The organism is Protaetiibacter intestinalis, assembly GCF_003627075.1.
GTDB classification, from domain to species: Bacteria; Actinomycetota; Actinomycetes; order Actinomycetales; family Microbacteriaceae; genus Homoserinibacter; species Homoserinibacter intestinalis.
The window spans coordinates 1,696,612-1,752,165 of the sequence record NZ_CP032630.1 but is presented as its reverse complement, the minus strand read 5'-3'; the positions used below and the strand labels follow the sequence as shown (position 1 = coordinate 1,752,165).

The window sequence follows — 55,554 nt, the reverse complement described above, 5'->3', positions numbered from 1 at the left end:
GCGCACGAGGCGGTCGAGACCGACCGCACCCGCCCCCTCGAGGTTGGGCTGGCGCGCCTCGAGACGCACGACGTGCGGGTGCGCCACGCGCAGCTCGGCGACGTCCTCCACGAGCACGATGCGCTCGTGGGCGGGGGCGGCGCCCAGCAGCGCGCCGAGCAGCGTCGTCTTGCCGACGCCGCCGGCGCCCGTCACCAGCAGGTTGGCGCGCCGCGCGACGAGGGCGGCGACCGCCGTCCGCGGCACGCGCGCGAACATCCCGGCGCCCTCCAACAGGTCGAGGTCGAGGGCGGCGGCGGACGGAATCCGGATCGAGAGCACCGCGGCCCCCGGCGAGATCGGGGGCAGCACGCCGTGCACGCGGATGCCGTCGCCGATCCGCACGTCGCCGCACGGTGCCGCCTCGTCGAGGTGCCGCCCTCCCGCGGCGACGAGCCGTACCGCGAGCTCGCGCGCCTCCCCCGCGGGCACGCGCAGGCCGGGCTCGGGCCGCGCTCCCGTGCCGCGGTCCACCCACACCGTGCCGTCGGGGTTCACGAAGACGTCGGTGACGCCCGGCTCGGCGACGAGCGGCGCGAGCGGCCCGAAGACGGAGCGGTGCGGCACGGGCATGGCGGCAGTCTGCCGAGCGCGGCGAACCCGACACGGCCCGGCGACCGCCATCGGTGGAGGGATGCGGCTCGGCTTCGGCGGGGAGGAGCGGTCGCCCGAGAGGGCGCCGATTAAACGGAGGGGCGGCGCCCGTTGGGGGGAACAGGCGCCGCCACAGCAACGCGTGATTGGGGGGAATCGTGAGCGCTGCAAGATCCGAGAGGTTACGCTCGGTGAGCGCCAGTGTACTCCAAAATGGGGGTACCGCAATGGATGACTTTCACTCAGGGAAGCCGCTCGTCCGCCCGGCCGCCACCGCTCGCCGATCACCGAACGACACCGTCCGAGCCGGGCGTGCGCAGTACGGCTAGGATCGGCATCGTTCCCCGGAAACCTCCGCGCGACTTCCAGGCACGGTCGCGAATCGACCCAAGGATGATGACGTCCATGACCTCGATCGACAGCCTGCTCACCGAGACCCGCCGCTTCGCGCCGGACCCCGAGTTCACCGCCGGCAGCGTCGCCGGCCGCGAGCTCTACGACCGCGCCGCCGACGACCGCCTCGCCTACTGGGCCGACCGGGCCCGTGAGCTGCACTGGCACACCCCCTTCGAGCAGGTGCTCGACTGGTCGAACCCGCCGTTCGCGCGCTGGTTCGCCGACGGCACGCTCAACGTCGCCTACAACTGCCTCGACCGGCACGTGCTGGCCGGCTACGGCGACCGCGTCGCCATCCACTGGGAGGGCGAGCCGGGCGACAGCCGCACCCTCACCTACGGCGAGCTGACCGCGCAGGTGAAGCGCGCCGCGAACGCGCTCGCCGCGCTCGGCGTGGGCCAGGGCGACCGCGTCGCCATCTACCTGCCGGTGGTGCCGGAGGCCGTGGTCGCGATGCTCGCCGTCGCCCGCCTCGGCGCGATCCACTCGGTCGTCTTCGGCGGTTTCAGCGCCGAGAGCCTGCGCGCCCGCATCGAGGACGCCGAGGCGAAGGTCGTCATCACGGCCGACGGCGGCTACCGCAAGGGCAAGGTGTTCCCGCTGAAGGCGACCGTGGATGCGGCGCTCGAGGGCGAGACGACCATCGAGCACGTGCTCGTCGTCAAGCGCGGCGGCAACGAGGTCGCCTGGACCGAGGGCCGCGACCTCTGGTGGGACGACGCGATGGCGGATGCCGACCTCGACCACGAGGCGAAGGGCTTCGACGCCGAGAACCCGCTGTTCATCCTCTACACCTCGGGCACCACGGGGAAGCCGAAGGGCATCCTGCACACGAGCGGCGGCTACCTCACGCAGGCCGCCGCCACCCACCACGACGTGTTCGACCTGCACCCGGAGAGCGACGTGTTCTGGTGCACGGCCGACATCGGCTGGGTCACCGGGCACAGCTACGTCGTCTACGGCCCGCTCGCGAACGGCGCCACCCAGCTCATGTACGAGGGCACCCCCGACACCCCGCACCCGGGGCGCTGGTGGGAGCTCATCGAGAAGTACGGCGTGACGATCCTCTACACGGCGCCCACCGCGATCCGCTCGTTCATGAAGCTGGGGCGGCAGATCCCGCAGAAGTTCGACCTCTCGAGCCTCAGGCTGCTCGGCTCGGTCGGCGAGCCGATCAACCCGGAGGCGTGGGTCTGGTACCGCGACGTCATCGGCGGCGGCTCGACTCCGGTCGTGGACACCTGGTGGCAGACCGAGACCGGCGCCATGATGATCTCCGCCCTGCCGGGGGTCACCACGCTCAAGCCGGGCAGCGCGCAGGTGCCGATCCCGGGCGTGAAGATCGACATCCTCTCCGACGACGGCGCGCGCGTCGACCCGCCGAACGGCGGCCTGCTGACGGTGCGCGACCCGTGGCCGTCGATGCTGCGCGGCATCTGGGGCGACCCGGAGCGCTTCGTCGAGACCTACTGGGAGAAGTTCCGCGACGACGGCTGGCGTTACTTCGCGGGCGACGGAGCGCACGTCGACGAGGACGGCGACATCTGGCTGCTCGGCCGCATCGACGACGTCATGAACGTCTCGGGCCACCGCCTTTCGACGACCGAGATCGAGTCGGCGCTCGTCGGCAACCCGGTGGTCGCGGAGGCGGCCGTCGTGGGAGCCTCGGATGAGACCACCGGTCAGGCCGTCGTCGCGTTCGTCATCGTGAAGCAGTCGCACCGCGAGGAGCACACGGACGACGAGTTCGTGCAGTTGCTGCGCGCCCACGTCGCCCAGGCGATCGGCGCGATCGCGCGGCCCCGCGACATCTACATCGTGACCGAGCTGCCGAAGACCCGCTCCGGCAAGATCATGCGCCGCCTGCTGCGCGACGTCGCGGAGGGCCGCGCGATCGGCGACACCACGACGCTCGCCGACACTTCGGTCATGCAGATCATCAGCGACAAGCTGCGCTCGGGAGCCCCCGCCGAGGACTGACGCGCGTCCCGCACGAGCGAAGCGGGTGTGCGGATCCGGTTGCGAGACGCTGGCATCGGGCCTGGCGGGAGCGCGCCGACGCGCAGCGGCGGCACGCGGGGGAATGCGTCTCGCGACCGGATCCGCTCACCCGCGAAGCGGGTAGAGGCGCTACGCGAACTCGAGGACGAGCTCCACCTCGACAGGCGCGTCGAGCGGCAGCACCGCGACGCCGACGGCCGAGCGGGCGTGGACGCCGGCGTCCCCGAACACCTCGCCGAGCAGTTCGGAGGCGCCGTTGACGACGCCCGGCTGGCCGGTGAATCCGGGGTCGGAGGCGACGAATCCCACCACCTTGACGACACGCGTCACGCGGTCGAGGGAGCCGATGACGCTGTCGGCGGCGGCGAGCGCGTTGAGGGCGCAGACGCGCGCGAGCTCCTTCGCCTCGTCGGCGCCGACCTCCGCGCCGACCTTGCCGACGGTCGGCAGCACGCCGCCGATCATGGGCAGCTGGCCGGCGGTGAAGACGAGGTTGCCGGATACCGCTGCGGGCACATAGGCGGCCACGGGGGGCACGACGGGCGGCAGGGCGAGCCCCAGTTCGGCGAGTCGGTCGGCGACGCTCACGGGTTCTCTCCTTCGATGGGGCGCTTCAGATAGGCGACGAGGCCGCCTTCGGGTCCGGTGACGATCTGCACCAGTTCCCAGCCCTGAGAGCCCCAGTTGTTCAGGATGGCGGTGGTGTTGTGGATCAGCAGCGGTGTGGTGAGGTATTCCCAGGTCGGCACTTTTCGGGCTTCCGTTCAGCTATCGGGCAGGAGGCATCCCGTACCCTGAACCCTATGCCCGCTCAAGGATCCACGGCTAGGAGTCTGCTCGGGGCCGGTCTCGGCCTCGTCGGATTCAGCGCCATCGCCGGACTCCTGGTGACCGTCATGGTGGCCCCCGCCATCGCCGTCACCGGGATGACCGCGAACAACTCGATCAGCGTCTTCCAGGACCTCCCCGACTACATCTCCATCGAGGAGCAGCGTCAGCGCAACGAGATCGTCGCGATCTCCGCCGACGGTGTCACCGAGATCAAGATCGCGGACATCTTCGACCAGAACCGCGAGGAGGTCTCGCTCGACCAGATGGACGAGGACCTCAAGTGGGCCGCCATCGACGGCGAGGACCGCCGCTTCTACGAGCACGGCGGCGTCGACGTGCCCTCCGTCATCCGTGCGGCGATCGGCCAGGCAACCGGCACGAGCGAGTCGGGCGCCTCGACCCTGTCGATGCAGCTCGTGCGCAACATCCTCATCCTGAAGGCCGTCAACACGCCGATCACCGAGGACTACACGGAAGACGACTACGACGCCGACATCAAGGCGGCCACCTACCCCGACCTGAACCGCAAGCTCAAGGAGATGAAGCTCGCGATCAGCCTCGAGAAGAAGTACACCAAGGACGAGATCCTGCAGGCGTACCTCAACATCGTGCTGATGGGCGGCACCACCTACGGCGTGCAGGCGGGCGCGCAGCGCTACTTCGGCGTGGATGCGAGCGACCTGACCCCGGCGCAGGCGGCGAGCCTCGTCGCGATCGTGCAGAACCCGAGCAAGAACGGCCTCTACTCGGCCGACAACTTCGCCGCCAATCAGGCGCGTCGCGACGTCATCCTCGGCTGGATGCACACGCAGGGCCACCTGAGCGACGACGACTACGAGGCGGCGCTCGCGACCCCGGTCGACGAGACGACGGTCGGCAACAACGCGCCCCGCAACGGCTGCACCTCGGCTCCGGTCGAGTACCGCATCCCGTGCGACTACGCGGTGAAGTCGATCAAGAACGGCGAGGTGTCGTCGCTCGGTGTCACGAAGGACGAGCAGCTCGCGACGTGGCAGCAGGGCGGCCTCAAGGTCGTGCTCACGATCACCCCCGAGATCCAGGGGTACGAGCACCAGATCGTCGGCCAGTACGCACCGGCGACCGAGACCCGCATGCAGCTGGGCTCCTCGGTGACGAGCGTCGAGGTGGGCACGGGCCGCATCCTCGCGATGGCGCAGAACAAGATCTTCGACGAGACGGGCAACGGCGACCCGCAGACGACGACCGCCGTGAACTTCGCGGGCGACGTCAAGCACGGCGCTGCCACCGGCGCCCAGCCGGGTTCGACCTACAAGCCGTTCGTGCTGCTCGCCTTCCTCGCCTCCGGCCACGGCGCCATGGAGACCTTCAACGCGAGCATCCGCGAGATGCCGTCGTCGGCGTTCCGCGACACCTGCAACGCCCCGAACGGCTACGCATGGGACGACCCGAAGCCCTACACCTACAAGAACGACTCGGGTGAGACCGGCCTCTACACGGCCGTGCGCGGTACCGCGCAGTCGGTGAACTCGGTGTTCGTGCAGATGGCGGCCGAGCTCGACCAGTGCGAGATCCGCGACATGGCGCGCTCCTTCGGCATGCACGACGCGGCCGGCGCGCTCGACGGCTCCGACATGGAGACGAACCCCGCCTGCTCGATCGGCGGATGCGAGAACAACTTCGTGTCGAGCACGATGGCGGCGGCCTACGCGGGCATCGCCAACCAGGGCACCTACTGCGCCCCGATCATCGTCGACAACGTGTTCGCCTCCGACGGCATGGAGCTCGGCGGCCAGCAGAAGGTGTGCAACCCGACGCTGGCGTCGCCCGCGGTGGCCAACACCGCCGCCTACGCGATGGCCCAGGTGATGAGCGGCGGTACCGGTAGCCAGGCGAACCCGCGCGACGGCGTGCCCTACATCGGCAAGACCGGTACCGCGAACAAGGCGCAGAACACCTGGATGGTGGGCAGCACCACGCGCGTCGCGACCGCCGTGTGGGTGGGCAACATCGTCGGCGACCAGAGCCTGCGTGCCATCAGCATCAACGGCACCTACGGCGGCAACATCCGTCACGCGATCTTCAAGCCGATCGCGAAGACGATCGACGCCTACTACCCGGGCGGCGCGTTCCCGGCGGCCGACCCCGCGCTCATGACCGGCACGCCGGTGATCGTGCCCGACAACCTGGTCGGCAGCACGCCCGAGCAGGCGAAGGCCGCGATCGAGCTCGCGAAGCTGTCGTACGTGGACGCCGGCCAGATGGACTCCGACCTGCCGGTGGGCACGGTCGTGAAGACCGACCCGGCCTCCGGCTCCTCGGTGCCGAAGGGCACCGCGGTGAACGTCTTCACGAGCAACGGGCAGGCCGCGATGGTGCCGGATGTGGTGACGCCGAACCAGAGCTTCAACAGCGCCCGCGATCAGCTCGAGGACGCCGGCTTCGAGAACGTCGACCAGGTCTGCGTCGCGCCGACCTCGACCGATCCCCCCTCGAGCATCGGCAAGGTCGTCGCCCAGAACCCGTCGGCGGGCTCGGTGCTCAACAAGTCCACCCACATCACGTTGACCGTGCGCGAGGTCGGCTGCCCGACCGGCGGAGGGCCGGGTACGTGACCCGACGCGCGGTCGCCGGCACGCTCGGCGCGGTGGCGACCGCGGGTCTCGCGACCCTCGCGTGGGGCGTGTTCGTCGAACGCAACCGCTTCACGGTGCGGCACGAGACCCTCGCGGTGCTCGAGCCGGACGCTCGGCCGATCACGATCCTGCACCTGAGCGACCTGCACATGGCGCCGTGGCAGCGCGCGAAGCAGGATTTCGTCCGCTCGCTCGCGGTGTACGAGCCCGACCTCATCATCGACACGGGTGACAACCTCGGGCACCTCGACGGACTCGCGGGCGTGCGACGTGCGCTCGAGCCGTTCGGCGACGCCGCGGGCGTCTTCGTGCACGGTTCGAACGACTTCTACGGACCGGTGCTGAAGAACCCGTTCGGGTACTTCTCCGACCGCGGGCATCGCCGACCGAAACTCGAGCCGGATCTCGACACCGCCGCCCTCGACGCCTACCTCGGCGGCGAGCTCGGCTGGTTCGACCTCAACAACGGGGTGCGGGCGATCGAGCTGAAGGGCACGCGCCTCGAGTTCATGGGAACGGGCGACGCGCACCGCGGCTGGGACCGGCTCGGCGAGCTGCCGGGCGCGATCGAGGAGCTGCGCGAGAACGTGGAGTGGTCCGACCCCGAGCCGCGTCAGGTGCTCACGATCGGCGTCACCCACGCCCCGTACCGCCGCGTGCTCGACGCCTTCGTGAGCCAGGGCGCCGACCTGATCTTCGCCGGGCACACCCACGGGGGCCAGGTGCGCATCCCGGGGCGCCCCGCGCTCGTGACCAACTGCGACATCCCGCACGCCCAGGCGCAGGGGCTGAGCGTCTGGCGCACGGGCGTGCACAGCGCGTTCCTCGAGGTCTCGGCGGGACTCGGCACCTCGATCTACGCGCCGGTGCGCTTCGCGTGCCCGCCGGAGGCGATCGTGCTGACCCTCACCCCGGTGCAGCTCTAGCGAGGCTCAGGCGTTGGCGCGGCGCGCGTCGGCGACCGTCGGCGCCCCCGCGGGCGAGGTCGGCAACCCGCCCATCGCGACCCCGTGCAGGGCGTAGCGCAGCGCGATCCGGTCGTCCCAGGGGTACTCGGTGCCGCCGATCGACATGCTCTGCTTGTGACCCTTGCCGCACGCCACGACGATGTCGCCCGGCCGCGCGGCCTGCACCGCGGTGAGGATGGCGGTGCCGCGGTCGAGGATGCGCAGCAGGTTCTCGCCGAGCCGCCCGCCCGCGCTCTCGGCGGAGCGCTGCATCCGGTCGAGGATGTCGTCGACGTTCTCCCGGCGCGGGTCGCTCGCCGTCATGATGACGAGGTCGGCATAGGTGGAGGCGATCGCCGGCATGGTGTCGCGTTTCTCGGTGTCGCGTTCGCCCGCGCAGCCGAACACGGCGATGAGCCTGCCGCCCTCGGGCAGCATCCGCCGCAGCGAGGGGAACAGCTGCTGGTAGGCATCGGGGGTGTGGGCGAAGTCGACGAAGGCGCGGAACGGCTGCCCCTCGTCGACCACCTGCATGCGCCCGTCGACCGCCTCGGTGCGGTCGAGGCCCGCCTGGATGGTCTCGGGGCTCCAGCCCCGGGCGCGCGCCGTGGCGATCGCGGCGAGGGTGTTGTAGACGTTGAAGTCGCCCGTGAGCACCGTGCGGTAGCGGAACCCGTCGACGGTCATCCGGATGCCGGAGGCGTCGATCTCGAGACCCTCCGGGCGGACGTCACCCTCCCGGATGCCGTACGTCACGACGGTCGCGCCGCGCGCGGCATCCGCGAACCAGGCGCCGTACGGGTCGTCGGCGTTGATCACCGCGATGCCGCCCATCGCACCGACCCGCTCGAAGAGGATGCCCTTCGCGTCGCGGTAGGCCTCGATCGTGCCGTGGTAGTCGAGGTGCTCGTGGGTGAGGTTCGTGAAGACGCCCACGTCGATGCCGATGCCGTTGAGGCGCCCCTGCTCGAGGCCCTGGCTCGACATCTCGACGACCGTCTCGGGGAAGCCCGCCTCGACCATGCGGCCGAGCATCTCCTGCACCTGCGGGGCGCCGGGTGTGGTGATGTGCTCCCCGACGGGGATGAAGCCCGTGCCGTACTCGACGCCGACCGTCGAGATGAGGCCGACCGGGCCGCCCGTCGCGACGTCGATGATGCCGCGCAGCAGCATGACGGTCGTCGTCTTGCCGTTGGTGCCGGTGACGCCGGTGATCTCGATCTTCTTCGTCGGCAGACCCCACCAGGAGGCGGCGAGGTAGCCGAGCGCCTGCTGCGCGTCGGTGACGCGCGCGTAGGGCACGCCCGCGTCGATGCGCAGGGCGTCGCCGACGATCGCGACCGCGCCGCGGGCCACGGCATCCGGGGCGAGCGTGACCCCGTCGACCACCTTGCCGCGCCGGGCCACGAACACCGAGCCGGCGACCACCTGGTCGGCACGCTCGACGGGCGGGGAGGTGAGCTCGGCGTCGCCGTCGACGCTCAACAGCATCCCCTCCGGCAGCGCCTCGAGCAGGCCGGAGAAGCGGGTGGGCATGGCCTCGAGTCTACGGCGCGACCGGTGTGCCGGAGCCGACGCCGGATCGGGTATCCTTGACAGGTTGCCGACGGCAGCACCGGGGTATGGCGCAGCTTGGTAGCGCGCGTCGTTCGGGACGACGAGGCCGCAGGTTCAAATCCTGTTACCCCGACCAGCACCAGAAGAGCCGCCTTCGGGCGGCTCTTCTGCGTCTCAGGTGAAGTCGGCGTCGGGCTCGGCGCCGTAGCTGAACTCGAGCTTGGGACGCCAGCCGCGGTTGAGCACGCCGCCCGACTCCTCCAGGTAGCAGGCACCGCAGAGCGACTCGTAGGTGACCTCGACGCCGTCGATGGCCACCTGGTCGCCGTCGAAGATGAACCGGTCGCCCACCTTGCGGGCGTTGAAGACCGCCTTGCGCCCGCAGCGGCAGATCGTCTTCAGCTCCTCGAGCGAGTGCGCGATCTCGAGCAGGCGGCGGCTGCCCGGGAAGGCGACCGTCTGGAAGTCGGTGCGGATGCCGTAGGCGAGCACCGGGATGTCCTGCTGGATGGCGATGCGCAGCAGGTCGTCGACCTGCCCCTCCGAGAGGAACTGCACCTCGTCGAGCAGCAGGCACGACACATCCCGCCCCTGCTCGGCGACGACTCGCGCGCGCTCGCGCTGGAAGCGGTCGAGCAGGTCCTCACCCGGCGCGACCGTGAAGTCCACCCGCCGCACGACGCCGAGCCGCGACACGATCGAGTCGTCGCCCTTCGAGTCGATCGCGGGCTTCGCGAGCAGCACCCGGTGCCCGCGCTCCTCGTAGTTGTAGGCCGCCTGCAGCAGTGCCGTGCTCTTGCCGGAGTTCATCGCCCCGTAGCGGAAGTACAGCTTCGCCACTATTCCAGGTATCCGTCCTCGGCTGCCCGCCGGATCAGTTCCGCCTTCTTGCCCGCGGGCCGCCCGACCTTCGCGTACTTCTCGCGCACCCGCCGCAGGTAGGTCTTGGCGGTCTCGTACTGCACGTTCATGCGCTCGGCGACAGCGACGGTGCTGTACCCGGAGACGTACAGCTTGAACGCCTCCTCCTCACCGGGGCTCAGCTTCGGCTTCACGTGCTGCAGCGGTGCGGTGGATGCCGCGCGGGCCGCGTCGTCGTCGTCGTGGGCCTCGATGCCCATGACCCGTCGGGCCGCCGCCATGACGGACGCCATCGGCAGCGACTTGGAGAGGAACTCCGCCGCGCCCGCCGCGAACGCGCGCTCGCGCGCCTCGCGGGTGTCGAGACTCGACAGCACGATCACCTTGGCGCCCGCCGCGCGGCAGGTGCGTACGCGGGCCTCGATCGAGATGGGCTCCTTGAGCTGCAGGTCGATGAACACGAGGTCGGTGGGGAACGCGGGGCTCTGCACGAGGTCGAGCCAGTTGGCGGCCCCGAGCACGACGTCGAAGTCGGGGGCGTTGCGCTCGATCCAGGTGCTGAGGGCGTCGAGCAGCACCTCGTGGTCGTCGAGGATCGCGAGCCGCACCGGGGTGTCCCCCGTCTCCCCGCGCAGGGGCGACGCACCGAGGGTCGGGTTCATGCGGATGAGCCTACCGCCGCGGGGGCCTCAGAAGAGCGTCGGCTGCAGGGCGGCCGCCGCGTCGGGTGCGAGCTCGGCGGCCAGCAGCGTCACCCCGCGCGGGCCGCTGCGCGGGGTACCGGTGGCGGCGTCGAGCCGGGGACGGTCGAGCCCGTGCTTCCGCAGCAGGGGGCGGATGCGCGCCGCGAGTCGCCGGCGGTACTCCTTCGTGGCGTAGGAGCCGGAGCCGTAGAGCTCGCGGTAGCGCGGGGCGAGCTCGGGATGCTCGCGGACGAGCCATGCGGCGAACCACTCGCGGGCCCCCGGACGCAGGTGCAGGGCGCTGTAGGCGACGCCCGTCGCGCCCGCCGCCGCGATCCGCTCGAGCGCCCGATCGAGCTGTTCGCGGGAGTCGCTCAGGTAGGGCAGCACGGGCATCAGGAAGACCGAGCACGGCAGCCCCGCATCCCGCACCGCCCGCACGGTCGCGAGCCGGGCGGCGGTGCTCGGCGCACCCGGCTCGAGCGAGCGCTGCAACGCCTCGTCGTCGAACACGGTGATCGACACGGCCGTCTCGACGGGCACGCGCTCGGCGGCCTCCTGCAGGAGCGGGATGTCGCGGCGCAGCAGCGTGCCCTTGGTGAGGATGCTGAAGGGCGTGCCCGAGGCGGCGAGCGCCGCGATGATGCCGGGCATCAGCCGGTAGCGCCCCTCCGCGCGCTGGTACGGGTCGGTGTTGGTGCCGAGCGCCACGTGCGGCCGCTGCCAGCTCGCGCGCGCGAGCTCCTTCTGCAGCACCTCGACGACGTTCACCTTGACGATGAGCTGCGTATCGAAGTCGCGTCCGGCATCCAGATCGAGGTACGTGTGCGTGTTGCGGGCGAAGCAGAAGAGGCATTGGTGACTGCAGCCGCGGTAGGGGTTGATCGTCCAGCCGAAGGGCAGGGACGTCGCGGCGCCCGGCACGTGGTTGAGGGCGGACTTCGCGAGCACCTCGTGGAAGGTGAGACCGGCGAACTCGGGGGTCTGCACGGAGCGCACGAGGTTGTTCAGCCGGGCGAGCCCGGGCAGGGCGTCGTCGCTCTCGACGCCGAGTTCCTGGCCACTCCACCGCATGCCGACAGTCGAACATATGTTCGAGGGAGAGTCAAGCGGGCAGCGCGAGCTCCGCGCCCCGCCACCGGCGACGCAACCACCGGTCGTGGCTCGCCACCACGACGGCGCCGGGGTAGCCGCCGAGCGCCTCCTCGAGCTCGGTCGCGAGGCTGAGGGAGAGATGGTTGGTGGGCTCGTCGAGCAGGAACACGTGCGGGGGCCGCGCCACGATGAGCGCGAGCGCGGTGCGACGCTGCTGGCCGATCGAGAGTCGCCCGACCGGGCGGTCGAGGTCGCGCGCGGCGAGCAGCCCCAGGCCCGCGAGAGGCACCTCGGCCGCTCGCCGCTCCCCCACGGTCCGCTCGTACAGCTCGCGCGGGGTGCGCTCGGGGCGCTCCCAGCGCACGTCCTGGTCGAGCACCGCGACCCGCAGCCCCTTGCGGCGCGCGACGCGGCCCGCATCCGGCACGAGACGACCCGCGAGCAGGCTCAGCAGCGTCGACTTGCCCGCACCGTTCGGTCCCGTCACGAGCAGGCGCGCATCCGGCGCCAGCTCGAGCCCGTCGAGCGCGAGCCGCCCGTCGACGCGCGCCCCCTCGACCGTCACGAGCGGCACATCGCCCTCGAGCAGGTGGGAACCGCCGGGGATGCCGGCGAAGCTCAGCAGCGGCGGCGGCTCGGCGATCCGCGCCCCGCGCAGCCCGTCGAGGCGCACCGCGGCGTTCCGGATGCGGCGCGCCACCTGCTGCTGGTGGTGGTCGGCGCGGTAGTCGTAGCCCATCTTCTCGTTGTCGCGCCGGGCGCGGCCGGGCGCGAGTTCGCGCGCGGTCACCGCCACGGCGTGCTCGAGCCGCGTCTGCTCGCGCCCCTCCTCCGCGAAACGCGCCTCCCAGCGGGCCCGCTCGGCGGCCTTCGCCGCGAGGTAGTCGCTGTAGCCGCCGCCGTAGCGGGTGACGCCGTCGGATGCCGCGGGGTCGATGTCGACGAGATCGGTGGCCACCTCGTCGAGGAAGGCGCGGTCGTGGCTCGCGAACAGCACCGGGCCCCGCCAGGCGCGCAGCCGCTCGGCGAGGAATGCGACGGCCGCGTCGTCGAGGTGGTTGGTGGGCTCGTCGAGCAGCAGCGCGTCCGGGCGGGCGAGCAGCAGGGCCGCGAGCGCGACGCGGCTGCGCTGCCCGCCCGAGACCTCGCCGACCGGGCGATCGAGGGCCAGGTGCCCGACGCCGAGTCCGTCGAGGAGCTCGTCGCGGCGGGCGTCGAGGCCCCACAGCTCCGCGGCGTCGGCGGCCTCGAGGAGCGCCGCATACCGGTCGGCGGCTTCGGGGTCGCCGTCGGCGAGCGCCGCGCCCGCGGCCTCGAGTTCGCGTTCGATCCGGCGGAGCCCGCCGAGCTCGGCCTCCAGGATCGCGGAGAGCGGGGCACCGGCATCCACCCGCACCTCCTGCCGCAGCAGGGCGGTGGCGACGGGGCGCTCGACGCGTCCGGTATCCGGCTCCAGCTCGCCGGCGAGCACGGCGAGCAGCGTCGACTTGCCGACGCCGTTCTCGCCGAGCAGGCCGACGCGTCTGCCGGGCGGGACGGCGAGGTCGAGGTCGGCGAAGACACGGCGGTCGCCGAAGGTCACGCCGACGCCGTCGGCGCGCAGCACGGGGGAAGGGATGAAGGGGTGTCGCAAGGAGGCAGTCCGTCCGCTCGACCCTCGGAGGCGAGGGGAGACGAGCCCCGCCGGGCGTACGCCACGGACGCGGGGATGGTCGGAGCTACAGCTTCACGGTCACCGACGCTACGTCGCCTCCCCGAGATCTGTCAAACGCTGCAGCGTCTGGCCCGCCGCTGCGGCGATCACCGCCGCCGGACGCGACGCGCTGCAGCGTTTGACACCGGGACCGGGTCAGACGGCGAGGCCGAGGGTGGCGGCGGTGTCCTTCAGCTCCTTCGCGGCGGCCTTCGGCTTGTCGGAGAGCTTCGTGCCGTACGAGGGGATCATCTTCTTCAGGCGCGGCTCCCAGCCGGGGAGCCGGTCGGGGAAGCACGTCGCGAGCACGTCGAGCATGATCGGCACCGCGGTGGATGCACCGGGCGAGGCGCCCAGCAGCCCCGCGATGGTGCCCTCGCCGCCGGCCACGACCTCCGTGCCGAACTGGATGACGGCCTTGCCGTCGGCGCCGCGCTTCATGATCTGCACGCGCTGCCCCGCCGTGATGCGGTACCAGTCGTCCTGCTTCGCGGTCGGCGCGAACTGCTGCAGCACCGCGTGCTGCTTCTTGCGGCTCGCGAGCAGCTCGGTGAGCAGGTACCAGACGAGGTCGAGGTTCTTGAGGCCCGCGGCGACCATCGTGCCGAGGTTGTGCCAGCGGATGGAGGCGAACAGGTCGGTCCAGGATCCGGACTTCAGGAACTTGGGCGAGAAGCCCGCGTAGGGCCCGAACAGCAGGCTCGCCTGGCCGTCGACGACACGCGTGTCGAGGTGCGGCACCGACATGGGCGGGGCGCCCACGGAGGCTTTGCCGTACACCTTGCCCTGGTGCTTCGCGACGACGGCGGGGTCGTCGGTGCGCAGGAACTGGCCGCTGATCGGGAAGCCGCCGTAGCCGCGGATCTCGCGGATGCCGGAGCGCTGCAGCAGGCCGAGCGCGGCTCCCCCGGCGCCCACGAACACGAAGCGCGCCGTGAGCTCGAAGGGGGTGTTGCCGACCACGTGGCGACCCGAGACGCGCCAGGTGCCGTCCTTCAGGCGCTTGAGGCCCGTGACCTTGCGCTCGGTGCGCAGCTCGGCGCCGCGCGCGACGAGACCCTCGACGAGCTCGTCGGTGAGCGCACCGAAGTCCACATCCGAGCCGCCCACGATGCGGGTCGCGGCGATCGGCTGGTCCTTCTTGCGGCCCGGGATGAGCAGCGGCGCCCACGAGCGGATGACGGCCGCATCCTCGCTGTACTCGAGACCGGGGAACAGCGGGTGGTCCTTGAGCGCCTCGTAGCGGCGGCGCAGGTAGTCGACGTTGTCCGCGCCCCACACGAAGCTGAGGTGCGGAACGGGGTTGATGAACTTCTGCGGCTCGGGCAGCAGGCCCTGCTCGACGAGGTACGACCAGTACTGCCGCGAGAGCTGGAACTGCTCGTTGACCTTGACCGCCTGCGTGGTGTCGATCACGCCGCCCTTCTCGGGCGTGTAGTTGAGCTCGCACAGGGCGGAGTGCCCGGTGCCCGCGTTGTTCCACGGGTTGGAGCTCTCCTGGGCGATGCGCGGCAGGGCTTCGAGGATGGTGATCGACCACTCCGGCTCGAGCTGCTGCAGCAGCGATCCGAGGGTGGCGCTCATCACCCCGCCGCCGATGAGGACGACGTCGACGGGTTCAGACACGCCTGCCATCCTACGTCGGCGCCGCGGGCGCCCCAGTGCCCTTGGTCCCGTGGCTACGGCAGCTGGGCCACGCCGCCGCCGATGAGTCCGACGCCCGCGGCGGCGAGCCCCAGCGTCAGCGAGGTGGCGCCGATCCAGAGCAGCGCGAACGCGCGCCCGGGCCGGGCGGGCTCGCGCCCGAGCACCGAGAGGAAGAAGCCCGCGGGCATGAGCAGTGCGGCGGTCGGGATGCCGAAGCGCGCCACGAGGTCGACGCCGAGGGGCAGGGCGACCGTGTCGAGCAGGGGGATGACGACGAGGCTCAGCATGAGCAGCACGGCGGCGTGCGCGTGGCCCGCGCGGAAGAAGTTCTTCTGCAGGGTGTTGGCGGGGATGGCGCCCCGGCCGACGCGGGTGAGGAACCAGCCGCCGGATTCGACGGTGATGAGGCTGAGCAGGAGGGCTCCCAGCAGGATGGTGGTCCAGGGGTGCGTCGTCATGGCGTCCATGTTAGATACTGTTACTATCTAATGCAAGAGGTGCCTTCATGCTGATGTCCGAACTGTCCTCCCGCACCGGGGTCCCGGTCGCGACGCTCAAGTTCTACCTGCGCGAGGGCCTGCTCGCCCCCGGCGAGACGCTCTCGCGCACGCGCGCCGACTACGGCGAGGAGCACGTGCACCGGGTGGGCGTCATCCGCGCGCTCACCGACACGGTCGGGCTGAGCGTGCAGCAGACCAAGGGCGTGCTCGCGGTCGTCGACGACCCGGGCGACTCCCTCTTCGACGCGTTCGGCCGGGCGCTCGGCAACCTGCCGCCGACCGTGCCCGAGGCCGACGACTACCCGCGTGCCCGCGCCGTGATCGAGACGCTCGGCTGGGTGTACGACCCGCGCTACGTGGCCGTGCGCCAGCTCGAGAGCGCGCTGGCCGCCGCCGAGTCGCTCGGGGTCCCGCTCGACGCGGACCGGTTGGCGGCGTACGCGCCGCACATCCGCGCGATCGCCGAGTACGACATGGCGCAGATCCCCACGCGACCGGATGCCGCCCTCGAGTACGCGGTGCTCGGCACCGCGGGACACGAGCCGGTCGTCGCGGCACTGCGGCGCCTCGCCCACCAGGACCTCGCGGCCCGCGCCCGCTGACGCGCCGGGTCTCGCAACTCAGGAGATACCGCGCTCGCGCGACGATTGCGGCTGCATCCGCCCGTTCTTCCTGAGTTGCGAAGGTGGCCGGTACCGCAACTCAGGAGGTTCGGCGGGAAAGCGGATGCGGGGGGTCGCTCGCGCGGGTCGTTCCTGAGTTGCGGGAACGGATGGCGCGATCCGCCGGCCGCGAAGCGGTCAGACGCGGGCGGCGAGACGCGCGGCGGCCAGCTCCGCGAGCTGGACGGCGTTCAGCGCCGCGCCCTTGCGGAGGTTGTCGTTGGAGATGAACAGTGCGAGGCCCTTGCCCTCCGGCACCGACTGGTCGCGACGGATGCGGCCCACGAAGCTCGGGTCGGCGCCGGCCGCCTCGAGCGGGTTCGGCACCTCCGCCAGCTGCACGCCGGGGGCATCCGCGAGCAGCTCGGTCGCACGGGCGGGGCTGATCGGCTCGCGGAAGGTCGCGTTGATGGAGAGCGAGTGGCCCGTGAAGACCGGCACGCGCACGCAGGTGCCCGAGACGAGCAGCTCCGGCAGTTCGAGGATCTTGCGCGACTCGTTGCGCAGCTTCTTCTCCTCGTCGGTCTCGCCCTCGCCGTCCTCGACGATGGAGCCCGCCTTCGGCACGACGTTGAAGGCGATGTTGCGGGGGAACTTGACCGGCTCCGGCAGCTCGACGGCCGAGCCGTCGTGCACGAGCCCGATCGCGTCCTGGGCGACCGCGGCGGTGGCCTGCTCGAGCAGCTCCTCGCCGCCCGCGAGCCCGGCACCCGAGACGGCCTGGTAGGTGGAGACGACGAGACGCTCGAGGCCGGCCTCGGCATCCAGCACCTTGAGCACCGGCATCGCGGCCATGGTGGTGCAGTTGGGGTTCGCGACGATGCCCTTGACGGCCTCGTCCAGCGCGTGCGGGTTCACCTCGGAGACGACGAGCGGCACCTCGGGGTCCATGCGCCAGGCGCTCGAGTTGTCGATGACGAGCACCCCGGCCGCCGCGAAGCGCGGCGCCTGCACCTTCGACATGGTGGCGCCGGCCGAGAAGATGGCGACGTCGAGACCCGACGGGTCGGCGGTGGCGGCATCCTCGACGACGATCTGCTCGCCGCGGAACTCGAGGGTCGTGCCGGCGCTGCGCTCGGAGGCGAAGAAGCGGATCTCGGAGATCGGGAAGTCGCGCTCGACGAGGAGGCGGCGCACGACCGCGCCCACCTGGCCGGTGGCGCCGACGACGCCCAGACGGATGCCATTGCTCATAACCGGCAATCGTACCGGCGCGCCCCGCACGTTACCGGCACGCGCCGTCGCCCGGGAGATCTGCCCCACATCCGGGGGACGGATGGGGCCCGGTGACGCTACTGTGATCACGTCAGAGACGAAGGAGTGACTCGTGGGCTTCATCCAGGCTTTCACCGGTGCCATCGGCGGCATGTTCGCCGACCAGTGGATCGACTTCTACACCGTTCCGAACGTGCAGCCGACGGCGGCGCTGTTCCCGGCGGTCAAGCAGGAGACGAACGCCGGCCGGGGCTCCAACACCAAGGGCTCCGAGAACATCATCACGAACGGCTCGAAGATCGTCGTGCCGGAGGGCTACGGCCTCATCACCCTGCAGGACGGCGAGATCACCGGCTTCGTCGCGGAGGCGGGCGGCTACACCTGGCAGTCGGACGACGTGAACAGCCAGTCGTTCCTCGCCGGCAACGGCTTCCTCAGCCCCGTCATCAAGCAGAGCTGGGAGCGCTTCAAGCGGGGCGGCATCCCCGGGTCGCAGCAGGCCGCCTACTACGTGAGCCTCAAGGAGCTGCCGAACAACCGCTTCGGCACCCAGAGCGAGATCTACTGGGATGACGCCTGGCTCGGCACGCAGGTGGGCGCGCTCACGCGCGGCACCTACACGCTGCGCATCGTCGACCCGATCCTGTTCATCAAGAACTTCGTGCCGGCCCCGTACTACACGAGCGGGCAGGTCTTCGACTTCACCGACATGAACAACGACGCGGCGACGCAGCTGTTCAACGAGGTCGTCTCGGCGCTCGCCCCGGCCTTCTCGAAGTACACCAACGACCCCTCGAAGGGCCGCATCACCCAGATCCAGTCCGACTCGCTCGGCTTCGCGAAGAGCCTCGCGGCGGCCGTCGAGGAGGGCTACGACTGGAAGGCGAACCGCGGTCTCGAGATCGTGTCGACCGCGATCATCTCGATCGAGTACGACGCCGACACGACCGAGCTGCTGTCGAAGGTCAAGCGTGCGGACGCCCTCTCGGGCGCCCGCGGCAACTCGAACCTGCAGGCCTCGGTCGCGCAGGGCTTCGAGAGCGCCGGCGAGACCGGAGGCGGTGCGGGCCTCGTGGGGCTCGGCATGGCCGCCGGCACGGTGGGGCTCGGCGGGCTGCAGCAGCCGGTCGCCCCGGCGCCTGCGGCGGCACCCGCGGCGGCTCCGGCCGCTGCGGCGCCCGCCGCGGAGGACCCGGTGGCGAAGCTCACGCAGGCCAAGCAGATGCTGGACGCCGGCCTCATCACGCAGGACGACTACGACGCCCTGAAGAACAAGGTCCTCGGTTCCTGACCCGGAGGGAGCCCCCGGCTCGATGAGCATCCCCGACGTTCCGCAGCAGCCCGGCGTGCCCCCGGTGCCGCCCGCGGCATCCGCGCCGGTACCGCCGCCCGCCGCACCCGCGGCGCCGGTGCCTCCCGTCGCGCCCGCCGAGCCCGCCCCCGTGCAGACCGGCAACGAGCGGCGCGACGGGCTCGACCGGTGCCCGAAGTGCGGCTCGACCGACATCGGGCCGATCGTCGGCACCAACAAGCTGCGCTGCGCCTTCTGCCGCTTCGAGTGGGAGCCGGGCAACTTCAACGCCGCGGTGGGCTTCGACTCCCCCGTCGGCGAGCTGCACGGCACGGTCGTCACGACGGGCGCCGGCGACATCGCCGCCGACGTCTCGAACATCGTCACGCTCAAGTGCCAGGGCTGCGGGGCCGAGGTCGTCATCAACACCGAGCGGCAGCTGCAGGCCCGCTGCCACTGGTGCCGGCAGGTGCTGTCGATGAACACCCAGATCCCGAACGGCGCGGTGCCGGATGCGCTGCTGCCGTTCACGGTCACGCACGAGCAGGCGGTCGAGCACATCCGCCACTTCGCGGGCAGGCGTCGCACCTTCGCCCTCAAGAAGTTCAAGCAGGAGTTCACCCCCGAGAACGTCGTGGGCGTCTACATGCCATACCTGCTCATCGACGGCAACCTGCACGCCGACATCGCGGGCCACGGCGAGATCAAAACGCGCCAGTACACGCGCGGCACCGATCAGAACCGCAAGACCTATTACGACGCCGACGTGTACCAGATCACCCGCAGCTTCGACTACACGGTCGACGACCTCACGATCGAGTCGTCGTCGGCGCGCGCCAACCAGGACGTGCGCACCAACACCAACAACGTCATCAACACGATCCTGCCGTTCGACACGAAGGCGGCGGTCGGCTACGACGCCCGCTACATGGGCGAGTTCACCTCCGAGAAGCGCGACCTCAACGTGGATGCCGTGATGCCGGTCGCACGCAGCCAGATGCTGAGCATCGCGCGGCAGAAGGCCACCGACTCGGCCCCCCGCTACGACCGCGGCATCCGCTGGGAGAGCGAGGCGCTCGACGTGAAGGGCACCCGCTGGGTGTCGGTGCTGCTGCCGGTGTGGCTGTACTCGTACTACGAGAAGAAGTCGAACGGCTCGGAGTTCCTGCACTACATCGCCGTCAACGGCCGCACGGGCGAGACGATGGGCTCGATCCCGGTCAGCGTGCCGAAGCTGCTGCTCGTGTCGCTCACGATCGGCACCGTGCTCGAGGGCGTCGCCCTCTGGATCGTCGCCACCTTCTGAACGGAGCCGCCATGCTGGACGTCACGACCCTGGTCCTCGCCTCCGACGACGGAGGCGGGGTCGGCTGGCTGCTCGCGCTCGGCCCCGTGGGGGCGGCGTCGTTCTACTGGGGGGTGTGGCGGGCCTACCGCAACACCGACAAGAGCCACTCCTACGAGCGCGAGACCGAGGTCGTGGTGAGCAACATGACCGGCGACGACGTCAAGGTCGGCACCAACAACGGCACCCAGGAGCGCCACATCCGCGGGCGGAACTCCGACAATCCGCGTCAGCGGCTGTAGACGGCCGGTCTCAGCGACCGGTTCCGGCGTAGACGACCGCCTCCGCGTCGCCGTCGAGGCCGAACGCGGCGTGCACGACGCGCATCGCCTCGGGCAGCGTGTCGGCCCGGGTGACGACCGAGATGCGGATCTCGGAGGTCGAGATCATCTCGATGTTGATGCCCGCATCCGACAGGGCCCGGAACAGCTGCGCCGAGACGCCCGAGCTCGTGCGCATGCCGGCGCCGACGACGGCGAGCTTGCCGATCTGGTCGTCGTACTGCAGCGAGGCGAAGCCCTGCTCGGACTGCTCGGCGCGCAGCGCCGTCAGCACCTTCTCGCCCTCCGCCTTCGGCAGGGTGAAGGAGATGTCGGTGAGGCCCGTCGAGGCGGCCGACACGTTCTGCACGATCATGTCGATGTTGGCGCCGGTCTTGGCGACGATCGTGAAGATCTCGGCGGCCTTGCCCGGCACGTCCGGAACACCGACGACGGTGATCTTCGCCTCGCTCAGGTCGCCCGCGACCCCCGTGATGATGGGCTCTTCCACGGTCTCTCCCTCCACCGGGTTCACGACCCAGGTGCCTTCGTTGTTGTTGAACGACGACCGCACGTGCAGCGTCACCCCGTGCCGGCGGGCGTACTCCACCGCGCGGATGTACAGCACCTTGGCGCCCGCCGCCGCGAGCTCGAGCATCTCCTCGCTCGTCACCCGCTCGAGCTTGTGCGCCTTCGGCACGACGCGCGGGTCGGCCGTGAAGACGCCGTCGACGTCGGTGTAGATCTCGCACACCTCGGCGCCGAGGGCCGCCGCCAGCGCGACGGCGGTCGTGTCGGAGCCGCCGCGGCCGAGCGTCGTGATGTCCTTGCTGTCGCGGTTGAAGCCCTGGAAGCCGGCGACGATCGCGATGGCGCCCGCGTCGAGCGCCTCGCGCACGCGGCCCGGGGTGACGTCCACGATGCGCGCCGCGCCGTGCTGGGCGTCCGTGATCATGCCCGCCTGGCTGCCCGTGTAGGAGCGCGCCTCGTAGCCCATGTCGCGGATCGCCATCGCGAGCAGCGCCATCGAGATGCGCTCGCCCGTGGTGAGCAGCATGTCCATCTCGCGCGGGTCGGGGATGGGCGAGACCTGGTGGGCGAGGTCGATGAGCTCGTCGGTCGTGTCGCCCATCGCGGACACGGCCACGACGACCTCGTTGCCCGCACGGCGGGTCTCGACGATGCGCTTGGCGACCCGCTTGATGCTCTCGGCGTCGGCGACGCTCGAACCGCCGTACTTCTGGACGATGAGGGACACGAAAGGAACTCCAGGGGGTGGGGATGCGAAGGTCATCCTACCGAGCCGCGCATGCCCGCTCGGCACGCGTCACTCGACGAGGCGGCGGCCCTCGAAGGCGCGACCCAGGGTGACCTCGTCGGCGTACTCGAGGTCACCGCCGACCGGCAGGCCGGAGGCGAGGCGTGTCACGCGCAGGCCCGGCTGCACGAGCAGGCGGGTGAGGTAGGTCGCGGTCGCCTCGCCCTCGAGGTTCGGATCGGTCGCGATGATGACCTCGGTGACCTCGGTGCTCGCGAGTCGCTGCAGCAGCTGGGTGATGCGCAGGTCGTCGGGACCGATGCCGTCGATGGGGCTGATGGCGCCGCCGAGCACGTGGTAGAGCCCGCGGAACTCGCGGGTGCGCTCGATCGCCACGACGTCCTTCGCCTCCTCGACGACGCAGATGACGGCCGAGTTGCGGCGCGGGTCGCGACAGATCGCGCAGGTCTCCTGCTCGGAGACGTTGCCGCACACCTGGCAGAACCTGACCTTCTCGCGCACCACGGTGAGGATCTCGGCGAGCCGCGTGGTGTCGAAGCTCTCGGTCTGCAGGATGTGGAACGCGATGCGCTGCGCCGACTTCGGACCGATGCCGGGGAGGCGGCCGAGCTCGTCGATGAGGTCCTGGACGATGCCCTCGTACACGGGCTACGCCCCGCTTCCGGGAGCGGGCGGGCCGGACTCCTCGACGAGCCGCAACGGGCGGTCGCGCGGGGCGAGCGGCACCTCCTCGATGAAGCTCGCCTTGAGCACCTCGCGCACGACGGCCTCGCCGTAGCGGGCGCGCTGCGGGGCGGATGCCGTGGGCGTCTTCGCCGGGGCGGCGGGCTCGGGTGCCGGCGCAGGCGCGTTCCGCGCCTCGGGCTCCGGCTCGGGCTCCGGCTCGGGCTCGTCGTCGGGCGGCGGCGCGTCGGCGTCGTCGGGCGGGGGCGCGTCGTCGACCGCGGGCGATGCGCCGCCCGGGATGGGGGCGACGTTCCAGCCGGTCGTCGCGGGGGCTGGGTCCGGCGCCGCGTCCGGCTTCGCCGGGCGGTACTCGGCCACCTGCCGTGCGGGCTGGGCGGCCGCCCCGTCGGCGCGGGCGATGAACTTCACCCGCACGCCGAGCACCTTGAGGATCGCCTGGCGCAGGTGCTCGCTGACGCTCTCGCCCGCCGACTGGGTCTGGCGGAAGCTCTGCACGTCGTTGTCGCTCGGGAAGGTGAGGGTGAGCACCTCGTTGTCGTAGGCGCGCGGGGTGGAGGTGTAGACGACCATCCACGAGGAGCGCTTGATGCCCTGCACGCCGTCGAGGATCTCGGGCCAGGCGTCGCGGAGCTGGGCGAGGGTGACCTCGCCGGCGGGCGCGGCGGCGGGAGGGGTGGCGGGCGGCGTGGCGGGAGGGGGTGAGGTCGTGACGGTGGTCTCGAGACGTGTCGCTTCGCGGCGCTCCTTAACCACCTGTGCCGGCGGGACGGCCTCAGGCGCGGCGGCGGGCGCCCCGGCGCCCTCGATGCCGATGCGGCGTTCGAGGCGCTCGACGCGGGCGAGCGCGCCGCGCTCGGTGTCGTCGGCGGAGGGCACGAGCAGCCGCGCGGCCATGAGCTCGAGGTGCAGGCGCGGCGAGGTGGCGCCCGTCATCTCGGTGAGGGCGGCGTTCACGATGTCGGCGGCGCGCGACAGCTCGACGGCGCCGAACCCGGCCGCCTGGTGCTGCATCCGCTCGAGCTCGTCGGCGGGCACGCCGCGCAGCACGGCCGCGGCGCCCTCGCGGGTGGCCGCGACGACGATGAGGTCGCGCAGCCGCTCGAGCAGGTCTTCGACGAAGCGGCGCGGATCCTGGCCGGTCTGGATGACGCGGTCGATGCCGCCGAAGACGCCCGGCGCATCCCGCGCGGCGAGCGCGTCGACGATCTCGTCGAGCAGCGCCCCGTGCGTGTAGCCGAGCAGCGCCACCGCCCGCTCGTAGCGCACCGTGGTGCCCTCGGAGCCCGCGATGAGCTGGTCGAGCAGCGAGAGGGTGTCGCGCACCGAGCCGCCGCCCGCGCGCACCACGAGCGGCAGCACGCCGCCCTCCATCTCGATGCCCTCCGAGGCGCTCAGCTGCTGCACGTAGTCGAGCATCTGGGCGGGCGGCACGAGCCGGAACGGATAGTGGTGGGTGCGCGAGCGGATGGTGCCGATGACCTTCTCGGGCTCGGTCGTGGCGAAGATGAACTTGACGTGCTCGGGCGGCTCCTCGACGAGCTTGAGCAGCGCGTTGAAGCCCTGCGGCGTCACCATGTGCGCCTCGTCGAGGATGAAGATCTTGTAGCGGTCGCGGGCCGGGGCGAAGGCGGCGCGGTCGCGCAGGTCGCGGGCGTCGTCGACGCCGTTGTGGCTCGCGGCGTCGATCTCGATGACGTCGAGCGAGCCGCCGCCGTCACGCGAGAGCTCGACGCAGCTCGCGCACGTGCCGCACGGGGTGTCGGTGGGGCCCTCGGCGCAGTTGAGGCAGCGGGCCAGGATGCGCGCGCTCGTGGTCTTGCCGCAGCCGCGCGGCCCCGAGAAGAGGTACGCGTGACCCACACGGTCGGTGCGCAGCGCCGTGCGCAGCGGGTCGGTCACCTGGGTCTGCCCGATCAGTTCGGCGAACGTCTCCGGGCGGTAGCGACGGTAGAGGGCGGTGACCACGGGTCAAGAGTAGTCGGCGCGACCGACCCTCACCGGGCCGCTTCGCCGTCCTCGCCGAGCACGCGGTCGGCGATGCCGAAGGCGTGGTTGGCGCTCGGCACCGAGCAGTAGATCGCGGTCTGCAGCAGGATCTCGCGGATCTCGGCGGGGCTGAGCCCGTTGCGGAGCGCCGCCCGCAGGTGCATCTCCAGCTCCGCCCAGTGCCCGCCCGCGACGAGCGCCGTGAGCGTCACGGCGGAGCGCATCCGCCGGTCGATGCCGGGCCGCGTCCAGATCTCGCCCCACGCGTAGCGCGTGATGAGGTCCTGGAACTCGGCGGTCGTCGCCGAGGTCGCGCCGATCGCCCGGTCGACGTGCGCGTCGCCGAGCACCTCGCGGCGCACCGCGAAGCCCGCGGCCGCGCGCTCCGGGTCGGATGCGCCGAGCCGCCCCGCGAGCAGCTCGCGGAGGATCGCGGCCACCGCCTCCGGGTCCTCGGCGGGCGGCAGGTGGGCGACGCCCTCGAGCACCCGCAGCCGCGCGCGCCGCGCACCGGCGGCGATCGCCGCGAGCGAGGAGACCGGGGTCGGGCGGTCGTCGGAGCCCGCGACCGCGACGAGCGGCGTCGCGATCTCGCCGAGCCGCGTGCGCACGTCAAACGCCGCGAGCGCGCGACAGACGGCCGCGTAGCCGTGCCGGTCGGCGGTCTGCAGCGAGGCGAGCAGCCGCGTCACGACCTGCGGCTCGCGCTCGACGAAGCCGGGCGCGAACCAGCGCTCGGTCGAGCCGATCACCTGGGTCGGGGTGCCCGCCTGCTCGACAAGCGCGGCGCGCTCCTCCCAGCCCTCGGGCGTGCCGATCCGAGCGCCCGTGCTGATGAGCGCCGCGCCCGCGAAGCGATCCGGCGCGTCGAGCAGCAGCTGCAGCCCGACCGCGCCGCCCGCGGAGTCGCCCGCGTACCAGACGGGGGCGCCGGGGTCGCCGCGCTCGGCCTGGGCATCGTCGATCAGGCCGAGCACGGCATCCGCGATCTCCTCGACCGTGGTCGAGGGGCCCGCGGGGGCCGGGGATGCGCCGTGGCCGGGCAGGTCCCAGCCGAGCAGGTCGGCCTCCGCGGCGAGCAGTGGCACGACATCCGCCCACAGCGCCGCGGCCGAGGTGCCGAGCGAGGGCCCGAGCACGAGCAGCGGTCGGGAGGCGTCGCGCACGGCGAAGCCGGTGCCGCGCAGCTCGAGGGTCATGCGTCTGCTCCGTAGCTCTCGAGTGCGCGGTCGACGAGGGCGACGGCCGCCCCCGGGTCGTCCCCGACCTCGGGGTGCGCGGCGAGCAGCCGGGCGGCCGCGTCGGGGTGCACCTCGAGCCCCTCGAGCAGTTCGGCGGCGAGGGCGGACGCGGATGCCGCGTGCCGGGCGAGCTCGCGCAGCGCCGGCCACTCGGCGTGCCAGGCGCCGTCGGGCCGCTCGTCGACGGCGAGGCCCGCCGCGGTGTGCAGCTGGGCGAGCGCGTGCGGCGCGACGAGGGCGCTGCGGCGGATGAGCACGGAGGCGACGGGGTTGCGCTTGAACGGCATGGCGGAGGAGGCGCCGCGGCCCGCGCCCGCGGGCTCGCCCAGCTCCTCGACGCCCGGGCGGGCGGCCGCGAGCACGTCGGAGGTGATGGTGCCGAGCGCCGCGCACACCTCCGCGAAGGCACCGCCGATGCGCAGCACCGGGGCGCGGGTGGTGTGCCAGGGCGCGACCGTCTCGGCGAGGCCGAGGCCGGCCGCCCAGGGGCGCAGCACGTCGAGGCGGTCCCCCGGCACCGACTCCAGGGTGCCCGCCGCGCCACCCCACGCGACGGGGAACGCGACGCCGGCGAGGCGGTCCTCCGCCTCCGCCACGCCCTGCAGCCAGCCGGCGAACCGGGCGCCGAACGTCGTGGGGGCGGCGGCCTGCGCGAGGGTGCGGGCGAGCGCGGGCGTCTCGCGGTGGGTGCGGGCGAGGCGCGTGAGCGCGACGCGGGCACGGTGCAGCCCGTCCCGCGTGTCGTGGGCGGCATCCCGCGTCACCAGCACGAGCGCGGTGTCGACGACGTCCTGGCTCGTGAGCCCCGTGTGCACCGCGGCCGCGTGCGGGTCGCCCGCCTCGGCCCGCAGCCGAGCGACGAGCGCGATCACCGGGTTGCCGGTCGCGGCGGATGCGGCGGCGAGCTCCGCGGCGAAGCCGGCCGGCTCGGCCGCGAGCGCGTCCGCGACCTCCGCCACCCGGGCTGCGGAGGCGGCATCCGCCCGGCCGGTCGACACGAGGGTGCGGCTCCACGCCACCTCGACGGCGAGCATCGCGCGCACGAGCGCCACGTCGTCGGCGAGCCCCTCGGGCACACCCGGCAGCAGCAGGCCGACGTCAGGCATCGAACTCCAGGAACACGGTCTCGCCCTCGCCCTGCAGGCGGATGTCGAAGCGCAGCGAGCCGTCGTCCTCGCGGACGGCGACGAGCGTGTCGCGACGCTCGGGGTCGAGCCGCGCGAGGAACGGGTCGGTCTCGGCCGCCTCGCCCGGCAGGTAGGCGCGCGTGAACAGCCGGTCGAGCAGCCCGCGCGCGAACACGGCGACCGCGATGAAGGGCGCAGCCCCCGGCTCGGTGGGGCCGGGCTCGAGGGTGCGGAACCAGAAGCCGCCCGTGCGGTCGGTCTCGGCGCGGCCGAAGCCCGCGAAGGTGCCGTCGCGCAGCAGGTGACCCGTGGCATCCGGGATCGTGCCGTCGGGGGCGGCGTGCCAGAGCTCGATGAGCGCGTCGGGGATGCCCTCGCCCGCGCCGTCGACGACCCGCCCGTGCAGCCGCACGGCGCCCGGGGTGCCGGGCTCGACGAGCTCGTTGCCGCGCGCGAACGGCAGCCCGAAGCCGAAGAACGGCCCGACCGTCTGGCCCGGGGTGGGCACGTGCTCAGTGCTCATCGTCGTGCTCCTCGGCCAGGTCGTGCTCGAACACCGTGCGGCGGGTGCCGGAGAGGACGATGTCCCAGCGGTAGCCGGTGGCCCACTCGTGGCGCGTGATGCCGTGATCGTACTCCGCGACGAGCCGGGCCCGGGCGGCCGGGTCGACGATCGACTGGTAGATCGGGTCGAGCGGGAACAGCGGGTCGCCCGGGAAGTACATCTGCGTCACGATGCGCTGCGTGAACTCGCTGCCGAACAGCGAGAAGTGGATGTGCGCGGGCCGCCAGGCGTTGTAGTGGTTGCGCCACGGATACGGTCCCGGCTTGATGGTGACGAACTCGTACCAGCCGTCGTCGTCGGTGAGGGTGCGCCCGACGCCCGTGAAGTTGGGGTCGAGCGGCGCCGGATGCTGGTCGCGCTTGTGGATGTAGCGCCCGCCCGCGTTCGCCTGCCACACCTCGACGAGCTGGCGGCGCACGGGGCGCCCGTCGCCGTCGATCACGCGACCGCGCACCACGATGCGCTCGCCGATCGGCTCGCCGCGGCGCTGGATGGTGAGATCCGCCTCGAGCGGCGAGATGTCGCGCTCGCCGAACACGGGCGAGAACAGCTCGATCGTCTCGGGGTCGGCGTGCACCGGATCCTTCGTGGGATGCCGCAGCAGCGAGGAGCGGTAGGGGCCGAAGTCGAGGCGCGGGCGGGTCTCGGCCGGCGCGCCCGCCGCGCGGGCCGCGTCGTAGGCGGCGTGCAGCTCGGCGATCTCGGCGCTCAGCCGCTCCTGTGGTTCGAGTTCGGGCGTCATCGCACGTTCTCCCATCCGGTGTATCCCTCCGCAAGGTAGCGGCGTCCCGCCTCCGACTCCACGAGCGTGCGCAGCTCGGCGATCCGGCGGCGGCGCTCGAAGCCGGGCTCGTCGGGGGTCGTGTGCAGCATCCGGCTCATCCAGGCGGAGAAGTTCTGCGCGCGCCACACCCGGCGCGAGGAGCGGCGGCCGTACTCGTCGAGCGCGTCGTCGCCGGCACCCGCGAGCCAGCCCTCGAGCACCTCGGCGAGGATGAGCACGTCGGCGAGGGCGAGGTTGAGCCCCTTCGCGCCGGTGGGCGGCACGGTGTGGGCGGCGTCGCCCGCGAGCACGAGGCGGCCGTGCCGCACCGGCTCGACGACGGAGGAGCGGAAGCGCAGCACCGTCTTCTCCTCGACGGGCCCCTCCGCGAGGCGGAAGCCGTCGGGGCCCGCGACGCGCGCCTGCAGTTCGGTCCAGATGCGCGCGTCGTCCCAGGCATCCGGATCCTCGTCCGGGTCGCACTGGAAGTACAGCCGCTGGTGGGTCGGGGTGCGCTGGCTCACGAGCGCGAAGCCGCGCTCGGATTCGGCGTAGACGAGCTCGGGGGCGCTGCGCGGCGCCTCGACGATGACGCCGAACCAGGCGTAGGGGTACTCGTGCACCCAGGTGCGGCGCAGCTGCTCGGGGAAGGCGTGCCGGGCGATCGAGCGCGAGCCGTCGGCGCCGACGAGCAGCTCCGCGCGCAGCTCGCCCTCGCGGCCCTCGGCGTCGCGCCAGCGCACGCCCGGGTTCGCGCCGTCGTGGTCGAGGATCTCGACCACCGAGGTCTGCCAGCGGATGTCGGCGCCCTGCTCGGTGCGGCGCGCGGCGAGGTCGGCGAACACCTCGGTCTGCGGGTAGAGCCACACCGACTCGCCCACGAGCTCGCGGAAGTCGATGCGGTGCATCTCGCCGTCGAAGCGCAGGTCGATGCCGTCGTGCCGGTCGCCCTCGCGGATCACCCGGTCGAGTCCGAGCTCGACGAGCGCGCGCACCGAGCCCGCCTCGAGGATGCCCGCCCGGTGCGTCGTGTGGATCTCCTCACGGGAGCGCGACTCGAGCACGACGTGGTCGACGCCCCGCTCGTGCAGCAGCTGCGAGAGGAGCAGGCCGGCGGGTCCGGCGCCGATCACGGCGACGCGGGTGCGCTCGGTCACGGCGCCACCTGCTCGACGGGGAGGCCCAGCAGCTCTCCGAGCTCGGCGAGGCCGATCCCGAAGGTCTGGACCGCGCGGACGACGACCGGGTGTGCGCCGTCCGCGCGGGGTCCGACATCGATCACCGCGAGGTCGGTGTAGACGCGTGTGACGCATCCGACCCCGGTGAGCGGAAGGGTGCAGGCGGGCAGCAGCTTCGGCCGCCCGTCCTTGGTGAGGAGATTCATCATGACCCAGGTGTCGCGGGCGCCGACCGCGAGGTCCATGGCGCCGCCGACCGCGGGGATGGCGCCGGGCTCGCCCGCCGACCAGTTGGCGAGGTCGCCGCCGAGCGAGACCTCGAAGGCGCCGAGCACGCACACGTCGATGTGGCCGCCGCGCATCATCGCGAAGGAGTCGGCCTGGTGGAAGTAGGCGGCGCCCGGCAGCTCGGTGACCGGGATCTTGCCCGCGTTGACGAGGTCGGGGTCGATGAGCTCGGCGGGCGCGGCGGGCCCCATCCCCAACATGCCGTTCTCGGTATGCAAGGTGACCCCGGCATCCGGCGCGAGGTGGTTCGCGACGAGCGTGGGCAGGCCGATGCCGAGATTGACGTATGCCCCGCGAGGGATGTCCTGGGCGACGCGTGCGGCGAGCTGCGCCTTGCTGAGCGGTGCGGTCACGGCGGCGGTCATCTGCCCCTCCCCCCGGCGGCGGTCTCGGCGGAGGCGAGCGAGGCCGCGCGCTCGGCGGCGGCGGTGCGCTCGTCGATCACGACGACGGTCTGCACGTAGATGCCGGGCGTCACGACGGCCTCCGGGTCGATGCCGCCCGCCGGCACGACCTCGTTCACCTCGGCGATCGTCGTGGTCGCCGCCGCCGCCATGATGGGCCCGAAGTTGCGCGCGGTCTTGCGGTAGACGAGGTTGCCCACGGTGTCGGCGCGGTCGGCCTTGATGAGGGCGACATCCGCCCGGATCGGGAACTCGAGCACGTAGCCGCGCCCGTCGATCTCGCGCGTCTCCTTGCCCTCGGCGAGGATCGTGCCGAAGCCGGTCGGGGTGAAGAAGGCGCCGATGCCGGCGCCCGCCGCGCGGATGCGCTCGGCCAGATTGCCCTGCGGCACGAGCTCCAGCTCGACCCGCCCGGCGCGGTAGGCGGCGTCGAAGTGCCACGAGTCGGGCTGCCGCGGGAACGAGCACACCACGCGGCGCACGCGCCCCAGCTCGATGAGCCGCGCGATCCCCGAGTCGCCGTTGCCGGCGTTGTTGCTGACGATCTCGAGCCCGGACGCCCCCTGCTCGATGAGCGCGTCGATGAGCCCGAGCGGCTGACCGGGGGCGCCGAAGCCCGAGATCATGACGGTCGACCCGTCGGCGATCTCGCCGACGGCGTCCAGCAGGTCCGAGGCGATGCGCGTCATGACACGTTCTCCAGCACGACGGCGAGACCCTGGCCCACGCCGATGCAGATCGCGGCGACCCCGTAGCGGCCGCCCTCCGCGCGCAGTCGCGCGGCGAGGGTGCCGAGCACGCGCGCGCCCGAGGCGCCGAGCGGGTGGCCGATCGCGATCGCGCCGCCCCAGGCGTTGACGATCTCCGGATCGCACCCCCACTGGTCGAGGCAGGCGAGCGACTGCGCGGCGAAGGCCTCGTTGAGCTCGACCGCGGCGACGTCGCCCCAGCCGATCCCCGCCTTCGCGAGCGCGCGCCGGGCTGCGAGCACGGGCGCCTCCCCGAAGTACTGCGGCTCGTTCGCGACCGCCGCGCGTGAGGCGATGCGGGCGAGCGGCGCGCGGCCGATCGCGGCCGCCGCGTCCTCCGCGCCGATGAGCGTCGCGGCCGCGCCGTCGTTGAGCGGCGAGGCGTTGCCGGCGGTGACGGTGCCGTCCGGTCGGAACACGGGCGCGAGGGAGGCGAGCTTCTCGGCCGAGCTGTCGGCGCGGATGCCCTCGTCCCGCGCGAGTGCGGCATCCGGGTACGGGGTCACGAGCCCGTCGTAGCACCCCGCCTCCCACGCCTCGTGGGCGAGACGGTGGCTGCGCAGCGCGAAGGCGTCCTGACGCTCCCGGTCGATGCCGTGCCTCTCGCGCAGCCGCTCGGTCGCCTCGCCGAGCGAGACGGTGAAGTCGGGCTGCATCCGCGGGTTCACGAGTCGCCAGCCGAGCGTCGTCGAGACGAGCTGCGCGTCGCCCGAGGGGAACGCCTTCTGCGGCTTCGGCAGCACCCAGGGGGCACGGCTCATCGACTCGACGCCCGCCGCCACGACGACGCGCGCGTCGCCCGACTCGATCGCCCGTGCCGCCTGGATCGCCGCCTCGAGGCTCGAGCCGCACAGCCGGTTGACGGTCACGCCCGGCACGGTGAGCGGCAGCCCCGCGAGCAGCACCGCCATCCGGGCGACGTCGCGATTCTCCTCGCCCGCGCCGTTCGCGTTGCCGAAGATCACGTCGTCGACGAGCGCCGGGTCGAGCCCCGGGGCGCGTCGCAGCTGCTCGCCGAGCACGAAGGCGGCGAGGTCGTCGGGACGCACCCCCGCGAGCGCGCCGCCGTAGCGGCCGAACGGCGTGCGCACGGCGTCGTAGAGGAACGCGGCGGTCATCGCACCCGCACCCCCGTGCGCTCGAGGTCGGCCTCGATGTCGGATGCCGCGCGCTTCAGTGCGGGCAGGATGTCGGCGAGGATCTCGGCGACGTCACCGCGTCGCACCGGCGCCGAGACGTTGACGGCCGCGACGACGGCGCCCGAGGCGTCGCGCAGCGGTGCGGCGATCGAGCGCAGCCCCTCCTCGAGCTCCTGGTCGACGAGCGCGTAGCCCTGCTCGGGCACCCGCGCGAGCTCGGCGCGCAGGGCGCCGACGTCGCGCACGGTGTGCGGCGTGAGCTCCGGCAGCTCGACCGTCGCGAGGAAGGCCTCGCGCTCGGCGTCCGGCAGGGAGCCGAGGATCGCGCGCCCCATCGAGGTGGCGAACGCGGGGAAGCGCGTACCGACCCGGATCGACGCGGACATGATGCGGTAGGTCGCGTAGCGCCCGACGTAGACGATGTCCTGCCCATCGAGGACGGCGACCGAGGTCGACTCCCCCACCTCCGTCGCGAGCCGCTTGATGTGCGGCTCCGCGATCTCGGGCAGCGACAGGCTCGAGAGGTAGGCGTGCCCGAGCTCGAGCACACGCGGCCGCAGCGCGAACTCGCGCCCGTCGGTGCCGACGTAGCCGAGCTCGACGAGCGTCAGCAGGAAGCGCCGCGCCGCGGCGCGGCTGAGGCCCGTCTCCTTGGCGACCTCGCTCAGCGTGAGCGAGGGCCGCCGCGCGTCGAAGGCGCGGATGACCGCGAGACCCCGCTCGAGCGACTGCACGAACTCGGCCGAACGCACCGGCTCATCCGGGGCGAGGGTGGTGTCTTCCATGGTCATCATCGTGCCGATCAGTGCGAGAGCTCCGCCTCGGCCACCGAGCGCACGCCGCGCTTGGCCGCCTGCACGAGTTCGTAGACGTGCGTGCGCAGCCGCGCGAACTCCGGATGCGAGCGCGTCTCGAGCTGGTCGCGCTCGTCGCCGAGGTCGATCGCGACGTCCTCGAGCAGCACCGTGGGGCGCCCCGAGAGCACGAGCACCCGCTCGGCGAGGTACACCGACTCGTCGATGTCGTGGGTCACGAAGACGACCGTGATGCCGAGCCGCTTCCAGAGCGAGCGCACCAGATCCTCGAGGTCGAACCGGGTCTGGGCGTCGACCGCCGCGAAGGGTTCGTCCATGAGCAGCACCTGCGGCTCGTAGGCGATCGCGCGGGCGATCGCGACGCGCTGCTGCATGCCGCCCGAGAGCTGCCACGGGTACTGCGCGGCGGCCTCCGTGAGGCCCACCGCCTCGAGGCTGTCGCGCACGAGCTCCTGCCGGCGCGCCTTCGGCACGCGCTTCTCCTTGAGCGGCAGCTCGACGTTGTCGGCCACCGACTTCCACGGGAAGAGCGAGCGGCCGTACTCCTGCAGCACCACGGCGAGGCCGGGCGGCGGGCCGACGACGGCCGTGCCGCCGAGCGAGACGGTGCCCTCGGTCGCGGACAGCAGGCCCGCGAGGGTCCGCAGCAGCGTCGTCTTGCCGGCCCCCGAGGGGCCGACGACGCACACGAACTGGCCGGCGGGCACCGTGAAGTCGAGCTGGGCGATCGCCTCGACGGGCTCGCCGCGGCCGGTGTACACCTTGCGCAGGCCCGCGACCTCGAGGGTCGCCGCCTCGGCGTGGAGGGAGTCTGTCCGGGTCATGTCAATTGCCTCCGCGCTGGGACTGCAGGTAGCCGTGGTACCAGGCGAGCACGCGATCCGTGATCACCTTGAAGAGAAGGGAGAGCAGCACGCCGAGCAGGCCCAGCAGGATGACGCCGCTCCACATCGCCGGGATGGCGAAGCTGCGCTGGAAGCTCACGATCGTGAAGCCGAGGCCGTCGACGGCCGTGAACATCTCGCTGATCACCATGAGGATGATCGCGATCGACAGCGCCTGCCGCGCGCCCGTGACGATCTGCGGGCTCGCGCCCGGCAGCACGAGCTGCGTGATGCGGCGCACGCCGCCGATCCGGTACGCCTTCGCGGTGTCGCGCAGCACGGGGTCCAGCCCGCGCACGCCCTCCACGGTGTTGAGCAGGATCGGCCACAGCGCGCCCATCGCGATGACCGCGATCCGCATCTCGTCGCCGATGCCGAGGAACAGCGTGAAGATCGGCACCAGGATGGGCGGCGGGATCGCGCGGAACAGCTCGAGCACCGGCTCGACGTAGGCGCGCAGGGCCCGCGAGGAGCCGATCGCGACGCCCAGCACGATGCCGACGACGAGCGCCGAGGCGTAGCCGAGGAACAGCCGGGTGAGGCCGGGCACCGTCTCGGTGATGATGGGCCAGTCGCTCCAGCTGTCGCCCGAGAACCAGAACTTGGCGTACTGCTCGAGGATCCTCGACAGCGGCGGGTTCAGGAAGTTGGTGGAGTTCGCGGAACCGAACCACCACGCCGCGAACAGGATCGCCGGCAGCGCGACGATCATGAGCACGCGCCACGCGATCCGCCGGGTGCCCGTCATGCCGCCACCTCCCCGCGGATCGAGGGATGCCAGAACAGCACGGAGCTCTCGAAGCGCCGGGCGAGCAGGTTGACGGCGAGGCCGAGCAGCGCCGCGACGAAGACGTAGGCGTACATGGAGGCGACGGCGCCGGACTGGCGCGCCACCTCGAGGCGGCCGCCGATGCCGTCGAAGCTGATGAGCAGCTCGCCGGTGACGGTGAGAATGAGGGCGACCGAGGCCGCGAGCCGCAGTCCCGTCATCGCGTAGGGCAGGGCGGTCGGCCAGACGACCGTGCGGATGCGCCGCCACAGTCCGAAGCGGTAGGAGCGCGCCGTGTCGGCGGCGACCGGGTCGACGTCCTGCACGCCCGCCATCACCTGGATGAGCACCTGCCAGAAGGCCGCGTAGACGACGAGGAAGATCGTGGATGCCATGCCGGTGCCGAGCAGCAGCACGGCGACCGGGAGGAGCGCCACCGACGGCACCGGCCGGAGGAACTCGATGGTGGATGCGGTGAACTCCCGCAGGAAGCGCACGGTGCCGAACAGCACGCCGAGCGCGATGCCCGCGAGGAGCGCGATGGCGAGGCCGGCGCCCCACGTCACGATCGTGTGCAGTAGGGCCAGCCAGAAGGCCGCATCCGAGGCCTGCCGCACGAGCGCGAGGAACACCTCCGACGCGGGCGGGGTGAAGCGCGCGTCGACGACGCCGATCCGCGGCAGCAGTTCGGCCAGGAGGAGGAAGGTGGCCACCCCCGCCACGCCGAGCGCCCACGAGGGGACGCCCGGCGCGGCGGCGCGGCGGCTGAGCCGGAGATCGGTCACTTGATGACGGCGCTCACGTCGATCGGATCGGTGACGAGGCCGTACTTCAGCGCGAGGTCGGCGAGCAGCTGGAACGAGTCCGAGGTGAACTCGGAGCTGAACCGCGGCATCACCATGGCCTCCTTCACGGCCGGGTCGATCTCGGTGTACTCGTCGAGGGCGGCCCGGGTCTCGTCGGGGTTCGCCTCGGCGTACTCGAGCGACTTGTTCATCGCGGAGATGAACGCGTCGACGAGGTCGGGGTCGGATGCGATGAGCTGGTCGCTCGTGAAGTACGACGCGATCATGAGGTTCGGGTCGGTCTCGGCGTAGTTCCACGACACGACGCGGGCACCGGCCTGCAGGGCGCGGGTGAGGTGCGGCTCGAGGATCCACGCGGCGTCGACCTGGTGGTCGGCGATCGCGGCCGGCATGTCGGGGAAGCCCATCTCGACGAACTGCAGGCTCGACGGGTCGCCGCCGTCCTGCTCGACCACGTTGCGCACGGTCGAGTCGCCGATGTTGTTGAGCGTGTTGACGGCGACGGTGTGACCGGCGAGGTCGGCGGCGGACTGGATGTCGGAGTCGGCGGGCACGACGACGGCGGCGAAGTCGGGCTCGGCGCCCGTCGTGAAGTTGCCGGCGGCGATGGCCTTGATCGGCACGTCGTTGGTGCGGGCGAGCATGAGCGAGGTCAGGTTCGAGAAGCCGAACTGGTACTCGCCCGACACGACCGCGGGCACGATGGCCGCGCCGCCCTGGGCGAGCTCGAGGGTGACGTCGAGGCCCTCCTCCTCGAAGAAGCCCTTCTGCACCCCCAGATAGATGGGTGCGACGTCGACGATGGGGATGACGCCGACGGTGACGGCGGTCAGTTCGCCGTCGTCGGGGGCGGTGGTGTCTCCGGGCGTGGTGCTGGGGCCCGAGCAACCCGCCAGGGCGAGGGCGGCAGCCGCACCGAGCGCGACCACCGACAGGGACTTGCGCATTCTGTTCTCCTTTGAACGGACGCCGACGCGACATCGACGCCGATGTGGTGCAGGGATCGAACGCGCGGTCTGGGTCCCGGAGGACCACACCCGGTGACCGCTATGCGAACGAGTGTGCAGTAAGCGAACATACCGGGGCGCGGCTCATCGGTCAACGACCGACGCCGGATCGTGACCCCGCGCGATGCCGGTAGACTCTCCGTGGCTCCCCGCGTGGCGCCACCCAGGCCAACTCCCCCAGGGCGGAAACGCAGCAAGGGTAACCCGGCTCTGGCGGGTGCGCGGGGGGTCCTTCAGGAGGATTCGCCTAGTGGCCTATGGCGCACGCTTGGAAAGCGTGTTGGGTGAAAGCCCTCGGGGGTTCGAATCCCCCATCCTCCGCCGATGTGACGAGCGGGTCGCCCGAAGGGTGGCCCGCTCGTCACATGTCTGGGCGCCCACAAGCAGGGCGAAACCGCCGCGTCGCTCCGACACACCGCCCGGACGCCTTATCGACCCTGCTTTCGGGACGTCGGTCGCGCGACAACACCCACGAGTGCGGCACGCACCCGCTCCGAATGCCACAGGACGTCCTCCGCGATCACCCGGAGGGTCACGAAGCCCTGTGCGGCCGCGGCCAGATCCCGCCTGCGGTCTCGTCGCTGCGCGTCCCAATCGGAGTGGTACGCCTGGCTGTCGCACTCGATGATCAGCCAGCCGTCGACGAGGAAGTCGACCCTGCCCACCCCGTCGATCTGCACCTGGCAGTCGAAGTGCCAGCCGAGCGCACGCAGGATGAGTCGCACGAAGGTCTCCGGACCGGACTCTGCGCGCGCATCGATCAGCCGACGCAGTCGGCGATATCGCCGGGGCAGCGTCGCGAAGAGCTCGTCCAGGTCGTCGGCGGGAAGCAGTCCGAGGTGCAGTGCCGAGTCGATCGTCGCGACGGCGGCGCGCGGAGGCTGCGACAGCACCGCGTCATGGAGGGCGTCGATGACCTCGACGACGAGCGCGTCGGGGTGCGGGTTGCGGATGAGCGCGCGACGGGAGAGTCGATGCGGGCGCACGATCCGCGTCAATCGTGCCGCCGAGGGCGGCACGTGGACGTGGAGCCTGTCGGCGGCGAGAACGAACACCCCCGCCCGGCGCAGTGCGGACACCCCGGTCAACCGCCCTCGCATCCGTGCCGCGTCCCGACAGTCCTGGTCGAGGCTCGCGGGGCCGAAGGCACCCCGCCGCAGTCGCACGAGCTGGCCGCCTTCCTCGGCCGCTCGGATCCGCGCCCGCGACCACCCGAGCGCGACCAGCTCGCGCGATCGGATCAGGCGGGGGATGTCCTCCATGGCGACATGGTCGCGCCCCGCGCACCCGACGGATGCCGGGGTTGCCCGAACCGGGGAGAGAGGGACCCCGCGCTCCCCTGGGGAGGAGCACCCGAAAGCAGGAGCATTCGCACGCGAGCGCCCGCCACAAGCACTTGGTTCGGCCTTCGCCCTGCTTTCGGAGAGGGGCGGGGGCTAGTACCCCGACGTCGCTCGCACCCGGGCGAGCAGGGTGGCGCCGCCGCGGTCGAAGATGCGGCCGCCCCACACGATGCCGCCCCAGGCGGCGCCGGCGCCGATCGCGAGGCCCACGAGGAGCGCCGCCCAGGAGGCGAGCGGGCCGAGGCGCACGGCGGCCGCGATCGTGAGGGCGAGCGCGGGCAGTGTGAGCAGCCCCGCGAGCGCGGTGAGGCCGAAGAAGGCGAGACCCACGACGAAGCCCTGCCCCGGCACGCGTTTGAAGATGTTGTCGCCGGATGCCGGCACCGGGATCACGAGGAACGCCGAGCTCACGGCACAGATGCCGAGCCCCGCGAGCAGCGCCCCGAGGCTCGTGCCGAGCACGCCCGGCAGCAGCATCCAGTTCCCCGACAGTCCCACGGTGACGACGGCGATCACCACGACGAGCGGTCCACCCGCCGTGAGCGCGCCGAGCAGGCGCCCCGCGCGGTCGGCGCGCCCGCGGATGCCGGTGGCCAGCACGGTCGCGAAGGCCGTGCCGTCGAAGGCAACGTCGACGTACGGCACGAGCCCGAGCAGCACGGCGGGCAGCACGCCCGCGAAGGCGAACGGCGTCGAGGTGACGAGCCCGCCCGCCGCGAAGGCGAACAGCCCCGGCAGCAGCACGACGATGACGAGGTTGCGCAGGTAGCGCGGGTCGCCGAGCCAGTACTTGAGGCTGCGCGCCCAGGTGGCTCCGGTGCCGCCGGTCGGCAGGATGCCGAACCAGCCGAGCCGCCCGCCGCGCGCGGCGGTGCGCCGCGGCGGGGTGAGCACGGCGGCGCGCACGTTCCGCCGCCACAGCAGCCAGAGCGCCGCCACCGTGCCGACCGCGATCGCGAACTTGATCGCGGCCTCGCCGTACGCCCCGGCGGCGAGATCCCCCGGCACCGCCCACACGGCGCCGACCGGGGTCCACGAGATGCCGCCGACGACCGCCACGATGCGGTCGCCGAACTGCTCGCCCGCACCGCCCAGCAGCTCGAACAGACCCGTGAGGATCGGCCCGGTCATCACGAGCAGGCCGAACACGACGAGGGCGAAGGCGTTGCGCAGGCGTCCCGCGCGGGTCGTGAAAGAGGCGACCGTGCGCGAGACGAGCACGCAGCTGAGGGCGGCGAGCGGCAGGCACACGACCGCGGCGGCGAGCGCGACCGGCCACCGCACCCAGGCGATGAACCCCGCGAGCACGCCGACCCCCGTGACGATGCCCGGGACGCCGGCGAAACCGACCGCGGTGAGCGCCAGCATCACCTGCCGCGTGCTGAGCGGGAACGGCGCGAGCCGCGCCGCGTCGATCGTCGTGTCGACGCCGCCCGCGACGAGCGGTGCGACCGCCCAGCCGACGACGAGCAGCGCGCCGACGATCGTCATGACGAGCCGCACCCCGTCGAGTCCCACGCCCGGCAGCAGCACGAGGCCGAGCAGCGCCACGGAGAGCGCGCCGAGCGCCGCGAGCGCGCCGAACACGAAGCCGACGAGCTGCCAGGGGCTCGAGGCGAGCTGGTTGCCGAGGATGCGGAACCGCAGCCTCAGGACTGTCGCAACCACGCGGGACCCTCCGTGTGGGTGCGCCCGCCGACGAGTTCGAGGAAGCGATCCTGCAGGGTGGCGCCCGCGCGCACCTCGTCGACGGTGCCGGCGACGAGCACCCGGCCGGCCGCGATGATCGCGACGTGGTCGCACATCCGCTGCACGAGGTCCATCGAGTGCGACGAGACGATGACGGTGCCGCCGCTGGCCGTGTAGCCGCGCAGCACGTCCTCGATGTTGGCGGCCGAGACCGGGTCGACCGACTCGAAGGGCTCGTCGAGCACGAGCAGCCGCGGCGCGTGCACGAGCGCGCAGGCGAGGGCGATCTTCTTCGTCATGCCGGCCGAGTAGTCGGCGACGGGCGTGCCGGCGGCGGCCGTGAGGTCCATGAGCTCGAGCAGGTCGGCGGTGCGCCCGGCGAGCTCCTCGCGCGGCAAGCCGAACATCATCCCCGAGTAGGTGATGAGCTGCTCGCCCGTGAGGCGGTCGAAGAGGCGGATGCCGTCGGCGAGATTGCCGATCATCGCCTTCGCCGCGACGGGGTCGCTCCAGACGTCGACGCCGTGCACGGCGGCCGTTCCGGCATCCGGCCGGAGCAGCCCGGTCGCCATCGAGAGCGTCGTGGTCTTGCCGGCGCCGTTCGGGCCGACGAGGCCGTAGAACGAGCCGGTGGGCACGGTGAGGCTCAACCGGTCGACGGCGACCGTGTTCCCGAAGGCCTTGAGGAGCCCGGCGAGCTCGAGCGCGGGGACGGATGCGGTGGGCGCGGATGCCATCCCGCCACGCTAGCCGACGGCGCGCGCGGGCCGTCGGCGGCCTAGTCTGTGTGCGTGACCGAGGTGAGGGATGCGGGGCCGCGCGAGCGGGTGCGGGTGCGCCCCAAGTTCTCGCTGCTGAGCAACGCGCTCGCCTCGATCCTGCTGGGCACCACGCCGGTCTTCGGCGTCGTGTACTGGTTCGCCGCGTCGCGCGGCGGGCTCGAGTTCGCGGTGCTCGCCCACGCGGGCGTCGTGGTGGTGGGCCTGCTGCTGCTCTGGCGGCAGCTGCGCGTGTTCTGCGCGGTCACCGACACCGAGCTCATCGGCAACGGCATCTTCACACCGCTCGTGCGGGTGCCGCTCGCCGACATCGGCGAGGTGCTGCTCGTGCCCACCTACCTCGGTGCCGCCCCCGACCCCGTGTTGCAGCTGCTCGTCACCGACGGGTCCGGGCGCCGCGTGTTCCGGATGCGGGGCAACTTCTGGCACCGCGCCGACCTGCGCACCCTCGCCGCGGCGCTGCCGGTGCCGACCGAGCACGTCACGGAGCCCATGGCGCTCACCGACTTCTTCCGCAGCTATCCGGGCTCGGCCTACTGGTTCGAGAACCGGCGCCCCATGCAGGTGGCGATCGTCACGGTGACGCTGCTGCTGGTCCTCGCCGCGGCGGTGGCCATCATGGTCGCGCTCGATCTGCCGGTCCGGTTCCTGTGATGTCGGAGGCGAGCCCGGACACCCCGCCCCCGCGACGCCCCGTCGCCGTGACGCTCGCCGTCATCGTCGTGTACCTCGGTGCGATCCTGAGCGTCGTGCTGGGGGTGATCGTGCTGCTCGCCCGCTACGAGACCGATGACGATGCGGAGCGCCTGGTCGTGTCGCTGCTCGGCATCGGCATCGCGCTGTTCGGGCTGCTGGGGGTGTCGGTCGCGTCGGGGCTCGCCCGCGGCAGCCGTCTCTCCCAGTGGCTGCTGACGCTCTTCGCCGTCTCCCAGCTCGTGCTGCAGGGCATCGCGGTCACGGTCGACCGCGCGGTCGACGTCGTGACGGCGGTCGCGATCGGGCTCGAGGTGCTGCTGCTCGTGGCGCTCTGGCTGCCGACGAGCAGACGCTACATGCGCCGGTCCGTGCCCGCGACCTGATCCGGGCGGGCGCGACCCCGCCCGGTGCGCGCCCGGTACGGCCTCGCGGCGATCCAGCGGCGGTGCACGAAGCGCACGATCTCGAGCGCGCCGATCGTGAGCGCGATGACGACCACGATGAGGATCGCGGCGTCCTCGCCGGGGTCGACGAGCTGGAAGAACTCGGCCGCGAGCGGCACGGTGAACAGCACGACGAGGGCGATGAACATCGCGCCGATGACGAGGGTCTTGATGCGCGTGATGGGCCGCGACAGCACCGTGAGCACCCAGATGCCGACGACCGCGAGCACGATGGTCGAGCCGGTGCGCAGCTGGTCCTCGTCGATGCCGATCGCCATCGCGGCGCGCGTGTAGCTCGCGAGGGCGATGGCGATGACGAGCCCGGCGGGGATCGCGAAGCTGAGCGAGCGGCGCAGGAACCCGGGCACGTAGCGGGCGGCGTTCGGCAGCAGGGCGAGGAAGAACGCGGGGATGCCGATCGTGAGCCCGTCGGTGATCGACAGCTGCCGCGGCAGGAACGGGAACGGCAGGATCATGATGCCGAACAGCACCGCGAGGGCGGTCGCGTAGGCGGTCTTGGTGAGGAACAGCATCGAGACGCGCTCGATGTTGGCGATCACCTGGCGCCCCTCGGCGACCACGTCGGGCAGGTGCGAGAACTGCCCGTCGAGCAGCACGAGCCGGGCGACCGCCTTGGTGGCGGGCGAGCCCGTGTTCATCGCGATGCCGATGTCGGCCGTCTTGATGGCGAGCGCGTCGTTGACGCCGTCGCCCGTCATCGCGACGGTGTGGCCGCGAGCCTGCAGGGCCACCACCATCCGCTTCTTCTGCTCGGGGGTGACCCGGCCGAAGACGGTGTTGCGCTCGAGCACCTCGCCGAGCGCGTCGACGTCGTCGGGCAGCCGACGCGCGTCGAAGCCCTCGCCCGCGTCGACGCCCAGGTCGCGGGCGATGGCGGCGACGGTGCGCGGGTTGTCGCCCGAGATGACGCGCACGGCGACGCCCTGCTCGGCGAAGTAGGCGAGGGTCTGCGCGGCGTCGGGCCGCACCCGTTCGCGGAAGGTCAGCACCGTCACGGGCGTGAGCTCGGGCGGCAGCGCCTCGGCCTCGACCTCGGATGCCGTGAGCGGCTCGGCCGCGTGCGCGAGCACGAGCGTGCGCCGGCCGGTCTCGGCGAGCTCGGTCACCGTGCTCCCGAGCGGGGTCCCCGCGTCGGCGGCGGCGTCGCCGAACACCATCTCGGGGGCGCCGAGCACCCAGCTGCCGGCGGGCTCCCCGGGGCCGGCGGCGAAGCTGACGGCGCTCCACTTGCGGGCCGAGGAGAAGCCGATGCGCTCCGCCGCGGTCGCGGCACCGGCATCCGGATACGGCACCGCGAGGCAGCGGGCCGTCGCGTTGGCGGCGGGGTCGGCCCCGTACCAGGCGAGCACGCGCTCCCACCCGTCGACCGGCTCGAGCGGGTGCGCGGCGTCGAAGGCGATCTCGCCGCCCGTGAGGGTGCCGGTCTTGTCGAGGCAGATGACGTCGACGCGGGCGAGGCCCTCCACGGCGGGCAGCTCGTTGACGAGCACCTTGCGGCTCGCGAGCCGGGCGGCGCCGACGGCGAAGGCGATCGAGGTCATGAGCACGAGCCCGAGCGGCACCATCGCGGTGACGGAGGCGATCGTGTTGACGGCCGCCTGCACCCAGCCGCCGGTGCGCCAGGCGTCGACCCAGCCGCCCGCCACCTGCATCTGGGCGTTGAGCACGAGCAGGCCGATCGGGCCGATGCCCCACGCCACCCAGCCGAGCACCCGGTCGACGGAGCTGCGCAGCTCGCTCGCGACGAGCGAGAAGCGCTTCGCCTCGTTCGCGAAGCGGTTGGCGTAGGAGTCGGCGCCGACCCGCGTCACGCGCGCCTCGCCCTCCCCCGCGACGACGACCGAGCCGGAGAGCGCCTCGTCGCCGGGGGCTTTGTCGATCGGGTCGGATTCGCCGGTCAGCATCGACTCGTCGATCTGCAGCCCGCGGGCGTCCAGCACCTCGGCATCCGCCGGCACCTGGTCGCCGGCGCGCAGCACGAGCACGTCGTCCTGCACGATCTCGGCCGGGGCGAGCTCCTGCTCGGCGCCGTCGCGCCGCACGCGGGCCCGTGGGGCGTTGAGCAGCGCGAGGCGGTCGAGGGCGGCCTTCGCGCGGAACTCCTGCCAGCATCCGATGATCGCGTTCGAGATGGCGGCGAGCCCGAACAGGGCGTCCTGCCAGCGGCCGAGGATCAGCAGCAGCAGGAAGCAGCCGCCGACGATGCCGTTGAAGAGCGTGAAGACGTTGGACCGGACGATGCTGCCGATGCTGCGGCTCGTGTCGGCGCGGTAGTCGTTGCCGCGTCCGTCGGCGCGCCGCTCGGCGACCTCGGCGGCGGTGAGTCCGGATGGGGACGTCATGGCAGCGGCGGGATCCAGCGGCCGAGCACCGGGCTCTCGGGGGTCGAGGAGGGCAGCTCGGCGAAGCCGACGGCGGCGTAGAAGCCGCGGGCGGTCGTGTTGGCGGGGTCCATGGTGAGGTGCACGCCCGGGATGCCGGCGCGGGCGAGCGAGGGGATGAGCAGGTTCTCGATGAGGGCGCGGCCGTAGCCCTTGCCCTGCCCCTCCGGCAGCACGTCGATGTGCAGGTGGGCGGGGTACTCGTCGAGCTCCGGCACGAGCAGCACCGTCGGGTCGTAGCCGCGCCGGACGAGCTCCTCCTCCGCCGAGTAGGGCTCGTCGGGAGCCGGATAGCGCTCTGCGAACCACGGGCCCCAGTCCTCACGCCACCACGTCACGAACCGCCGCGTGCGCGGCACCGCCACGAGGTAGCCGAGCGGACCGTCGCCCTCGTCCACGACCCACGCCCACTCGGGCGCGAAGGTCACGTACGGCTCGAGGAACAGGTCGGGCAGCAGCTCATCGGTCGACCAGCGGCCCGTCGCATCCCCGCCGGCGGCACCGGTGAGCACGCAGATCTCGCGCAGGCGGTGCAGGTCGTCGGCGCGGTAGCGGCGCAACCCCTGGTTCTGCACGGCCGGCTCAGCGGGCCGTGCGATCGTCGAGGCCCCAGCTCTGGCCGTAGCCGCCCTCGGCCGCAGGCTTCGCCATGAGCTCGAGGAACGGGGTGGCGGGGAACGCCTCGGGGCCGAGCACGCCCGTGCCCGACCACACGCCGGTCGCGAGCAGTTCGAGCGCGATGACCGGGTTGAGGGCGGTCTGCCACACGACGCACTGGCTCTCGTACTCGGCCATCGTCCACTCGTTGTCGGAGACGTGGTAGAGGTACACCTCGCGCGGGGAGCCGTCGGTGCCCGTGCCGGTGACCCAGAGCCCCGCGCAGGTCTTGCCCGTCATGCGGGGCCCGATCGTGGCGGGGTCGGGCAGGGCCGCGGCGACCACGTCGCGGGGCGCCACCTCGACGGGGCCGTTCGCGCTGCGCACGCGCAGGGGCGTCGTCTTGTCGAGGCCGAGCAGGTTCAGGGTCTTCAGCACACCGATGAACTCGTCGCCCAGGCCGTACTTGAAGGTGACGCGCTTCGCGTCCACCCAGCGCGGCATGAGGAGCACCTCCTCGTGCTCGACGTTGACGCACTCGACCGCACCGATGCCCTCGGGGAACTCGAACACCTCGGGCTCCGAGAACGGCGGCGTCGTGTACCAGCCGCGGTCCTTCTCCCAGATCACGGGCGGGTTGAGGCACTCCTCGATCGTGGTCCAGATCGAGAACGAGGGGGCGAAGATCTCGTTGCCCGCCTCGTCGCGCACGACGAGGTTGGCGCCGTCGCGCGTGCCGAGCTCGTCGATCTCGCTGAACAGCTCGTCGGCGGCGTAGCGGGCGAACACATCCGAGAGCCCGGGTTCGACGCCCATGCCGACGAGCGCGAGGCGGCCCGCCTGCTCCCAGTCGGACGCCTGCGCGAACTGGTCGTCGCCGAGCTTGACGCCCGTCTCGCTGTAGGGGTTGTCGGGGTCGGGCTCCGAGAGGCTCATGGCCATGTCGAGGTAGTCGGCACCCGCCGCGAGCGCCCCCGCGAAGATGGTCGGCACGAACTTCGGCTCGACCGCGTTCATGACGTGCGTCGCGCCGTGCTCGCGCGCGACAGCGGCCACGTTCTCGGGGTCGGATGCGTCGATCCGGGCCGCGACGAACCGCTCGCCCTGCGGGCCGTGCTTCGCCTCGATCCACGCGATCGTGCGCTCGGCACGGGCGACGTCGTAGTCGCTCACGACGATCGTCTCGAAGAAGTCGCGGCGTGCGGCGATCTTGGCGATCGCGTCGCCCACGCCACCCGCGCCCACCAGGAGGATTCTCATGCCCCGAGGCTAGCGCGCGGCAATGGGCACCGCTCCCCCTTCCCCGCTTCGCCGCGGCGCGAATACCTTCGGCCCGACGCGAGCCTCGCGCCACCACTCCTCCCCCCGATCTCCCCCAAGGAGCAGCAATGAAGAGAATCGCCGCGGCGCTCATCGCCGCCGTCATGCTCATCGCCCTTCCCGCAGCGCCGGCGCTCGCCGCCGCGCCCGCCTGGCCCACGGTCAGCCATGGCCAGAGCGGAACCAACGTGAAGGCGGTGCAGCTCCTGCTGACCGCCCGCGGCTACGCGACCGACGTCGACGGCCAGTTCGGGCCGGCCACCAAGGCCAAGACGGTCGCCTTCCAGAAGGCGAAGTCGCTCAGCGCCGACGGCATCGTCGGGCCCAAGACCTGGGCGAAGCTGACGGCCGTGACCGTGCGTCAGGGCGACGACGGCAACGACGTCAAGGCCGTGCAGACCCTCCTCAACAAGTACGGCTACGGCCTCACCGTCGACGGCTCGTTCGGCCCGCTCACGGCATCCGCGGTCCGCGGCTTCCAGCAGTCGAAGGGCATCACGGTCGACGGCATCGTCGGGCCGCAGACGTGGCAGTACCTCGCCGGCGGGTCGACCAGCAGCACGCCGCCCACCCCGACGAACTGCTCGAGCGTGACCGGCCCCGCGCCGCAGAGCGACACGACCACCATCACCGTCGCGGGCTACACCTTCCGCGTGCACAAGTGCCTCGCCACCAACGCCAAGAAGCTGCTCACCGCCGCCGACAACGCGGGCCACACGCTCGGCGGATGGTCGTACCGCTCCTACGAGCAGCAGGTGTCCCTGCGTCGCCAGAACTGCGGCACCAGCTACTACGCGATCTACCAGATGCCGTCGAGCCAGTGCTCGCCGCACACCGCGATCCCCGGCAACTCGATGCACGAGCGCGGCCTCGCCCTCGACCTCAACTCCGACGGCAAGAGCCTCACGGACAGCGACTTCGCGTGGCTCAAGAAGAACGCGGCCAGCTACGGGTTCAAGAACTACGCGCCGGAGCCGTGGCACTGGAGCACGAACGGCAACTGACCGTCCGAGCCACGGACGCTCCTCCCGGCGGCGAACGCGCCGTCGGGAGGAGCGTCTCAGCGTGCGAGGGGCTCGCGGCGCAGCTTCGGCAGCAGCAGGCAGTACACGAGCACCGCGACCGCGGCGCCGAGGAGCGCGCCGCCGAGGGTGTCGCTCAGCCAGTGGGCGCCCAGGTAGGTGCGGCTGAGCGCCATCGCGATCACGTAGACGACGCCCGCGACCCACACCCACGCGCGGTGCAGCAGCAGGCCGAGCGTCACGGCGATGACCGCGGCGTTGGTCACATGGCCGGAGGGGAAGGACCCGTTGTCGAGGGGCAGCAGGATCTCCTCCGGTCGGGCCCGACCGAAGGCGACCTTGAGCAGCTGGCATCCGAGGGCGGCCACCGCGGAGGCGAGCACGAAGGCGAGCGCCGACCAGGGCCGGTGGGCGAACACGAACGCCACGGCGACGCCGATCGGCACCACGAGGATCGCGAACCAGCCCCCGCCGAGCACGTCGAACACGCGCGAGACGAGCTCCCATCCGGTGCCGCGGTGGGCGACGATCTCGGCCATCCAGGCGAGGTCGAAGGCGGGCTCCTTGCCGCGCAGCGCGAGCACCATGCCGAGGCCCGCCACGAGCAGCACCGCCACGAGCGCGCCGACCACGTAGGGTCGGCGCCCCAGGCTCGCGTCGCTCATGCGCACACCGTATACCGATGGCCCCCATCCGGGGGGGTAGGCGCGAATCATGCCTCGAGCGGGGGCACGGTGCGCGGACGGACGACCGTCCACAGGGCGACGATCGCCACGAGCACCGCCACGACCATCACGCCCGCCATCGGCACCGCGTTCTGGATCGTGAACAGGCCGACGATGGGCGACACGATGCCCGCGACGCCGAAGTTCGCCGCCCCCAGCACGGATGCCGCGGTGCCCGCCTCGTGCCCGTGGCGCACGAGCGCGAGGGCCGAGATCGCCGGGAAGTTGAAGCCGCATCCGAGGATGAAGAACCACAGCGGCACGGCGATGCCGAAGAAGCCCGCGCCCGAGAGGTCGAGCACGACGATCGTCGCCGCCGAGACGAGCTGCAGCACCGTGGCACCCGCGACGATCCACTGCGGGCCGACGTTCTTCTGCAGGCGCGAGGAGCCCTGCACGCCCGCGATCACCGCGAGCGAGTTGACGCCGAACAGGAGGCCGTACTCCTGCGGGGAGAGCGAGTAGACGTCCTGGAAGAGGAACGACGAGCTCGAGAGGTAGGCGAACAGCGCCGAGAAGTTGGCGCCCGCGATGATGACCGCGCCCACGTAGATGCGGTCGCGGAACAGGGCGCCGTAGCGCTGGCCGACGGTCGAGTGGCCGCGCACGTGGCGGGCCGCCTCGGGCAGCGTCTCGCGCAGGAAGATCGCGTTCGCGACCAGCACGAGGCAGCCGAGCGCCGCGAGGAAGACGAAGAGCCCGCGCCAGTCGACCGCGAGCAGCAGCTGCGATCCGATGACCGGCGCGATGACGGGCGCGAGGCCCGAGACGAGCGCGAGGCGGCTCAGCATCCGCACGAGCGGGTAGCCGCCGAACAGGTCGCGCACCATCGCCATCGCGACGACGCCGCCGGCCGCGGCCCCCACCCCCTGGAAGATGCGCGCGATACCGAGCCACAGCAGGTCGGGCGCGAGCGCCGCGCCGAGGCAGGCGAGGATGTGCACGCCGGTGGCGACGAGCAGCGGGCTGCGGCGGCCGATCTGGTCGGAGAGCGGGCCGACGAACAGCTGGCCGAGCGCGAAGCCCACCATCGTGGCGGTGAGCGTGAGCTGCACGAGGGCGGTCGGTGCGTCGAGCTCGCGCTCGAGCGTCGGCAGGGCCGGCAGGTAGAGGTCGATCGTGAACGGTCCGAGGGCCGTGAGCGCACCCAGCACCAGGATGTAGGTGAGCCGCTCGGCGCGGGTGAGCGCGTCGCCGGGATGCGCGACCGCCGTCATGGGGCAGACCTCAGCTGTATCGAGGAGGGAAGGGAAGAGAGAAGCGGAGAAGGATCGCCTCTCCGCAGCCCCCATTCTATGTGACGTTTCAACCACACCTCGCGCCGACAGACCTCTTCGTTCGGGAGGATGACACGCCGCGCAGGCCCGGCGGAACGGGCCCGCAGCGGCGTGTCATCCTCCCGAACGAAGGGCCATCGACGGTCAGCCGCTCTGCCTGCGAGCGCCTGACGCGCGTCACCCCCCGAGCGTGAGCTCGACGGCCGTCCAGGAGACCGGCGGCAGCTCGATCGTGAGTCGTCCCGCCGAGATCGCAGCGCTGGAGTTCGGCGTGAGCCCCACGCGGTCCGGCTGCTCCCGGGTGTTGCGTGCGTCGAGGTCGGCATCGGTGAGGCTGTGGGCGGCGACGACCGAACTCGCCCCGATCGCCGCAGCGTCGACGGTGACAGCGACCGCGTCCGTGAGCGAACGATTCACGAGGAAGACCGCGGCGGCCCCTGACTCCTCGTCGCGGGTCGCGACGGCATCCACGAGCGGAACGTCTCCGTACTGCGCCGTCGGGTAGCTCGGAACGTCGAGCTCCAGACGAAGCGCCTCACCGCGCGCGAGGCGGGAGGTAGTGGCGAAGGGGAAGAAGGTGGTCTGCCTCCACGCGGCACCCCCCGGCTCGGTCATGATCGGCGCGATCACGTTCACGAGCTGCGCGAGCGAGGCGCTCGTCACCCGATCGGCGTGCTTGAGCAGCGAGATCATGAGGCTGCCGAACACCACCGCGTCCAGCACCGAGTAGTTGTCCTCGAGGATGCGCGGCGCGATTGGCCAGTTCTCGATCCCGGTGGCCTTGTCCTCGTCGTGGTACCGGTCGAGGTACCAGATATTCCACTCGTCGAAGGAGATCTCGATGCGCTTCTCGGCGCGGCGGGCGTCCCGCACCTCGTCGGCGGCGGCCACGACCTCCTCGATGAAGAGGTCCATGTCGACCCCGGAGGCGAGGAACCCAGCCCTGTCGCCGTCCTTCTCCGCGTAGTACGCGTGGCACGAGATGTAGTCGACATCGTCGTAGCTGTGGGCGAGCACCGTGCGCTCCCAGCTGCCGAAGGTGGACATGCCGCGCCCGGAGGAACCGCACACCACGAGCTGGATGCCGGGGTCGAGCTGCCGCATGGCGCTCGCGGTCTGTGCGGCGAGCTTGCCGTAGTCGTCGGCCGAGCGGTGACCCAGCTGCCACGGTCCGTCCATCTCGTTGCCGAGGCACCACATCCGCACCGCGAAGGGTTCGTCGCGGCCGTTGCTGCGGCGCAGCTCGCTCGTGGTCGTACCGCCCGGGATGTTGGCGTACTCGAGCAGGTCGAGCGCCTCCGCGACGCCCCGCGTGCCGAGGTTCACGGCGAGCATGAGCTCGGACCCCACCTTGTCGAGCCACGCCGAGAACTCGTGCAGCCCCACCTCGTTCGTCTCCGTCGAGTGCCAGGCCAGATCGAGTCGGCGCGGGCGCTGCTCGCGCGGACCGACCGAGTCCTCCCAGCGGAAGCCGGAGACGAAGTTGCCTCCCGGGTAGCGGATCGTCGTCACGCCGAGCTCCTGGACGAGGTCGATGACGTCCTGACGGAAGCCGTCCGCGTCGGCGGTCGGATGGCCGGGCTCGTAGATCCCGTCGTAGATGTGACGGCCGAGGTGCTCGACGAAGCCGCCGAACAGACGGCGGTCGATGGCGCCGATGCGTGCGCGGGGGCCGACGGTGAGGTGGGCGGAGATCACGGCGTTCCTTTGCTTCCTATTTCTGCTTCTGCGTGCGGTTCCGGGGGTCGACGGCCTCACTGCGGAAGGCGTCGACGAGGGATGTGGCGCGGCGTTCCAGGCCTGCCGGGGTCTCGACGAGATCGAACAGGCCCATGGTGAGCCGGTGCGCCTCTCGCGGCGAGGTCGAGTGGCGCCACGTCCACTCGTACATGTCGAACAGCGGCCACCAGGTGTACCCGACGACGTCGACCCCGTCGGCGCGCAGGGCGCGCACCGCCCCGGCCGACTCGCCGAGCCACGCGGCGCGCTCGGGCACCGAGGCGGTGACGCAGGTCTCGGAGACCATGACGGGCGCACCGTACCGTGCCGCGCCCTCGCGCAGCAGTTCGATGAGCCCGTCGACGCCGTCGTCGCGCACCGGGCGCGGATCGGCGAAACCTCCGCCGTGGTGGACTCCCGCCTCGAGCATCTCCGTCGAATGCCGCGGGTAGTAGTTGATGCCGTAGACGTCGGGCTGCACCGCATGCTCGGCGAACCAGGCCAGCGCCTCGCCATCCACCCCGTGCCGTTCGAGCAGGGAACACAGCGGATGCGCGTCGCCGACCCTCCCCGTGACGAGGTCCTCGACGAGCCACACCTGGTGACGGAGCCGGTGCGCGAGCGCACGATGCTCGGGGGCGTCCAGGTCGCCCGCGTAACGCATGCCTGCATCGACATGCACGAAGGCGCCGCGCGCGCCCAGCACCTCCCGCATCCCGCGCTGAGCGAGCACGAAGCCCCTCCCCAGCTGCTCGACCATCCGCACGAGGCCCGGCTCCCCCGCGAGATAGGGAGGCCAGTAGGCGTACTCGCCCGAGAAGAGCGCGTGGATCATCGGCTCGTTGAGCGGCGTGTAGTCGGTCACGGTGTCGGAGTAGCGCTCCGCGACTCGCACCGAGTACTCGGCCACTCGAGCCGGGTAGTCGGCCGCGGCGAACTGGTGCTCGAGCCAGAGCGGCGTGCCGTAGTGCATGAGGTCGACGATCGGCCGGAGGCCGAGTTCCGCGAAGCGCGCGAACACCTGGTCCAGCCACGACCACTCGAATCGGTCGGGTTCCGGCTGCACGAGATACCAGGGCACGCCCCAGCGCACGAACCCGGCACCGGCATCCGCCGCGAGTCCCAGATCGGCGTGCCAGCGCACGTCGTGCTCGGTGAGCACGTACTCGTCGATCGCCCGTTCGCCGGGACGCTCCTGCGGCACGAAGGTGTCCTCGACGCCCACGCCGAAGTGGAGGGTGCCGTCCCGGTACCAGGGCGTCGTCATTTCAGTCCCGTCGTGGCGATGTTGTCGATGAAGCGCCGCTGTACGAAGAGGAAGCCGATCACGAGCGGGACCACCGCGAGTAGCGATCCGGCCATCATGACCCCGTAGGGGATGATGCCGCCCGGTCCGGTCAGCAGCGTGAGGCCCGAGGTGATGGTGCCCATCTCGGCCTGGTTCGTGAACACGAGCGGCCACAGCAGGTCGTTCCAGTTGTTGACGAAGGTGAACACGCCGAGGGTCATGAGCGCGGGCACCACGTTCGGCAGCACGACGCTGCGGAAGACGCGGAACTCGCTCGCCCCGTCGATGCGCGCCGCGTTGTCGAGGTCGCGCGGCAGGGCGAGGAAGAACTGCCGCAGCAGGAAGATCCCGAAGGCGTCGGCCGCGCGCGGCGCGATGAGGCCCTGATAGGTGTTGATCCAACCGAGCTCCGCCACGAGCTGGTACACGGGGATGAGCGTGGCCTGGAACGGGATCATGAGGCTCGCGATGATGAGCACCAAGAGCACCCCGCGCCCGCGGAAGTCGATGCGCGCGAGGGCGTAGGCGGCGAGCGAGTCGAACACGAGCGCGCACAGCGTGACCCCGCCGGCGAAGATCACGCTGTTGAGCGCGAGCCGGGCGAACGGCAGCTCCTCGAGGATGCGGATCAGGTTGTCGAGCGTCCACTCGGTCGGCAGCAGGGTCGGCGGGTAGGCGTTGACCTCGGCGACAGGCTTGAACGCCGTGAAGATGATGATCGCCACGGGCAGCAGCACGAAGGCGGTGACGACGGCCATCACGAGGAAGGTGACGACCGACGCGGGGCGGATGCGCGGGCGCGGCGCGCGCAGGCCGACGGCGGTCATCCGAGGTCCTTCTCTCGACGGCCGAAGAAGACGAACTGCACGACGCTCAGCAGCAGTGTGGCGATCAGCAGCACGTACGACAGGGCGGAGGCGAATCCGAGATCGAGCTTGCGGAAGCCCGACTCGTAGATCTCCATGACGATCGTCTGGGTGTGGCCGTAGGGGCCGCCGCCGGTCATGACGTAGATCTGGTCGAAAGCCTGCAGCGCCGCGATGAGGGCGAAGATCAGCACGAACGCGAAGGTGTTCGACAGCAGCGGCAGGGTGACGTTGGTGAAGCGCCGCCCGGCCCCCGCACCGTCCATGCGCGCCGCCTCGTAGAGGGAGGCCGGAATGTCCTGCAGGCCCGCGAGGAAGATCACCATGTAGAAGCCGAAGTTCTTCCACACGGCGACGAGCGCGACCGCGGGCATGGCGAGCACCGGGTCCTCGAGCACGTCGCCGAGCTGCACGCCCGCCCCCTGCAGCCAGTAGTTGACGAGACCGAGGCGCGGGTCGAGCAGGTACGACCAGGCGAACGCCGCCACCGCGAGCGAGACGATGAACGGCAGGAAGAGCGCCGTGCGGAAGAAGCCGCGGAACGGCAGTGCCGGACTGTTGAGCACGAGCGCGAGCAGCAGCGCGCTGACGACGGCCGTCGGCGTGAACAGCACCGTGTACCAGAGGGTGTTGACCATCGCGTCGAGGATGTCGGGGTCGGTGAAGACCCGGATGTAGTTGTCCAGGCCGACCCAGTCCTCGGCTCCGAAGCCGCTGGCATCCGTGAAGGAGAGCCGGAACGCGGAGATCATCGGCCAGGCGACGAAGGCCCCGAGGATGAGGAGCGCCGGTGCGAGGAAGGCGAGCGCGGTGAGGGTGCGGCGCCCTTCCCCCCGGACCCGGGGGCGCCCGCCGAGCGGTGCGGGCGGCCGGTAGGCGCGTGCTGCTGGTGCTGTCATGATTCCCTGCTGTTCGTGGGCCGGGGGCGGCGCCGCCGTCGACGCCGCCCCCGGATTGTCGAACGCTACTGGTCGGCGAGCGCCGCCTCCACCTTGCTCTGCGCCTCCGCGAGCAGGGTGTCGATGTCATCGCCGGCCATCGCGCGCTGGGTGAGCTCGTCGAGAGCCGACAGCACGTCGACGCTGTTGACGACGCCGGGCAGCAGCGGCCGGGTGAAGGAGGTGAACTGCGAGAGCGTCGCGACCGTCGCGTTCTCGGCGACCGCCTCGGCGGGCACGCCCGTGCGCAGCGGCGGCCATCCGGAGCCGAGCGACCACGCGGCGGCGTTGTCGTCGTTCAGGAAGTAGGCGAGGAACTTCTGTGCCGCGGCGATCTTGGCGTCGTCGCCCTGGTCGGTGACCGAGAGGGTGAGGCCGATGGCCGAGGCCGCCTGGGTGTCGGGGCCCGCCGGGATCGGCGCGATGCCGTAGTCGATGCCGGCATCTGCCGCGATGAAGGTCATCCAGGGCCCGCCGAAGGTCATGGCGGCCTTGCCCGAGCTGAACACGCTGTCGGCCTCGATGCCGTCGACCCCGATGGGCGAGATCTTGTCGTTCACGATCGCGTCGTACCAGAAGGCGAGCGTGTCGGCGTTCTCGGAGCTGTCGATGACGGCCTCGCCGTCGCTGACCAGGTCACCGCCTCCGCCGTAGAACAGCGAGGGCCAGACGCCGTTGCCGACGGTGGCGTGGTCGGGCAGCACGATGCCGTAGCGCTCGGGCGTGCCGTCGCCGTTCTCGTCGACGGTGAGGGCCTTCGCCGCTTCGACCCACGCATCCCAGTCGGCGGGCACCTCGGTGATGCCCGCCTCGGCGAAGGCGGCCTTGTCGTAGTAGATGGCGAGCGGCACGAAGCCGAGCGGGATGCCGTAGCTCGTGCCGTCGACGATGGTCATGGCCTTGCCGCCCTCGACGACGTCGGAGGCGTTGTTCGCCGCGTCGGCGTAGAAGTCGTCGAGCGACACGAAGGCCTTCTTCGCCGCGTAGACGGGGAAGTTCTCAGCGGGGAGGGCGACGAGGTCGGGGCCGGTCTTCGACGACAGCGCCGGAAGCAGGGTGTCGTTGATGGTGGCCCAGGTGTTGACCTCGGTCGAGACGTGCACCTCGTCCTGGCTGTCGTTGAACGAGTCGACGATGCCTTCGAGCACGTCGCCGTCTGCCTCGGTGTAGCCGTGCCAGAAGACGAGTTCGACGGGACCGTCGGAGGGGGTGTCGTCGCCGCCGGCGCTGCAGCCGGAGAGGACAAGGGCGGCTGCGGCGATCGCGCCGACGCCCACGAGGGATGTGCGGGTCATGTTCGGTTCCTTCTCTGATGCGGGACTGCTCTGTCTGCATGTGCTCCGGACGTGGACGACCGGATCGGGCCACCGTTGTTTACAACGTTGTAAATGCATGATGCGATGCCGACCCTCCTCCTGTCAAGCGCACGCCCAGATTCGCGATCAGACCGTGACGGAGGCGGCGGTAGACTCGCGCGGGATCACGCGGAAACCGGAACGCAGCTCGCGGCGGCCGCCCGTCTCGACACCGGAGATCCGATCGAGTAGCACCTCGACGGCGAGCCGGGCGATCTCGCGCCGACCGGGGTCGACCGTGCTGAGGCTCGGAAGCGAATAACGACCCTCGTCGACGTCGTCGAAGCCGATGATGGCCACTTGACCGGGAACGTCCACCCCCTGCTCCCGCAGCACGCGCAGGGCGCCGAGCGCGAGCTCGTCGTTGAGCGCGAAGACGGCATCAAAGCTCACCCGCCGGGCCAGCAGCATCCGCATCGCCTCGGCGCCGTTCGCGCGGTGCCAGGGGCCGGAGTCGACCACCAGCTCCTCGGCATAGGGCAGGCCGTGCGCCTCGAGCGCGGAGCGGTAGCCGGCTACCCGGAGACCCGCCGAGCCGATCACCTCTCCCGCGTGGGCGCCCACGACGGCGATGCGGCTACGTCCGCTCGCGATCAGGTGCTCGGTCGCGGCGCGCGCACCCGCCACGTTCTCCATCGTCACGTGATCGACGGGGCCGTCGAAGATGCGCTCGCCGAGCAGCACGAGGGGATACCCGACGTCGAGCAGCGCGGCGTCCTCATTGCCGAGGGCGAGCGGGCTGAACAGCAGCCCGTCGGTGAGCTGACGGCGCGATCCGTTCAGCACCTCCAGCTCACGCCGGCGATCGCCGCCCGTCTGCTCGATGAGCACGACGATGTCGCGTTCGTCCGCCGCGGTGATCACCTCATCCGCGAGCTCGGCGAAGTAGGCGAGACTGAGCTCGGGCACCGCGAGGCCGATCGCGCCCGTGCGCCCCGAGCGCAGCGTGCGGGCGGTTCGGTTGGGTCGATAGCCGAGCTGATCGATCGCCGCCTGCACCCGCACGCGCGTCGCCTCGCTCACATGCGGATAGTCGTTGATGACGTTCGAAACCGTCTTGAACGAGACGCCGGCCAACTGGGCCACGTCGCGCAGGGTCGCCGTCATGAGCCCACCGTAGCGCCGTGCGACGATCGCATCCGCTCTTGACCCTCGGCGCAGGGCGGGCTAGTTTCA

51 protein-coding genes, 2 tRNA genes and 1 other RNA gene (1 of these 54 only partly in view) are annotated in these 55,554 nt (G+C 71.8%); 13 read left to right on the top strand and 41 right to left on the bottom strand.

Going from position 1 to position 55,554, the window contains the following annotated elements:
- Positions 1–612, bottom strand: the 5' portion of a protein-coding gene (locus D7I47_RS08265; RefSeq protein WP_227000535.1) for a TadA family conjugal transfer-associated ATPase. Its footprint begins 324 nt before the window's first position; only the first 612 of its 936 coding nucleotides appear in the window; it begins with the start codon at positions 610–612; the stop codon falls past the left edge of the window.
- Between the two features lie 426 nt (positions 613–1,038).
- Between D7I47_RS08265 and acs the strand changes: the two genes are divergently transcribed.
- Entirely contained in the window at positions 1,039–3,009 is a 1,971-nt protein-coding gene (gene acs / locus D7I47_RS08260) for an acetate--CoA ligase (protein WP_120762594.1), read from the top strand.
- Between the two features lie 150 nt (positions 3,010–3,159).
- Here the strand turns inward: acs and D7I47_RS08255 are convergent, their stop codons facing one another.
- Both D7I47_RS08255 and D7I47_RS08250 read right to left on the bottom strand, forming a co-directional pair.
- The gene (locus tag D7I47_RS08255; protein ID WP_120762593.1) at positions 3,160–3,618 is read right to left on the bottom strand and encodes a RidA family protein; all 459 of its coding nucleotides are present in this window, start codon (positions 3,616–3,618) and stop codon (positions 3,160–3,162) included.
- Entirely contained in the window at positions 3,615–3,779 is a 165-nt protein-coding gene (locus D7I47_RS08250) for a DUF4177 domain-containing protein (protein WP_120762592.1), read from the bottom strand. Before D7I47_RS08250 ends, D7I47_RS08255 begins: the two co-directional genes overlap by 4 nt.
- A gap of 54 nt (positions 3,780–3,833) precedes the next feature.
- On the opposite strand from D7I47_RS08250, the gene D7I47_RS08245 reads away from it, so the two are divergent.
- Positions 3,834–6,455, top strand: coding sequence for a transglycosylase domain-containing protein (locus D7I47_RS08245; RefSeq protein ID WP_120762591.1), 2,622 nt, complete (start codon positions 3,834–3,836; stop codon positions 6,453–6,455).
- On the top strand, positions 6,452–7,402 hold the full coding sequence (locus D7I47_RS08240) for a metallophosphoesterase (RefSeq protein WP_120762590.1): 951 nt from the start codon (positions 6,452–6,454) through the stop codon (positions 7,400–7,402). Before D7I47_RS08245 ends, D7I47_RS08240 begins: the two co-directional genes overlap by 4 nt.
- A gap of 6 nt (positions 7,403–7,408) precedes the next feature.
- Here D7I47_RS08240 and D7I47_RS08235 read toward each other — a convergent pair whose 3' ends face one another.
- Positions 7,409–8,959, bottom strand: coding sequence for a UDP-N-acetylmuramoyl-L-alanyl-D-glutamate--2,6-diaminopimelate ligase (locus D7I47_RS08235; protein ID WP_120762589.1), 1,551 nt, complete (start codon positions 8,957–8,959; stop codon positions 7,409–7,411).
- Between the two features lie 80 nt (positions 8,960–9,039).
- Between D7I47_RS08235 and D7I47_RS08230 the strand changes: the two genes are divergently transcribed.
- Positions 9,040–9,116, top strand: a tRNA-Pro gene (locus D7I47_RS08230).
- A gap of 38 nt (positions 9,117–9,154) precedes the next feature.
- Here D7I47_RS08230 and D7I47_RS08225 read toward each other — a convergent pair.
- From D7I47_RS08225 to D7I47_RS08200, 6 genes are all read right to left on the bottom strand, one after another.
- Positions 9,155–9,820, bottom strand: a complete 666-nt coding sequence (locus tag D7I47_RS08225; RefSeq protein ID WP_120762588.1) for a thymidine kinase — start codon at positions 9,818–9,820, stop codon at positions 9,155–9,157.
- Complete coding sequence (locus tag D7I47_RS08220) at positions 9,820–10,503, bottom strand: response regulator transcription factor (RefSeq protein WP_120762587.1); 684 nt, start codon at positions 10,501–10,503, stop codon at positions 9,820–9,822. Before D7I47_RS08220 ends, D7I47_RS08225 begins: the two co-directional genes overlap by 1 nt.
- 27 nt (positions 10,504–10,530) lie before the next feature.
- A complete protein-coding gene (locus D7I47_RS08215) occupies positions 10,531–11,598 on the bottom strand; it encodes an Rv2578c family radical SAM protein (RefSeq protein ID WP_120762586.1) in 1,068 nt (355 codons plus the stop codon).
- Between the two features lie 31 nt (positions 11,599–11,629).
- The gene (locus D7I47_RS08210; protein WP_227000533.1) at positions 11,630–13,225 is read right to left on the bottom strand and encodes an ABC-F family ATP-binding cassette domain-containing protein; all 1,596 of its coding nucleotides are present in this window, start codon (positions 13,223–13,225) and stop codon (positions 11,630–11,632) included.
- A gap of 243 nt (positions 13,226–13,468) precedes the next feature.
- A complete protein-coding gene (mqo, locus tag D7I47_RS08205; protein ID WP_193726423.1) occupies positions 13,469–14,947 on the bottom strand; it encodes a malate dehydrogenase (quinone) in 1,479 nt (492 codons plus the stop codon).
- 44 nt (positions 14,948–14,991) lie between these two features.
- Positions 14,992–15,417, bottom strand: a complete 426-nt coding sequence (locus D7I47_RS08200; RefSeq protein WP_227000532.1) for a hypothetical protein — start codon at positions 15,415–15,417, stop codon at positions 14,992–14,994.
- 53 nt (positions 15,418–15,470) lie between these two features.
- Here D7I47_RS08200 and D7I47_RS08195 point away from each other — a divergent pair, with 53 nt between their 5' ends.
- A complete protein-coding gene (locus D7I47_RS08195; protein ID WP_227000530.1) occupies positions 15,471–16,061 on the top strand; it encodes a MerR family transcriptional regulator in 591 nt (196 codons plus the stop codon).
- Positions 16,062–16,259: 198 nt separating this feature from the next.
- On the opposite strand, the gene D7I47_RS08190 is transcribed toward D7I47_RS08195, so the two are convergent.
- Positions 16,260–17,315, bottom strand: a complete 1,056-nt coding sequence (locus tag D7I47_RS08190; RefSeq protein WP_120762582.1) for an aspartate-semialdehyde dehydrogenase — start codon at positions 17,313–17,315, stop codon at positions 16,260–16,262.
- A gap of 133 nt (positions 17,316–17,448) precedes the next feature.
- On the opposite strand from D7I47_RS08190, the gene D7I47_RS08185 reads away from it, so the two are divergent.
- The 3 genes from D7I47_RS08185 to D7I47_RS08175 are packed head-to-tail and all read left to right on the top strand — an operon-like array spanning position 17,449 to position 20,214.
- On the top strand, positions 17,449–18,627 hold the full coding sequence (locus D7I47_RS08185) for an SPFH domain-containing protein (protein WP_120762581.1): 1,179 nt from the start codon (positions 17,449–17,451) through the stop codon (positions 18,625–18,627).
- 22 nt (positions 18,628–18,649) lie between these two features.
- Positions 18,650–19,933, top strand: a complete 1,284-nt coding sequence (locus tag D7I47_RS08180; protein ID WP_120762580.1) for a TFIIB-type zinc ribbon-containing protein — start codon at positions 18,650–18,652, stop codon at positions 19,931–19,933.
- Between the two features lie 11 nt (positions 19,934–19,944).
- Positions 19,945–20,214, top strand: coding sequence for a hypothetical protein (locus D7I47_RS08175; RefSeq protein WP_120762579.1), 270 nt, complete (start codon positions 19,945–19,947; stop codon positions 20,212–20,214).
- A 10-nt stretch (positions 20,215–20,224) separates the two neighbouring features.
- Here D7I47_RS08175 and D7I47_RS08170 read toward each other — a convergent pair whose 3' ends face one another.
- From D7I47_RS08170 to D7I47_RS08095, 16 genes are all read right to left on the bottom strand, one after another.
- On the bottom strand, positions 20,225–21,490 hold the full coding sequence (locus D7I47_RS08170) for an aspartate kinase (protein WP_120762578.1): 1,266 nt from the start codon (positions 21,488–21,490) through the stop codon (positions 20,225–20,227).
- Positions 21,491–21,559: 69 nt separating this feature from the next.
- Positions 21,560–22,156, bottom strand: coding sequence for a recombination mediator RecR (gene recR, locus D7I47_RS08165; RefSeq protein ID WP_120762577.1), 597 nt, complete (start codon positions 22,154–22,156; stop codon positions 21,560–21,562).
- Positions 22,157–22,159: 3 nt separating this feature from the next.
- Positions 22,160–24,163: a DNA polymerase III subunit gamma and tau gene (locus D7I47_RS08160; RefSeq protein ID WP_120762576.1), complete on the bottom strand. Its 2,004-nt coding sequence runs from the start codon at positions 24,161–24,163 to the stop codon at positions 22,160–22,162.
- Between the two features lie 29 nt (positions 24,164–24,192).
- Positions 24,193–25,383 (bottom strand): bifunctional 3-oxoadipate enol-lactonase/4-carboxymuconolactone decarboxylase PcaDC, encoded by a 1,191-nt coding sequence (pcaDC, locus tag D7I47_RS15265; RefSeq protein WP_120762575.1) that lies wholly within the window; start codon positions 25,381–25,383, stop codon positions 24,193–24,195.
- Positions 25,380–26,531 (bottom strand): lyase family protein, encoded by a 1,152-nt coding sequence (locus tag D7I47_RS08150; RefSeq protein WP_120762574.1) that lies wholly within the window; start codon positions 26,529–26,531, stop codon positions 25,380–25,382. Before D7I47_RS08150 ends, pcaDC begins: the two co-directional genes overlap by 4 nt.
- Positions 26,524–27,075 carry a protocatechuate 3,4-dioxygenase subunit alpha gene (gene pcaG, locus D7I47_RS08145; protein ID WP_120762573.1) on the bottom strand — a complete coding sequence of 184 codons (552 nt, stop codon included), beginning with the start codon at positions 27,073–27,075 and terminating at the stop codon, positions 26,524–26,526. Before pcaG ends, D7I47_RS08150 begins: the two co-directional genes overlap by 8 nt.
- Entirely contained in the window at positions 27,065–27,874 is an 810-nt protein-coding gene (gene pcaH / locus D7I47_RS08140) for a protocatechuate 3,4-dioxygenase subunit beta (RefSeq protein ID WP_120762572.1), read from the bottom strand. The genes pcaG and pcaH overlap by 11 nt, the downstream gene beginning before the upstream one ends.
- Positions 27,856–29,037, bottom strand: coding sequence for a 4-hydroxybenzoate 3-monooxygenase (locus tag D7I47_RS08135; protein ID WP_120762571.1), 1,182 nt, complete (start codon positions 29,035–29,037; stop codon positions 27,856–27,858). Before D7I47_RS08135 ends, pcaH begins: the two co-directional genes overlap by 19 nt.
- Positions 29,034–29,711: a 3-oxoacid CoA-transferase subunit B gene (locus tag D7I47_RS08130; protein ID WP_120762570.1), complete on the bottom strand. Its 678-nt coding sequence runs from the start codon at positions 29,709–29,711 to the stop codon at positions 29,034–29,036. Before D7I47_RS08130 ends, D7I47_RS08135 begins: the two co-directional genes overlap by 4 nt.
- Positions 29,708–30,439 carry a 3-oxoacid CoA-transferase subunit A gene (locus tag D7I47_RS08125; RefSeq protein WP_120762569.1) on the bottom strand — a complete coding sequence of 244 codons (732 nt, stop codon included), beginning with the start codon at positions 30,437–30,439 and terminating at the stop codon, positions 29,708–29,710. The genes D7I47_RS08130 and D7I47_RS08125 overlap by 4 nt, the downstream gene beginning before the upstream one ends.
- Positions 30,436–31,617 (bottom strand): thiolase family protein, encoded by a 1,182-nt coding sequence (locus tag D7I47_RS08120; protein WP_120762568.1) that lies wholly within the window; start codon positions 31,615–31,617, stop codon positions 30,436–30,438. The genes D7I47_RS08125 and D7I47_RS08120 overlap by 4 nt, the downstream gene beginning before the upstream one ends.
- A complete protein-coding gene (locus tag D7I47_RS08115; RefSeq protein WP_227000961.1) occupies positions 31,614–32,429 on the bottom strand; it encodes an IclR family transcriptional regulator domain-containing protein in 816 nt (271 codons plus the stop codon). The genes D7I47_RS08120 and D7I47_RS08115 overlap by 4 nt, the downstream gene beginning before the upstream one ends.
- An 11-nt stretch (positions 32,430–32,440) precedes the next feature.
- On the bottom strand, positions 32,441–33,277 hold the full coding sequence (locus D7I47_RS08110) for an ABC transporter ATP-binding protein (protein WP_120762566.1): 837 nt from the start codon (positions 33,275–33,277) through the stop codon (positions 32,441–32,443).
- 1 nt (position 33,278) lies between these two features.
- Positions 33,279–34,085: an ABC transporter permease gene (locus D7I47_RS08105; RefSeq protein ID WP_120762565.1), complete on the bottom strand. Its 807-nt coding sequence runs from the start codon at positions 34,083–34,085 to the stop codon at positions 33,279–33,281.
- The gene (locus tag D7I47_RS08100) at positions 34,082–34,891 is read right to left on the bottom strand and encodes an ABC transporter permease (protein WP_120762564.1); all 810 of its coding nucleotides are present in this window, start codon (positions 34,889–34,891) and stop codon (positions 34,082–34,084) included. The genes D7I47_RS08105 and D7I47_RS08100 overlap by 4 nt, the downstream gene beginning before the upstream one ends.
- Positions 34,888–35,859 (bottom strand): ABC transporter substrate-binding protein, encoded by a 972-nt coding sequence (locus tag D7I47_RS08095; protein WP_120762563.1) that lies wholly within the window; start codon positions 35,857–35,859, stop codon positions 34,888–34,890. The genes D7I47_RS08100 and D7I47_RS08095 overlap by 4 nt, the downstream gene beginning before the upstream one ends.
- A gap of 200 nt (positions 35,860–36,059) precedes the next feature.
- Between D7I47_RS08095 and ffs the strand changes: the two genes are divergently transcribed.
- Positions 36,060–36,156: signal recognition particle sRNA small type (gene ffs / locus D7I47_RS08090), an RNA gene on the top strand.
- Positions 36,156–36,240: transfer RNA gene (locus D7I47_RS08085), tRNA-Ser, on the top strand. Before ffs ends, D7I47_RS08085 begins: the two co-directional genes overlap by 1 nt.
- 107 nt (positions 36,241–36,347) lie before the next feature.
- Here D7I47_RS08085 and D7I47_RS08080 read toward each other — a convergent pair.
- The 3 genes from D7I47_RS08080 to D7I47_RS08070 form a co-directional block, all read right to left on the bottom strand.
- Positions 36,348–37,181 carry a type IV toxin-antitoxin system AbiEi family antitoxin domain-containing protein gene (locus D7I47_RS08080; RefSeq protein WP_120762562.1) on the bottom strand — a complete coding sequence of 278 codons (834 nt, stop codon included), beginning with the start codon at positions 37,179–37,181 and terminating at the stop codon, positions 36,348–36,350.
- 174 nt (positions 37,182–37,355) lie between these two features.
- Complete coding sequence (locus D7I47_RS08075; RefSeq protein WP_120762561.1) at positions 37,356–38,930, bottom strand: hypothetical protein; 1,575 nt, start codon at positions 38,928–38,930, stop codon at positions 37,356–37,358.
- Positions 38,912–39,688, bottom strand: a complete 777-nt coding sequence (locus tag D7I47_RS08070) for an ABC transporter ATP-binding protein (protein ID WP_120762560.1) — start codon at positions 39,686–39,688, stop codon at positions 38,912–38,914. The genes D7I47_RS08075 and D7I47_RS08070 overlap by 19 nt, the downstream gene beginning before the upstream one ends.
- A 54-nt stretch (positions 39,689–39,742) precedes the next feature.
- On the opposite strand from D7I47_RS08070, the gene D7I47_RS08065 reads away from it, so the two are divergent.
- Together D7I47_RS08065 and D7I47_RS08060 are read left to right on the top strand one after the other, a co-directional pair.
- Positions 39,743–40,384 (top strand): hypothetical protein, encoded by a 642-nt coding sequence (locus D7I47_RS08065; protein WP_120762559.1) that lies wholly within the window; start codon positions 39,743–39,745, stop codon positions 40,382–40,384.
- On the top strand, positions 40,384–40,809 hold the full coding sequence (locus tag D7I47_RS08060; RefSeq protein WP_120762558.1) for a hypothetical protein: 426 nt from the start codon (positions 40,384–40,386) through the stop codon (positions 40,807–40,809). Before D7I47_RS08065 ends, D7I47_RS08060 begins: the two co-directional genes overlap by 1 nt.
- On the opposite strand, the gene D7I47_RS08055 is transcribed toward D7I47_RS08060, so the two are convergent.
- From D7I47_RS08055 to D7I47_RS08045, 3 genes are read right to left on the bottom strand one after another with little or no spacing between them, the layout of a single operon-like run.
- A complete protein-coding gene (locus D7I47_RS08055; RefSeq protein WP_120762557.1) occupies positions 40,779–43,232 on the bottom strand; it encodes an HAD-IC family P-type ATPase in 2,454 nt (817 codons plus the stop codon). The genes D7I47_RS08060 and D7I47_RS08055 overlap by 31 nt on opposite strands.
- Positions 43,229–43,846: a GNAT family N-acetyltransferase gene (locus D7I47_RS08050; protein ID WP_227000528.1), complete on the bottom strand. Its 618-nt coding sequence runs from the start codon at positions 43,844–43,846 to the stop codon at positions 43,229–43,231. Before D7I47_RS08050 ends, D7I47_RS08055 begins: the two co-directional genes overlap by 4 nt.
- A gap of 7 nt (positions 43,847–43,853) precedes the next feature.
- The gene (locus D7I47_RS08045) at positions 43,854–45,128 is read right to left on the bottom strand and encodes a saccharopine dehydrogenase family protein (protein WP_120762556.1); all 1,275 of its coding nucleotides are present in this window, start codon (positions 45,126–45,128) and stop codon (positions 43,854–43,856) included.
- Positions 45,129–45,256: 128 nt separating this feature from the next.
- Here D7I47_RS08045 and D7I47_RS08040 point away from each other — a divergent pair, with 128 nt between their 5' ends.
- Positions 45,257–46,192, top strand: a complete 936-nt coding sequence (locus D7I47_RS08040; RefSeq protein ID WP_120762555.1) for a peptidoglycan-binding protein — start codon at positions 45,257–45,259, stop codon at positions 46,190–46,192.
- A gap of 56 nt (positions 46,193–46,248) precedes the next feature.
- Here D7I47_RS08040 and D7I47_RS08035 read toward each other — a convergent pair whose 3' ends face one another.
- From D7I47_RS08035 to D7I47_RS08000, 8 genes are all read right to left on the bottom strand, one after another.
- Entirely contained in the window at positions 46,249–46,875 is a 627-nt protein-coding gene (locus tag D7I47_RS08035) for a phosphatase PAP2 family protein (protein ID WP_120762554.1), read from the bottom strand.
- 47 nt (positions 46,876–46,922) lie between these two features.
- A complete protein-coding gene (locus D7I47_RS08030; RefSeq protein WP_120762553.1) occupies positions 46,923–48,152 on the bottom strand; it encodes a multidrug effflux MFS transporter in 1,230 nt (409 codons plus the stop codon).
- Positions 48,153–48,389: 237 nt separating this feature from the next.
- Complete coding sequence (gene arfA / locus D7I47_RS08025) at positions 48,390–49,910, bottom strand: arabinosylfuranosidase ArfA (RefSeq protein ID WP_120762552.1); 1,521 nt, start codon at positions 49,908–49,910, stop codon at positions 48,390–48,392.
- A 16-nt stretch (positions 49,911–49,926) separates the two neighbouring features.
- On the bottom strand, positions 49,927–51,198 hold the full coding sequence (locus tag D7I47_RS08020; RefSeq protein ID WP_120762551.1) for a family 1 glycosylhydrolase: 1,272 nt from the start codon (positions 51,196–51,198) through the stop codon (positions 49,927–49,929).
- Positions 51,195–52,046, bottom strand: coding sequence for a carbohydrate ABC transporter permease (locus D7I47_RS08015; protein ID WP_120762550.1), 852 nt, complete (start codon positions 52,044–52,046; stop codon positions 51,195–51,197). Before D7I47_RS08015 ends, D7I47_RS08020 begins: the two co-directional genes overlap by 4 nt.
- Positions 52,043–52,984 carry a carbohydrate ABC transporter permease gene (locus tag D7I47_RS08010; RefSeq protein WP_120762549.1) on the bottom strand — a complete coding sequence of 314 codons (942 nt, stop codon included), beginning with the start codon at positions 52,982–52,984 and terminating at the stop codon, positions 52,043–52,045. The genes D7I47_RS08015 and D7I47_RS08010 overlap by 4 nt, the downstream gene beginning before the upstream one ends.
- 65 nt (positions 52,985–53,049) lie before the next feature.
- Positions 53,050–54,318 carry an ABC transporter substrate-binding protein gene (locus tag D7I47_RS08005; protein ID WP_120762548.1) on the bottom strand — a complete coding sequence of 423 codons (1,269 nt, stop codon included), beginning with the start codon at positions 54,316–54,318 and terminating at the stop codon, positions 53,050–53,052.
- Between the two features lie 147 nt (positions 54,319–54,465).
- Positions 54,466–55,485, bottom strand: a complete 1,020-nt coding sequence (locus tag D7I47_RS08000; RefSeq protein WP_120762547.1) for a LacI family DNA-binding transcriptional regulator — start codon at positions 55,483–55,485, stop codon at positions 54,466–54,468.
- Between the last annotated feature and the right edge of the window lie 69 nt (positions 55,486–55,554).

What these genes read in the sequence shown, in the direction of transcription:
- acs (WP_120762594.1), top strand. Translation starts at nt 1,039, where the DNA reads ATGACCTCGATCGACAGCCTGCTCACCGAGACCCGCCGCTTCGCGCCG.
- D7I47_RS08245 (WP_120762591.1), top strand. Translation starts at nt 3,834, where the DNA reads ATGCCCGCTCAAGGATCCACGGCTAGGAGTCTGCTCGGGGCCGGTCTC.
- D7I47_RS08235 (WP_120762589.1), bottom strand. Translation starts at nt 8,959, where the DNA reads ATGCCCACCCGCTTCTCCGGCCTGCTCGAGGCGCTGCCGGAGGGGATG.
- D7I47_RS08220 (WP_120762587.1), bottom strand. Translation starts at nt 10,503, where the DNA reads ATGAACCCGACCCTCGGTGCGTCGCCCCTGCGCGGGGAGACGGGGGAC.
- D7I47_RS08215 (WP_120762586.1), bottom strand. Translation starts at nt 11,598, where the DNA reads ATGCGGTGGAGTGGCCAGGAACTCGGCGTCGAGAGCGACGACGCCCTG.
- mqo (WP_193726423.1), bottom strand. Translation starts at nt 14,947, where the DNA reads ATGGCAGGCGTGTCTGAACCCGTCGACGTCGTCCTCATCGGCGGCGGG.
- D7I47_RS08200 (WP_227000532.1), bottom strand. Translation starts at nt 15,417, where the DNA reads ATGACGACGCACCCCTGGACCACCATCCTGCTGGGAGCCCTCCTGCTC.
- D7I47_RS08195 (WP_227000530.1), top strand. Translation starts at nt 15,471, where the DNA reads ATGTCCGAACTGTCCTCCCGCACCGGGGTCCCGGTCGCGACGCTCAAG.
- D7I47_RS08190 (WP_120762582.1), bottom strand. Translation starts at nt 17,315, where the DNA reads ATGAGCAATGGCATCCGTCTGGGCGTCGTCGGCGCCACCGGCCAGGTG.
- D7I47_RS08180 (WP_120762580.1), top strand. Translation starts at nt 18,650, where the DNA reads ATGAGCATCCCCGACGTTCCGCAGCAGCCCGGCGTGCCCCCGGTGCCG.
- D7I47_RS08175 (WP_120762579.1), top strand. Translation starts at nt 19,945, where the DNA reads ATGCTGGACGTCACGACCCTGGTCCTCGCCTCCGACGACGGAGGCGGG.
- pcaDC (WP_120762575.1), bottom strand. Translation starts at nt 25,383, where the DNA reads ATGACCCTCGAGCTGCGCGGCACCGGCTTCGCCGTGCGCGACGCCTCC.
- D7I47_RS08150 (WP_120762574.1), bottom strand. Translation starts at nt 26,531, where the DNA reads ATGCCTGACGTCGGCCTGCTGCTGCCGGGTGTGCCCGAGGGGCTCGCC.
- pcaG (WP_120762573.1), bottom strand. Translation starts at nt 27,075, where the DNA reads ATGAGCACTGAGCACGTGCCCACCCCGGGCCAGACGGTCGGGCCGTTC.
- pcaH (WP_120762572.1), bottom strand. Translation starts at nt 27,874, where the DNA reads ATGGGAGAACGTGCGATGACGCCCGAACTCGAACCACAGGAGCGGCTG.
- D7I47_RS08130 (WP_120762570.1), bottom strand. Translation starts at nt 29,711, where the DNA reads ATGACCGCCGCCGTGACCGCACCGCTCAGCAAGGCGCAGCTCGCCGCA.
- D7I47_RS08125 (WP_120762569.1), bottom strand. Translation starts at nt 30,439, where the DNA reads ATGACGCGCATCGCCTCGGACCTGCTGGACGCCGTCGGCGAGATCGCC.
- D7I47_RS08120 (WP_120762568.1), bottom strand. Translation starts at nt 31,617, where the DNA reads ATGACCGCCGCGTTCCTCTACGACGCCGTGCGCACGCCGTTCGGCCGC.
- D7I47_RS08115 (WP_227000961.1), bottom strand. Translation starts at nt 32,429, where the DNA reads ATGACCATGGAAGACACCACCCTCGCCCCGGATGAGCCGGTGCGTTCG.
- D7I47_RS08110 (WP_120762566.1), bottom strand. Translation starts at nt 33,277, where the DNA reads ATGACCCGGACAGACTCCCTCCACGCCGAGGCGGCGACCCTCGAGGTC.
- D7I47_RS08105 (WP_120762565.1), bottom strand. Translation starts at nt 34,085, where the DNA reads ATGACGGGCACCCGGCGGATCGCGTGGCGCGTGCTCATGATCGTCGCG.
- D7I47_RS08095 (WP_120762563.1), bottom strand. Translation starts at nt 35,859, where the DNA reads ATGCGCAAGTCCCTGTCGGTGGTCGCGCTCGGTGCGGCTGCCGCCCTC.
- D7I47_RS08080 (WP_120762562.1), bottom strand. Translation starts at nt 37,181, where the DNA reads ATGGAGGACATCCCCCGCCTGATCCGATCGCGCGAGCTGGTCGCGCTC.
- D7I47_RS08070 (WP_120762560.1), bottom strand. Translation starts at nt 39,688, where the DNA reads ATGGCATCCGCGCCCACCGCATCCGTCCCCGCGCTCGAGCTCGCCGGG.
- D7I47_RS08060 (WP_120762558.1), top strand. Translation starts at nt 40,384, where the DNA reads ATGTCGGAGGCGAGCCCGGACACCCCGCCCCCGCGACGCCCCGTCGCC.
- D7I47_RS08055 (WP_120762557.1), bottom strand. Translation starts at nt 43,232, where the DNA reads ATGACGTCCCCATCCGGACTCACCGCCGCCGAGGTCGCCGAGCGGCGC.
- D7I47_RS08045 (WP_120762556.1), bottom strand. Translation starts at nt 45,128, where the DNA reads ATGAGAATCCTCCTGGTGGGCGCGGGTGGCGTGGGCGACGCGATCGCC.
- D7I47_RS08040 (WP_120762555.1), top strand. Translation starts at nt 45,257, where the DNA reads ATGAAGAGAATCGCCGCGGCGCTCATCGCCGCCGTCATGCTCATCGCC.
- D7I47_RS08035 (WP_120762554.1), bottom strand. Translation starts at nt 46,875, where the DNA reads ATGAGCGACGCGAGCCTGGGGCGCCGACCCTACGTGGTCGGCGCGCTC.
- D7I47_RS08030 (WP_120762553.1), bottom strand. Translation starts at nt 48,152, where the DNA reads ATGACGGCGGTCGCGCATCCCGGCGACGCGCTCACCCGCGCCGAGCGG.
- D7I47_RS08020 (WP_120762551.1), bottom strand. Translation starts at nt 51,198, where the DNA reads ATGACGACGCCCTGGTACCGGGACGGCACCCTCCACTTCGGCGTGGGC.
- D7I47_RS08015 (WP_120762550.1), bottom strand. Translation starts at nt 52,046, where the DNA reads ATGACCGCCGTCGGCCTGCGCGCGCCGCGCCCGCGCATCCGCCCCGCG.
- D7I47_RS08010 (WP_120762549.1), bottom strand. Translation starts at nt 52,984, where the DNA reads ATGACAGCACCAGCAGCACGCGCCTACCGGCCGCCCGCACCGCTCGGC.
- D7I47_RS08005 (WP_120762548.1), bottom strand. Translation starts at nt 54,318, where the DNA reads ATGACCCGCACATCCCTCGTGGGCGTCGGCGCGATCGCCGCAGCCGCC.
- D7I47_RS08000 (WP_120762547.1), bottom strand. Translation starts at nt 55,485, where the DNA reads ATGACGGCGACCCTGCGCGACGTGGCCCAGTTGGCCGGCGTCTCGTTC.